General features: G+C 27.5%; 40 protein-coding genes and 2 pseudogenes (1 of these 42 only partly in view). 40 read left to right on the top strand and 2 right to left on the bottom strand.

What is annotated here, in order from left to right; genetic code table 11:
• From ACQPVP_RS00625 to dltC, 12 genes are all read left to right on the top strand, one after another.
• Window positions 1-4,695, top strand: the 3' portion of a protein-coding gene (locus ACQPVP_RS00625; RefSeq protein WP_430846236.1) for an endo-alpha-N-acetylgalactosaminidase family protein. Its footprint begins 1,998 nt before the window's first position; the window shows 4,695 of its 6,693 coding nt (coding positions 1,999-6,693); the start codon falls outside the window, past its left edge; its stop codon occupies window positions 4,693-4,695.
• A gap of 194 nt (window positions 4,696-4,889) precedes the next feature.
• Complete coding sequence (locus ACQPVP_RS00620; RefSeq protein WP_430846234.1) at window positions 4,890-6,485, top strand: peptide chain release factor 3; 1,596 nt, start codon at window positions 4,890-4,892, stop codon at window positions 6,483-6,485.
• A gap of 202 nt (window positions 6,486-6,687) precedes the next feature.
• Window positions 6,688-7,635, top strand: coding sequence for a glycosyltransferase family 2 protein (locus tag ACQPVP_RS00615; protein WP_430846232.1), 948 nt, complete (start codon window positions 6,688-6,690; stop codon window positions 7,633-7,635).
• Between the two features lie 185 nt (window positions 7,636-7,820).
• A complete protein-coding gene (locus ACQPVP_RS00610; RefSeq protein WP_430846230.1) occupies window positions 7,821-10,634 on the top strand; it encodes a cell wall-binding repeat-containing protein in 2,814 nt (937 codons plus the stop codon).
• A 288-nt stretch (window positions 10,635-10,922) separates the two neighbouring features.
• Window positions 10,923-12,107 carry a DegT/DnrJ/EryC1/StrS family aminotransferase gene (locus tag ACQPVP_RS00605; RefSeq protein WP_430846228.1) on the top strand — a complete coding sequence of 395 codons (1,185 nt, stop codon included), beginning with the start codon at window positions 10,923-10,925 and terminating at the stop codon, window positions 12,105-12,107.
• Between the two features lie 106 nt (window positions 12,108-12,213).
• Window positions 12,214-13,392 carry a DegT/DnrJ/EryC1/StrS family aminotransferase gene (locus tag ACQPVP_RS00600; protein WP_430846226.1) on the top strand — a complete coding sequence of 393 codons (1,179 nt, stop codon included), beginning with the start codon at window positions 12,214-12,216 and terminating at the stop codon, window positions 13,390-13,392.
• A gap of 30 nt (window positions 13,393-13,422) precedes the next feature.
• Entirely contained in the window at window positions 13,423-14,739 is a 1,317-nt protein-coding gene (locus tag ACQPVP_RS00595; RefSeq protein WP_430846224.1) for a nucleotide sugar dehydrogenase, read from the top strand.
• 217 nt (window positions 14,740-14,956) lie between these two features.
• On the top strand, window positions 14,957-16,144 hold the full coding sequence (dltD, locus tag ACQPVP_RS00590; RefSeq protein WP_430846222.1) for a D-alanyl-lipoteichoic acid biosynthesis protein DltD: 1,188 nt from the start codon (window positions 14,957-14,959) through the stop codon (window positions 16,142-16,144).
• Window positions 16,110-16,253 (top strand): hypothetical protein, encoded by a 144-nt coding sequence (locus tag ACQPVP_RS00585; RefSeq protein ID WP_430846220.1) that lies wholly within the window; start codon window positions 16,110-16,112, stop codon window positions 16,251-16,253. The genes dltD and ACQPVP_RS00585 overlap by 35 nt, the downstream gene beginning before the upstream one ends.
• Window positions 16,254-16,273: 20 nt before the next feature.
• Complete coding sequence (dltA, locus tag ACQPVP_RS00580) at window positions 16,274-17,782, top strand: D-alanine--poly(phosphoribitol) ligase subunit DltA (RefSeq protein ID WP_430846218.1); 1,509 nt, start codon at window positions 16,274-16,276, stop codon at window positions 17,780-17,782.
• Entirely contained in the window at window positions 17,782-18,936 is a 1,155-nt protein-coding gene (dltB, locus tag ACQPVP_RS00575) for a D-alanyl-lipoteichoic acid biosynthesis protein DltB (RefSeq protein ID WP_430846216.1), read from the top strand. The genes dltA and dltB overlap by 1 nt, the downstream gene beginning before the upstream one ends.
• A gap of 20 nt (window positions 18,937-18,956) precedes the next feature.
• Complete coding sequence (gene dltC, locus ACQPVP_RS00570; protein WP_430846214.1) at window positions 18,957-19,196, top strand: D-alanine--poly(phosphoribitol) ligase subunit DltC; 240 nt, start codon at window positions 18,957-18,959, stop codon at window positions 19,194-19,196.
• 104 nt (window positions 19,197-19,300) lie between these two features.
• Here the strand turns inward: dltC and ACQPVP_RS00565 are convergent, their stop codons facing one another.
• Window positions 19,301-20,149, bottom strand: coding sequence for a Cof-type HAD-IIB family hydrolase (locus ACQPVP_RS00565; RefSeq protein WP_430846212.1), 849 nt, complete (start codon window positions 20,147-20,149; stop codon window positions 19,301-19,303).
• A gap of 236 nt (window positions 20,150-20,385) precedes the next feature.
• Here ACQPVP_RS00565 and ACQPVP_RS00560 point away from each other — a divergent pair, with 236 nt between their 5' ends.
• On the top strand, window positions 20,386-20,943 hold the full coding sequence (locus tag ACQPVP_RS00560; protein ID WP_430846210.1) for a sigma-70 family RNA polymerase sigma factor: 558 nt from the start codon (window positions 20,386-20,388) through the stop codon (window positions 20,941-20,943).
• A 96-nt stretch (window positions 20,944-21,039) separates the two neighbouring features.
• On the opposite strand, the gene ACQPVP_RS00555 is transcribed toward ACQPVP_RS00560, so the two are convergent.
• Window positions 21,040-21,621, bottom strand: coding sequence for a sigma-70 family RNA polymerase sigma factor (locus ACQPVP_RS00555; RefSeq protein WP_430846208.1), 582 nt, complete (start codon window positions 21,619-21,621; stop codon window positions 21,040-21,042).
• A gap of 461 nt (window positions 21,622-22,082) precedes the next feature.
• Between ACQPVP_RS00555 and ACQPVP_RS00550 the strand changes: the two genes are divergently transcribed.
• From ACQPVP_RS00550 to tagH, 27 genes and pseudogenes are all read left to right on the top strand, one after another.
• A complete protein-coding gene (locus ACQPVP_RS00550; RefSeq protein ID WP_430846206.1) occupies window positions 22,083-22,811 on the top strand; it encodes a CpsB/CapC family capsule biosynthesis tyrosine phosphatase in 729 nt (242 codons plus the stop codon).
• Window positions 22,812-23,137: 326 nt separating this feature from the next.
• Complete coding sequence (locus ACQPVP_RS00545; protein WP_430846204.1) at window positions 23,138-23,815, top strand: YveK family protein; 678 nt, start codon at window positions 23,138-23,140, stop codon at window positions 23,813-23,815.
• A gap of 9 nt (window positions 23,816-23,824) precedes the next feature.
• The gene (locus tag ACQPVP_RS00540) at window positions 23,825-24,490 is read left to right on the top strand and encodes a CpsD/CapB family tyrosine-protein kinase (RefSeq protein WP_430846202.1); all 666 of its coding nucleotides are present in this window, start codon (window positions 23,825-23,827) and stop codon (window positions 24,488-24,490) included.
• Between the two features lie 50 nt (window positions 24,491-24,540).
• A complete protein-coding gene (locus tag ACQPVP_RS00535; RefSeq protein WP_430846200.1) occupies window positions 24,541-25,317 on the top strand; it encodes a tyrosine-protein phosphatase in 777 nt (258 codons plus the stop codon).
• A gap of 22 nt (window positions 25,318-25,339) precedes the next feature.
• On the top strand, window positions 25,340-26,002 hold the full coding sequence (locus tag ACQPVP_RS00530) for a sugar transferase (RefSeq protein ID WP_430846198.1): 663 nt from the start codon (window positions 25,340-25,342) through the stop codon (window positions 26,000-26,002).
• A 42-nt stretch (window positions 26,003-26,044) separates the two neighbouring features.
• Window positions 26,045-27,211, top strand: coding sequence for a nucleotide sugar dehydrogenase (locus ACQPVP_RS00525; protein WP_430846196.1), 1,167 nt, complete (start codon window positions 26,045-26,047; stop codon window positions 27,209-27,211).
• A 20-nt stretch (window positions 27,212-27,231) separates the two neighbouring features.
• Window positions 27,232-28,278, top strand: a complete 1,047-nt coding sequence (locus ACQPVP_RS00520) for a mannose-1-phosphate guanylyltransferase (protein WP_430846194.1) — start codon at window positions 27,232-27,234, stop codon at window positions 28,276-28,278.
• Between the two features lie 10 nt (window positions 28,279-28,288).
• Window positions 28,289-29,023 carry a WecB/TagA/CpsF family glycosyltransferase gene (locus ACQPVP_RS00515; RefSeq protein WP_430846192.1) on the top strand — a complete coding sequence of 245 codons (735 nt, stop codon included), beginning with the start codon at window positions 28,289-28,291 and terminating at the stop codon, window positions 29,021-29,023.
• 16 nt (window positions 29,024-29,039) lie between these two features.
• Window positions 29,040-30,116, top strand: a complete 1,077-nt coding sequence (locus ACQPVP_RS00510) for a glycosyltransferase family 4 protein (RefSeq protein WP_430846190.1) — start codon at window positions 29,040-29,042, stop codon at window positions 30,114-30,116.
• A 1-nt stretch (window position 30,117) separates the two neighbouring features.
• The gene (locus ACQPVP_RS00505) at window positions 30,118-31,338 is read left to right on the top strand and encodes a glycosyltransferase family 4 protein (RefSeq protein WP_430846188.1); all 1,221 of its coding nucleotides are present in this window, start codon (window positions 30,118-30,120) and stop codon (window positions 31,336-31,338) included.
• A 21-nt stretch (window positions 31,339-31,359) separates the two neighbouring features.
• The gene (locus ACQPVP_RS00500) at window positions 31,360-32,445 is read left to right on the top strand and encodes a polysaccharide pyruvyl transferase family protein (protein WP_430846186.1); all 1,086 of its coding nucleotides are present in this window, start codon (window positions 31,360-31,362) and stop codon (window positions 32,443-32,445) included.
• Window positions 32,438-33,955, top strand: a complete 1,518-nt coding sequence (locus ACQPVP_RS00495; RefSeq protein WP_430846184.1) for a lipopolysaccharide biosynthesis protein — start codon at window positions 32,438-32,440, stop codon at window positions 33,953-33,955. Before ACQPVP_RS00500 ends, ACQPVP_RS00495 begins: the two co-directional genes overlap by 8 nt.
• A gap of 20 nt (window positions 33,956-33,975) precedes the next feature.
• Window positions 33,976-34,980 carry a Coenzyme F420 hydrogenase/dehydrogenase, beta subunit C-terminal domain gene (locus ACQPVP_RS00490; protein ID WP_430846182.1) on the top strand — a complete coding sequence of 335 codons (1,005 nt, stop codon included), beginning with the start codon at window positions 33,976-33,978 and terminating at the stop codon, window positions 34,978-34,980.
• Complete coding sequence (locus ACQPVP_RS00485) at window positions 34,977-36,113, top strand: glycosyltransferase family 4 protein (RefSeq protein ID WP_430846180.1); 1,137 nt, start codon at window positions 34,977-34,979, stop codon at window positions 36,111-36,113. Before ACQPVP_RS00490 ends, ACQPVP_RS00485 begins: the two co-directional genes overlap by 4 nt.
• Window positions 36,114-36,151: 38 nt before the next feature.
• Entirely contained in the window at window positions 36,152-37,438 is a 1,287-nt protein-coding gene (locus ACQPVP_RS00480; RefSeq protein WP_430846178.1) for an O-antigen ligase family protein, read from the top strand.
• Between the two features lie 28 nt (window positions 37,439-37,466).
• A complete protein-coding gene (locus tag ACQPVP_RS00475) occupies window positions 37,467-37,670 on the top strand; it encodes a 4Fe-4S dicluster domain-containing protein (RefSeq protein ID WP_430846176.1) in 204 nt (67 codons plus the stop codon).
• Window positions 37,671-37,796: 126 nt separating this feature from the next.
• Window positions 37,797-38,303, top strand: a pseudogene (locus ACQPVP_RS00470) (UTP--glucose-1-phosphate uridylyltransferase).
• Window positions 38,304-38,576: 273 nt separating this feature from the next.
• The gene (locus ACQPVP_RS00465) at window positions 38,577-44,003 is read left to right on the top strand and encodes a family 20 glycosylhydrolase (RefSeq protein WP_430846174.1); all 5,427 of its coding nucleotides are present in this window, start codon (window positions 38,577-38,579) and stop codon (window positions 44,001-44,003) included.
• 247 nt (window positions 44,004-44,250) lie between these two features.
• Entirely contained in the window at window positions 44,251-46,638 is a 2,388-nt protein-coding gene (locus ACQPVP_RS00460; RefSeq protein ID WP_430846172.1) for a M6 family metalloprotease domain-containing protein, read from the top strand.
• Window positions 46,639-47,109: 471 nt separating this feature from the next.
• On the top strand, window positions 47,110-48,165 hold the full coding sequence (locus ACQPVP_RS00455; RefSeq protein WP_430846170.1) for a conserved phage C-terminal domain-containing protein: 1,056 nt from the start codon (window positions 47,110-47,112) through the stop codon (window positions 48,163-48,165).
• Window positions 48,166-48,259: 94 nt separating this feature from the next.
• On the top strand, window positions 48,260-49,030 hold the full coding sequence (locus ACQPVP_RS00450; RefSeq protein WP_430846168.1) for a tyrosine-protein phosphatase: 771 nt from the start codon (window positions 48,260-48,262) through the stop codon (window positions 49,028-49,030).
• A gap of 142 nt (window positions 49,031-49,172) precedes the next feature.
• Window positions 49,173-50,117 carry an EAL domain-containing protein gene (locus ACQPVP_RS00445; RefSeq protein WP_430846166.1) on the top strand — a complete coding sequence of 315 codons (945 nt, stop codon included), beginning with the start codon at window positions 49,173-49,175 and terminating at the stop codon, window positions 50,115-50,117.
• 101 nt (window positions 50,118-50,218) lie between these two features.
• A pseudogene (galU, locus tag ACQPVP_RS00440) lies at window positions 50,219-51,083 on the top strand (UTP--glucose-1-phosphate uridylyltransferase GalU).
• Between the two features lie 1,017 nt (window positions 51,084-52,100).
• Window positions 52,101-53,387 carry a glycosyltransferase family 4 protein gene (locus ACQPVP_RS00435; protein WP_430846164.1) on the top strand — a complete coding sequence of 429 codons (1,287 nt, stop codon included), beginning with the start codon at window positions 52,101-52,103 and terminating at the stop codon, window positions 53,385-53,387.
• Window positions 53,344-54,669, top strand: coding sequence for a glycosyltransferase (locus ACQPVP_RS00430; RefSeq protein WP_430846162.1), 1,326 nt, complete (start codon window positions 53,344-53,346; stop codon window positions 54,667-54,669). Before ACQPVP_RS00435 ends, ACQPVP_RS00430 begins: the two co-directional genes overlap by 44 nt.
• A gap of 1 nt (window position 54,670) precedes the next feature.
• Complete coding sequence (locus tag ACQPVP_RS00425; protein WP_430846160.1) at window positions 54,671-55,474, top strand: ABC transporter permease; 804 nt, start codon at window positions 54,671-54,673, stop codon at window positions 55,472-55,474.
• 18 nt (window positions 55,475-55,492) lie between these two features.
• Window positions 55,493-57,671: teichoic acids export ABC transporter ATP-binding subunit TagH (gene tagH, locus ACQPVP_RS00420; RefSeq protein WP_430846158.1), on the top strand; the 2,179-nt coding region annotated here is incomplete at its 3' end.

Genomic DNA, 57,671 nt, shown 5'->3' with positions numbered 1-57,671 from the left:
ATTAATTTTGAAAATGGATTTGTTCCATCAAAAACAGATTCTTATTTATACGGATTCCTTACAAATAGTAATTTAAGCGCAGGTCTTTTTAGTAATTCAGAAGCTGAAGGAGATAAACGTGTTGTAATAAACAATGGTGCAGATACAATGAGTCTTACAAGCGCTCCATGGTACTATGAATTAGGAGATAAAAAAGGTCAAGCTGCAGCAGCAAACTACGAAGATTATCCAGTAAGTGATTTACCAATTACAAAAGTTGCTATTGCAGCAGATGAAAATGGAGATGGAGATATTGACTGGAATGATGGCGCACTAGCATTCCGTGATATTATGAATATCCCTTATGAATCAGAAGTAGTTAAGGATATGGTAAATTACCGTATTGTTATGAACTTTGCAAGTATGGCATCTAATCCTTACTTAACAACAGCTGATAATATTAAAAAAGTATATCTTGCAACAGATGGACTTCCACAATCAGTTATGTTAAAAGGATATGGAAATGAAGGTCATGATTCTGCCAATTCAGAATATGCAGATATTGCAGAACGTGAAGGTGGAGTAGAAGATTTCCAAGATTTAATTAAAATTGCACACGACTATAACACAGAAATTGGTATTCACGTTAATGCACAAGAAGCATATCCAGAAGCAGCTTCATTTAATGAAGATATGTTACAAAAACCATTTTCAAATGGATGGGGCTGGCTAGATCAGTCACAAGTAATTGATAAACTTTGGGATTTATCAACTCAAGCAAGATGGAAGAGATTTGTACAATTATATGATCGTATAAATGGAACAGACTTCTATAATAGAGAATGGCCATTAGCAGTAGAAAATTCACTAGGTGAAGTAACTGCAACTAAAGAAGAAATAAAGGCTGATGCTGAAAGTCGTGAAGATAATATGGATTTCATTTATCTTGATGTATGGTATCAAGATGCATGGGAAACAAGAAATATTGCAAAAGAAATTAATTCTCTTGGTTGGAGATTCTCAACAGAATTTAGTGCACAAGGAGAGTATGACTCCACATGGCAACACTGGTCAACAGATGCAGTTTATGGTGGTGCAACTTCAAAGGGTTATAACAGCGATATTATTCGTTTCATTAGAAATGATCAAAGAGACTCTCAAGTTTTAAATTATCCTGCATTTGGAGGAACAGCAGATAATCCATTACTTGGAGGTTACAGACTTTATGGATTTGAAGGATGGGGTGGAGATAAAGATTTTAATAACTATATATTGCAAACATTTAATCAAAATCTACCTACTAAATTCTTACAACATTACTATGTAACAGATTGGGAAAACTATGAAGAAGGACAATCACCTGTAGGAAATCATGAAAAACAAATTACATTAAAAAATGATGTAGGAGATACAGTTATTGTAACAAGAAATGAAGAACAAAGAAGTGACGATAATATTGAACGTACAATAACTTTAAATGGTAAAGCAGTATTAGATGATGTTACCTATTTATTACCATGGACAGATGAAGATGGAACAGAAAAATTATACCATTGGAATTTAGATGGGGGAACAACAACATGGGAACTTCCAGAAGGATGGGAAGGCCTTGGAAATGTTGTAATGTATGAACTATCTGACCAAGGACGTATAAATGAAGTAAGTGTTCCTGTAACTAATGGATCTGTAACTTTAGAAGCTAAAGCAGCAACAGCATACGTATTATCAAAAGGTTCTGAAGTTAAAGAACTAAAAAATGATTTTGGAGAATATGATTATGTAGTAGACCCAGGCTTTAATGGGTATGCAGCAGGAGAAAAATTATCTTCAGATGAATGGTCAGGAGATATTAATAATGAATCAGTTGTAATAGAAAAGGCAAATACAGGAGATCAAAGACTAACATTTAATAGTCCTTCAGAAGATGTATCTGTAACTACAACTATTACAGGTTTAAAGAAAAATACAAATTATGTAGCAGAAGTATATGTAGAAAATAATAGCGATGCAAAGGCAAGTATAGAAGTAAATACAGGAAGCAAAACAGTTTCTAACTATACTGAACGTTCTATTTTAAACAACTATGTACAATCTGACCAAAAGAATGGAAGTAAAATGCAACGTATGCAAATTTCATTTACAGCTGAAAATGAAACAGCAGAATTAACTTTATCTAGAGCAGCTGGAGAAGGATCTACTTATATGGATGATATCCGTATTGTAGAAAAGACATTAAATAACTTTAAGGAAAATGGAACATTTAAGCAGGATTTTGAAACAGTAGTACAAGGATTATATCCATTTGTATTAAGTTCTGCACAAGGAATTTCAGATCCTGTAACACATTTATCACAATTAAATGAGCCATATACACAAGCAGGATGGAATGGAAGAGTAATTGATGATGTAATAGAAGGAAATTGGTCATTAAAGCATCACGGTGCAAATAATGGAATAATTTATCAAACACTTCCACAAAATTTCCATTTTGAAGCAGGAAAAGTATATAATGTAGAATTTGATTATCAATCAGGACCAGATAAAGCATATGCTATGGTTATTGGAGAAGGAACAAATTATACAGCTCCTACAGAAGAACAATATCTTGCAGCAGCTCGTGGAGAAACAAACCATGTAAAGATGCAAGTAATTGGTAGTGGAAGCGGACAAACTTGGATTGGTCTTTATGAAAATGGAAGTAAAGCAGGAAGCGGTTCTATGGGACAAACAGATTTTACTTTAGACAATCTTGTAATCACAGAAGATAAAGATGCTGTTGCAGCTACAATATCAAGTACAAATCTTTATAAGGGAGAAACTGCTACAATATATGGAAGTGGTTTAGATAAAATTGAGTGGAAATCAAGTGATGAAGAAGTAGCAGTTGTAGATAAAGATGCAAATGTTATAAAAGCATTAAAAGCAGGAAATGCAACTATTACAGCAACACTTCCAGATGGAAAAGAAGTTGTATTTGAAATGAAAATTGTGGATGATGTTGTAATAGATATTCCAAGAGAAGAATTGAGCAGCATAAGTTCTAGTGCGAATACAGAAGAAGCAACAGGAGAAGGAGCAGGAAGTGGAGTAGCTTCTGCAGCCACAGATGGAAATTCATCTACTTATTGGCATTCAAAATGGAATGGCACAGGATTTACTGTAAGTCAAGCTAATCCAGCAATATTAACTGTGGATCTAGGAAAAGAAATGGAATTTGGAGGATTTAAATTCCAACAAAGACCAAGTGCAAACAATGGTATTGTACAACAATTCAAATATGAAATTTTAGATTCAGAAGGAAATATTTTAGAAACATCAGATTCTATTACTGTTTCAGATGCAGAGATGCAAGGAGGAGCATGGATAACTGCTAAGTTTAATCAAGTGCTTACTGCAAAAACAATTAAAATTTATGTAGAAAAAGGTAAAGGAAATTTTGCAGCAATAGCAGAAGTTGCACCAATTATGCTACACAAGGTTGCAGATACTGTAAGCTTAGAAGATGTAACAATGAATATAGGTGATAAAGCTACATTAACTCCAAAGCATCCAGAAAATACTGTTTTAAAAGGTATAGTATGGAGTTCTTCTGATGAAAATGTAGTAAAAGTAGATCAAAATGGTGTTCTAACAGCAATAAACTTAGGAACTGCTAAGATTAAAATAACAAATGCAGCAGGTCTAACAGCAGAAGCTACAGTAACTGTTGGAAATAAGGCTTTAGATTATACAGAATTAGAAAAAGCTATTACAAACTCAGAAAAGGTTGATTTAACTAAGTATGAGGATGGAGCAGAAAAAGACGTATTTGTAAAAGCATTAGAAGATGCAAAAGCATTAATAAATAATGCAGCTTCACAAGATGAAATAAATAATGCAGTTAAAACTCTTACAGAGGCACAAGCAGCATTAAAATTACTAGATGTAGAAGAAGTTGACAAAAGCGAATTAGAAATTGTAATTGCAGAATACGAAAAGCTAGACTTAGATAAATACAAAGATGGAGCTGAAAAAGATGCATTTATAAATGCATTGAAAGCAGCAAAAGATGCATATAATAATGGAGTAACACAATCAGAAATAGATAATGCTCTATTAGCATTAAAGACAGCTAAAGATAATTTAGTAGAATCACCAGAACAAGAAAACATTGATAGAAGTGAATTAGGAATTCTTATTGCAGAATATGAAAAGCTAGACTTAGATAAATACAAAGATGGAGCTGAAAAAGATACATTTATAAGTGCATTAAAGGCAGCAAAAGATGCATATAATAATGGAGCAACACAATCAGAAATAGATAATGCTCTATCAGCATTAAAGACAGCTAAAGGTAATTTAGTAGAAGTAGAAACAGAAAAACCAGAAGCTTCTAAGGTAGATAAATCTAAGTTAGAAAAATTCTATAAAGAAAGCTTAGCATATTATAAAGAAGCAAATCATTCAAAAGAAAACTGGGAAAAATATCAATCAGCATTAAAAACAGCAGATAAAGTTATTAAGGATAAAAATGCAACACAACAAGAAGTAGATAAAGCTTTAAAAGATCTTGTTAATGTTACAAAATTATTGAATAAGGAGCTTGGAAATCCTTCAGATGTTCCAAAGTTACCTGCAACAGGTTCAAGAGTATCTAGCACAATAATATTAGTTTTAGCAACAGGAGTAGTTGTTGTTGGTGGAGCTATGTTATTTAGAAAAAAAAGACATGCTTAATTTAAATTAAGAGTATTTTAAATCCATGCATTAAGTTAAAATTAGTGCATGGATTTATTTTTTATAGATGAAATAAATACTAAAAATAGTAACAAAAGAGTTAAAAATTCATTTTAAAATTAATTACTTTAGGGTATAATGAATAACTAGAGAAATAGAGATAAACTTAATTTTATTTTAAGGAGGAAAAGCCCTTGGCAGATTATATAAATGAAATAGAAAAGAGAAGAACCTTTGCTATTATATCCCACCCAGATGCAGGTAAAACTACATTAACAGAAAAGTTCCTATTATACGGAGGAGCTATAAGACTTGCAGGTTCAGTTAAGGCTAGAAAAGCTTCAACTCATGCAGTGTCTGACTGGATGGAAATAGAAAAGCAAAGAGGTATCTCAGTTACTTCATCAGTAATGCAATTTAATTATAATGGACATTGTATAAATATATTAGATACACCAGGTCACCAAGACTTCTCAGAAGATACATATAGAACGCTTATGGCAGCAGATAGTGCAGTTATGGTGGTAGATGGAGCAAAAGGTATAGAAGATCAAACTAGAAAACTATTCCATGTTGCATCCCTTAGAGAAATGCCTATATTTACTTTTATAAACAAGTTAGATAGAGAAGCTAAGGACCCATTTGAATTATTAGAAGAAATAGAAAATGAACTTGGAATAAAAACATATCCAATGAACTGGCCAATAGGTTCAGGTAAAGAGTTTAAAGGAGTTTACGAAAGGGACAACAATAGAATTATTGCCTTTTCAGCAGGAAACCACGGTCAAAGCGCAGTAGATTCTATTGAAGGTTCAGTAGATGATCCTAAATTTAGAGAAATTTTAGGGGAAGCTCTTCACGATAAGCTAATGGAAGATATAGAACTTCTAGATATAGCTGGAGATGAGTTAGATTTAGAAAAGGTTAGATCAGGAGAATTAACACCAGTATTCTTTGGATCAGCATTAACTAACTTTGGAGTTGAGCCATTCTTAGAGCACTTCCTAGATATGACTACAGCACCACTTCCAAGACATTCAAGTATTGGAGAAATAGATCCATTTGATAATAACTTCTCTGCCTTTGTATTTAAGATACAAGCAAATATGAATAAGGCTCATAGAGATAGAATTGCATTTATGAGAATTTGTTCAGGAAAGTTTGAAAAAGGTTCAGACGTTTATCATATGCAAGGTGGTAAGAAAATTAAACTTTCTCAACCACAACAATTTATGGCACAAGATAGAGAAATAGTAGAAGAAGCCTATGCAGGAGATATAATTGGAGTATTCGACCCAGGTATATTCTCAATAGGAGATACTCTATGTTCAGCATCAAAGAAATTTAAATTCGAAGGAATTCCAACCTTCGCACCAGAACACTTTGCAAGAGTTAGACCAGTAGATTCTATGAAGAGAAAACAATTCGTAAAAGGTGTTACTCAAATAGCACAAGAAGGAGCAATTCAAGTATTTAGAGAATCCTTTGTAGGTATGGAAGAAATTATAGTTGGAGTTGTTGGTGTACTTCAATTTGAAGTTCTAGAATACAGATTAAAAAATGAATACAACGTTGATATAAAGATGGATAGACTTCCATTTAGATACGTAAGATGGATAGAAAATAAAGATGTAGATATGGAAAAACTAAACTTAACTTCAGATACTAAAAAAGTTAAGGACTTCAAAGATAGAAATATCCTTATATTCCAAAATGACTGGGGTATTAGCTGGGCATTAGACCACAATAAAGGCTTAGTACTTTCAGGAGTAGGTAAAAGCGAAGAATAATTTAAAAATAGGGAATAAAAATATTCCCTATTCTTTATTTTTGAAGTAAAATGTTATCATATCGATCATAAATATAGATTTAGTAAATTCTATTAAAAATAATTATATTGAAATGCGATCTTTTCCTTTGAATATTATTAATATACTAATAAAATATTTTATTAGAGAAGATTGATTACGGGAATGGCAAGGAGGAAAATTCATGGACGCAACTATAATAATAGCAACATATAATGAAGAGAAATATATAGAAGGATGCATTAGAAGTCTTGAAGAACAATCTTATGAAAAGGATAAATATCAAATATTTATAATAGATGGGAGTTCTACTGATAAAACTACAGAAGTAGTGAAGGGGTTAATGAAGGAGTTTAATAATATAAAGCTTTTTGATAATCCAAAAAGAATACAAGCAGCAGCTTTTAATATTGGAATAGAAAATTCAGATACAGAGTATTCATTTGTAGTTGGAGCACATGCAACTTACGATCCAGATTTCATTAAAAATAGTATAGAGTCAATGAAAGAAAATGATGTTGACTGTGTTGGAGGAAAAATAAAGTTCGATGCTAAGACTACTATAGGTAAATATTATGCTTTAGCAAGAGGAACATTATTTGGTGGTGGAGTATCTTCATATAGATACTCAAATAAAAAGCAATTAGTAGATACCGCTAGTTTTGGATGCTACAAAACTTCTGTTTTAAGAGAAGTAGGTGGATACAATGAAGAGCTTGTTAAAAACCAAGATAATGATATAAATAAAAGAATAATTGCTAATGGAGGAAAAATATTATTTGATCCAATAATTAAATTCACTTATTTTACAAGAGATAATTATCCTGCAATTAGGAAACAGATGTATAATTATGGATATTGGGAAGCTAAAGTAATTCAACAAGATAAAAAACAGTTTAGTATATTCACTATAGTTCCATCAGTATTTGTTATTTACAACATATTAGCATTAATATTATTAATTAAGACTCCTATTTTTATTATGTTAAGTATGATACCGTATTTAATATTGTACTTAGTATTTTACTTTAAGTATGCATTTGGTAAAAATCCATTTAAACTTTTATTAATATATTTAACAATTCATTGTAGTATAGGAGTAGGCTTTATAAGAGGAATGTTCAAAAATTAAATAATAAAAGAGTTGTACTTGGTATAACTCTTTTATTTTTTACTTTTTTCAAGATTTAAATATTTTTATGGTTAATTTTTAGTAAATAATAGGGAAAAATATGTAAAAATTATTACTATTATGGATGTAATATTGAATAAATAGATTTGTCTTGGTATTCTATAATAGGAAAGGAGAGTTGGTAAGTGAAAGCAAAAAAAATTAAAAGAATAATAGCACAAGCACTAATAGTATCAATTTTGTTACCTAACTTAAGTGTTAAAGCAGAAACAGATGATAAAGAAGTGAATATATCTTCAGAAAATGTATCAGAAACTCAGAGTGAAAATGTGAAATCTCCAAATAATATGGTAGATACACAAGATGAAAATGAGGATGCTCAAAATACTACAGATGGTATTCAGGATGGAAATGAAGAATCTCAAAATAATTTAGTAGAAACTAAAGATGAAAGTAATGAACTTCAAAGTACTAATGAAGTTAAAGAAAACAACGATTTAAAGGGAACAAAATATCAAAAAGTTAGCATTAATCAAGTAAGTCCCTTTTCTTTAGCAAAAGAAAACGTAGTTGAAGGAATTGATGAAGATAGTATTGAGTATCAACTTATGATAGAAGCTCAAAAGGATATGGAAGTATTAGTACCTTTAACTGATGACGAGTATGAATTAACACTTGCTTATAGTGATGGAAGTTATGAATTTATAGATTCATTTAACAATTTAGAAGAAGCTATAAGTGTGGCAAATGAATTGCCACAAGAAACATTAGATAGTAATAATACATTACCAGCAGTAATTAATAATTATGGACAAGTTGTATATTCTACTAATGAAATGGCGAGGATTACTAAATTTGAAAATAATTCAAATGTTGTAAAAAACATAAACATATATGATAGTCCGAGTCTAAATAATCTCGTTACATATGTTAATCCAGGATATGTTAGCGATGCTCCAATATTAGAATATAGTGGAACTTCAGCTAAAGTATTAGTTAATGGAAGAGAAGGTTGGATTAGCAATAATACAAACTCAGGAAATTACGATATGCAAGTAATTCCATTAAATCAAGTTAAGAATCCAAGTTACTACAGTGTTTCAAATGGAGAGTTATATCATTATATCAGTAGTGACTTAACAGGAAGTACAGGATGGAGTATATTAATAGGTAAAGCTCCAAGCTATCTAACAGAGGGAATTAAGTACTTAAGCTATGATGGAATGTACTTTTATGATGGAAGAAATATTCAAAATGCGTTATCTACACTTATAAGTGATTATAAAGCTGGAATTAGAAGTGGAGCTGTAAACTCATCCAACCCACATCACTTATATTATCAAAACCTTTCATTTAGAAGTAAAACTATATATTCTGCAGATGAATTAGATAAATATATTAACAATAATACAAGTTCAAATTCAAAGCTAAGAGGATTAGGACAAGCATTTAAAGAAGCAGAAGAAACTTATGGAGTTAATGCCTTATTAATGTTGGCAGTTGCAATGAATGAGTCAGCAGGCGGTACATCAGATCATGCAATTTTAAGAAATAATCTATTTGGTATAAAAGCTTATGATGGAACAAGTAGTGCAGCTACTTATGCATCAGCTAAAGATTCAGTTTTAGATTTTTCAAAAAACTATATTTCAAATGGTTATTCTAATCCAGCTGATTATAGATATAATGGGGCAACACTAGGAAACAAGTATATAGGTGTAAATGTAAGATATGCATCAGACCCATTCTGGGGAGAAAAGGCATCAAGTTATGCTTATAGAGTAGATAGATATTTATCAGGTGGAAATTCTGATTTAAGAGATACTAATTCTAATACAATTGCTTATGCAAAAAATAACAGTTTAGTAATAAATAAAAGCGGACAAGCATTATATAATCTTTTAACTGATTCAAAGGTTATATTAAATAGTTTAGATATAGTAACTATAAATGGAGCTCAGTACTATGAAATAAATCCAGATACTAACTTTCCTAAAGGAACAAGTTATAATGGACAATATAGTTGGGATTCAAAGGCATATGTTCCAGTTGATTCTGTTTCTAGAGTTAATGTATTTAGACCAGGACTTGATGTAAGAGCTGGTGATAGAAGATATGATACAGCAGTTGAATTAAGTAAGAGTAAATTCAATACTTCAGAAACAATAGTAATAGCAGGTGGATATGCATTAGCTGATGGACTTACAGCAACTCCAATTGCAACTTACTATAAATCTCCATTATTATTAGTAGAGCAAAACAATATACCAGAAGTTACTAAGAATGAAATAAAAAGACTTGGAGTTAAAAATGTAATTATTGTTGGAGGAACAACAGTAATAAATCAAGAAGTTGAAAAACAATTATTAAGTCTTGGAGTTTCTAAAATAACTAGATTAGGTGGAAGCGATAGATATGAAACATCATTATTAGTTGCTAAGTATATAGATTCTAATCTTTATAATATTGAAAATATTGTAGTAACTAATGGATTAGGTGAAGCAGATGCTCTTTCAATTGCACCAGTATCAGGTAGAGATAGGATGCCTATAATTTTAGTTAGAAGTAATAGTATAAACTCTTCCATATATAATTGGTTAAGTGGAGAAAAAATAAAAAATGCCTATATTATAGGTGGAACTACAGCAGTAAATGATAGTGTGTTAAATAAGGTTAATAAGATAACTACAAATGATATAAGCGGAAATAGAATAGGTGGTAGTACAAGATACGAAACAAATGCTTTTATTATTGATAAATTCTATGGATCTTCAACAAATAAAGTTTACGTATCAAAAGGACTTCAATTAATAGATGCATTAAGTGCAGGTCCAATAGCTGCATTAGAAAATTCACCGGTAGTACTAGCTAATAATGATTTAACAGCAACACAAAGAAGTATTCTTTCAAGAAAAAGTACAAATTTAGTTGTACAAGCTGGTTATGGAATTAATGCAAATGTAATAGAATCTTTAAGAGATTTATTAAGTTCAAATTAAATGAAATAAGATATGACGTAAATAGTCATATCTTATTTTTTTACCCTTTAGGAAAATTATAAAAGTGTTACACTGTGAATAAGGTTTTATAATTTTCTTCCTTTAGCTCTGAATTGAATCTATTAATTTTGCGATGACTTGGAATGAGTTCGACGGAATAAGCAAAATTATATAGAATTACTTTTTTATTAAGAAATATGACTATGATTCCAATAAACTTGCACTTTAATAATCATAAATATATAATTGAAAATATATTGATTATAATTGTGAAAGGAATTGAAAGTAATGGATAATATAAAGAAGATACCATTTTCACCTCCAGATATATCTGAAGCAGAAATTAATGCTGTAGTGGAAGTATTAAAGTCAGGATGGATTACATCAGGACCTAATTTAGCAAAATTTGAAGAAGAGTTATCTGAATATTGTGAAGCTAATAAGGCAGTAGCATTAAATAGTGCAACGGCTGCTATGGAGTTAATTCTTAAAGTTCTTGATATAAAAGAAGGAGATGAAATAATAACAACTCCTTACACATATACTGCAACAGCAAGTGTAGCAGTGCATAGAGGTATAAAACCTATTTTTTGCGATTTAGCTAAAGATTCATTCTTTATGGATTATGATAAAATGGCAGAATTAATAACAGAAAAAACAAAGGTAATTATGCCTGTAGATTTTGCAGGAATACCTTGTGATTACGATAAAATAAAAGCAGTTTTAAAAGAAAAAAACAGAGAAGATATAATTATTTTAGTAGATTCAGCTCATTCTTTTGGAGCAAAGTATAAAGGAGAAAGGATTGGAGCACAATGTGATTTCCATACTTTCTCATTCCATGCAGTTAAAAACTTTACTACTGCAGAAGGTGGAGCTATAACATATAATGATAATAACTTTGGAGGAAGAGAAAACTTATTCCAAGACTTTAAATTTACTTCTCTACATGGGCAATCAAAAGATGCATTAGCTAAGATGAAAGCTGGTGCTTGGGAATATGATATAATTACAGATGGATTTAAATGCAATATGACAGATATAAATGCTGCTATTGGTAGAGTGCAATTAACAAGATATGAAGGAATGTTAAAGTATAGAAAAGAAATATTTGATACTTATACAAGAATTTTAGAAAAAGAAGAATTTTGTATAATACCAGTAACCGAATATGGTGAAGGAACAGAAAGCTCATATCATATATATCCATTAAGAATTAAAGGATTTAGTGAAGAGAAAAGAAATACACTTATTCAAAAATTAGCAGAAAAAGGAATTTCAACTAATGTTCATTTTAAGCCATTACCAATGTTTACATTATATAAGAATTTAGGATATAAAATTGAAGATTATCCAAATGCTTATGCACAATATGTAAATGAAATCTCTCTTCCAGTTTATAGTACTTTAGATTTAAAAGATGTAGAATATATTGCTGAAGAGTTAATTAAAGAAGTTAAAAATATTATGTAGTAACTTATACTATAAATTTATATGAAAAAGTTTATATATATTAATAATTGTGATAAAATAATAATGTTAGTTTTCTATTAAATAGAATATAAAGGAGCGTATAACTATGAATATACCTTTAATAGATTTAAAAGCTCAATATGATTCATTAGCTGATAAATTAAATGAAGCTACTTTAGGAATATTATCTTCAGCTAATTACATAATGGGAAAAACAGTATTAGATTTTGAAAAAGAATTTGCAAATTATATAGGAGTTAAGCATGCAATATCAGTAGGTAATGGAACTGATGCTTTAGTTCTTTCTTTAAAAGCAATAGGAATAGGTGAGGGGGATGAAGTTATAACAACTCCATTTACTTTCTTTGCAACAGCTGAAGCAATATCAGCAGTAGGAGGAACTCCAGTATTTGTAGACGTAGACAAAGAAACTTTTAATATAGATACAACTAAAATTGAAGAAAAAATTACTGAAAAAACTAAGGCTATAATGCCAGTTCACATATTTGGTCAAAGTGCAGATATGGATGAAATAAATGAAATAGCTAAAAAGCATAATTTAATGGTTATTGAAGATGCTTGCCAAGCTATAGGTGGAAAATACAAAGAAAGAAAAATAGGTTCATTAGGAGATGTAGCATGTTTTTCATTCTTCCCAACTAAGAACTTAGGTTGTGCTGGTGATGGTGGAATGATAGTTACAGATAATGATGAAATTGCAACTATTGCAAGAGCTCTAAGAACTCATGGTAGTGGAGAAAATGGTCAAAAGGCTTATAACCTGCTTAACAATATACAAGAAGAAGTTCAAAAAGCAGAAGGAGCTAATGATACAGTTTATAATCCACTTAAGTATTATAATTATTTAATTGGTTTTAATACTAGATTAGATGCAATTCAAGCAGCAATCTTAGATGTTAAAATAAAGGAAATAGATAAGTGGAATGCTAAGAGAAGAGAAATAGTTAGAGTTTATAATGAAGCTTTACAAAATAATGATTTAGTAACTCCAGTAGCTAAGGATTATAATGAACATGTTTATCACATGTATATATTACAATCAGAAAATAGAGAAGAAGTTATTGAAAAATTAAAAGAAGCTGGAATTGCAACAGGAGTTTATTATCCAGTACCATTACACCTTCAAAAAGTGTATAAAAACCTAGGATATAAAGAAGGGGATATGCCAGTATCAGAATACTTATCTCACAGAACTTTTGCTATTCCTGTATATCCAGAATTAACTAGAGAACAAGTTGATTATATAATAAGTAAATTAAAATAATTGATTCCATTAAATTTAGGAGGAGAAACAATGTCAGTTTTAAAAGAACAATTATTAGAAAAAATTAATAATAAAACTGCAAAAGTTGGTGTAGTAGGATTAGGTTACGTTGGATTACCTTTAGCAGTAGAAAAAGCAAAAGCTGGATACGAAACTATAGGTTTCGATGTTCAAGATCAAAAAGTAGAGATGGTTAATAATGGTCAAAACTATATTGGAGATGTAGTTGATTCTGAATTAAGCGAGTTAACACAAAAAGGAACATTAAGAGCAACTACTGATTTTAGTTTTATAAGTGATGTAGATACAGTATGTATTTGTGTTCCAACACCACTTGATTTATATAAGCAACCAGATTTATCTTATGTAGTTAAATCAACAGAAAATGTTGCAAAATACCTTCATAAGGGAATGATAGTAATCCTTGAAAGTACTACTTATCCAGGAACTACTGAAGAAGTATTAAAACCAATACTTGAAAAGAGTGGATTAAAATGTGGAGAAGACTTCTTCTTAGCATTCTCACCAGAAAGAGTAGATCCAGGTAATAAGCATTACAACACTAAAAATACTCCAAAGGTAGTAGGTGGATGTACTGAAGAATGTACAGAAGTTGCAGCTGCATTATACGAAAATGTATTAGAAGGAGAAATACACAGAGTTTCTTCACCAGCAGTAGCTGAAATGGAAAAAATATTAGAAAATACTTTTAGAAATATAAATATAGGTTTAGCAAATGAAATGGCTATCCTTTGTAACAGAATGGGAATAGACGTATGGGAAGTTATAGATGCTGCTAAAACTAAGCCATATGGATTTATGCCATTTTATCCAGGCCCAGGTCTTGGTGGACACTGTATTCCTCTAGATCCTTTCTACTTAGAGTGGAAGGCTAAAGAATACGATTATCATACACAACTTATTGAAACTTCAGGTATGATAAATGATTCTATGCCAGACTTCGTTTTAGAAAATATAATGAAGATACTAAATAAGCAAAAGAAAGCTTTAAATGGTTCAAAAGTATTAGTAATGGGATTAGCATACAAGAATGATATAGATGATTATAGAGAATCTCCATCATTTAAAGTAATAGAATTACTAGAAAAGAACGGAGCAGAAGTTATAGTTAACGATCCTTTCTGTGCTACAGCTAAGTATAAAAATAAAACTTACCATTCAGTAGATTGGAAAGAAGTTATAGATGAGTCAGATATAGTAGTTATTACAACTGGACACACAGTTTACGACTATGAAGATATAGTAGACAGAGCAAAAGTAGTTTACGATACAAGAAATGCAACTAAGAATGTTGTAAATAATAGAGAAAAAATATATAAGTTATAATTATAAATAAAAGGTGCTTAAAGCACTTTTTATTTATATGTTTATAAGAATACTTATTTTAATTATTAATTAAAATAGGTATTCTTTTTTTACTTTTAGAAATATATAAAAAAATTATTTTTTTAATATTTATTGGAAAATTATATAAATATGGTGGTAAAATATAAGAAGTACGTATAAAATTAAAATAAATAGGATATTTTAGGGGGATATATTTGTGAAAAAGATAAAATACTTTTTAATACCTATAGGTATAATAATTATATTTATTTTCTATTTTAATTATGAAGTAAATAATAAATATAGTGAAATGATTAATAAAAAAGATATAACATCTATAAAGCATACTTACAATCAAATTATTAGGGATAGAGGTGGAGTATTAAAGGATAAGATGAAGAAGGATGGAGATCTAATGATTTTTGGATCATCAGAATTATCATCACCGGTAGATCAAAATCCGATAAATACATTTCCTTTTAAAGGTGCAGAGTATGATGTAAGCATTTATGGAAGAGCGTATACACAATCATTACAACATGCTACTATATTGAGCAATATAGATGATTTAAATGATAAAGATAAAATCGCAATTGTTATATCAGCACAATGGTTTGATAGTAAAGCTGGAATAGATGGAAGTGATTTTTCCGTAAATTTTTCTGAACAGCAATTTTATGATTTTTTTAATAATGAAAATATAGATAAAGAAAGTAAGTTATATTATGCAAAAAGAATTTCAGCGTTATTGAAAGATAGTGAAGAGTATGGAGAAGAAAGAATATATGCGAATTTGTATTATAGAGATAATATAATATCTAAATCAGTATTAACTTTATTGAAACCATATTATAGTTTAAAAGAATATATCTTAGGAATAAAAGATAAAGTGCAAACAGTAAAATTATTAGAAGAAATGAAAGATAAAGATGAAACAATTATAAAGGACATAGATTGGAATGATGAGTATAAAAAGGCTGAAGAGGAAGGTAAATCAAAAGTAACCAATAATGATATTTTTGTAGATGATAATTACTATGATACGTACCTAAGAGATAAATATGACTCATTAAAAGATAGTTGGAAAGACATAGATTTATTAGAATCTAAAGAAGTGGATGATTATAAATTTCTTCTTAAAGTTTGCAAAGAAAATAATATTAAACCATTGATTATTTTAATGCCAGTAAATGGACTATATTATGATCATTTAGGGTTAACATTAGAAAAAAGAACTGAGTTCTATAATAGCATGGAAGAAATAGCTAAAAATTATGATTTTGATGTATTAAATTTACAAAATAAAGAATATGAAAAATATTATTTAAGTGATGTAATGCATTTAGGTTGGAAAGGATGGTTAAATATAGATGAAGAAATGTATAAGTACTTTAATGAAAGATAAAAAAGAACTTTTTGATAGTATTATTTTAACTATAGTTCTTATTTCTATGTTCTTAATATTTGTTTTATCAACAATGAAAGATTTACCATTTATATACAACCAATTTTAGTTAGGTTAAGGAGATTAATTATGAGACTATTAGAGAGTGTAAAAAAATATTCTACACAAGGAAGGTTAGCTGTAATATGTGATGGGGAGAGATTAACTTATAGGGAATTAGATGAAATGTCAGATTCAATGGCGACATACTTTATAAAAGAATTTGGACAAGATAGATCGCCTATTGTTATACATGGCAATAAAGATAATTTAATTTTAGTTTTAATGTTAGCAGCTCTAAAATCAGGAAGAGCATATGTACCGCTGGATGTAACATTTCCAATAGAGAGAGTTAAACAAGTAATTAATGAAGTAGATGCAAAGGTAGTAGTGAACTTTACAGAAGAAGCTTTAGATGGCTCTTATAGTAAAAAAGATATAGAAAATATAATTAAAAATATAAAGAGTGAGTCAGGATTAGTTGAAAATTGGGTTAAAGATGATGAAAATGCATATATTCTATTTACATCTGGTAGTACAGGAAAACCAAAAGGAGTACAAATAAGTAAAAATAATTTAGATTCTTTTAATGATTGGTTCGGAAAATATATGGATTTAGATGAGAATGAAGATGTTATGATGAACCAAGTTTCATATTCCTTTGATGTATCTGTTATACCAATATATTTAGGATTAATACATGGTAAAACGTTAAATAGTTTATCTAAGAATACTCTAGAGAATTTTAAGCTTTTATTTAATACTTTAAATGAGTCAAATATAAAGTATTGGGTTTCAACGCCTGCTTTAGCAGAAATGTGTATTAGAGACGTAAACTTCAATAGTAACTTAATGCCTAATTTAAGAACATTCTTTTTTGCAGGAGAAGTACTCTCTAAAAAGTTAGTGAAAGAATTAATGGAAAGATTTAAAGGAGTAAGAATTATAAATGGATATGGGCCGACTGAAGGGACAGTATTATTATCAGCAATTGATGTAACAGAAGGAATGCTTGAAGATGAAAGATCTATTCCAATTGGATATCCTCTAGAAGGTGGAATATTAAAAATCGTAGATGATAAAAATAATGAAGTTAAAGATGGAGAAAAGGGTGAGTTATTAGCATTAAGTAAAAGTATTAGCAAGGGATATTTCAATAACGAAGAGATGACTAGTAAGGTTTTCTTTACAGAAGTTATAAATGGACAAATTCTTAGAGGATATAAAACCGGTGATATGGCTTATTATGATAATGGAATTTTGTATTATTGTGGTAGAAAGGATTTTCAAATAAAGTTAAATGGATTTAGAATAGAAATCGAAGATATTGAAAATAATCTTAGAAAAGTATCAAATATAAATAATTGTGTTGTATTACCAGTTTACAAAGATGAAAAAATATCACATTTATCTTCTTTTGTAACTTTAAAAGAAGATAATGGATTAAGTAGCTTGAAAAATTCAATATTAATAAAAGATGAATTAAAAAAATACATTCCATCATATATGGTTCCTAGGAATATAAAAGTTATAAATGAATTTCCAATAAATACAAATGGAAAAGTAGATAGAAAGAAACTTATGGAGGAAATTAAGTAATGAAATTAGCACAATATGGAGATTACTTATACCTATATATATTACTGTTATCCTTTATACCAGCAATAATATTAGGTATAAGAGGAAAGAATATAAAGAATTATGGTGTTTTAATATCAATACTTATGGTGGGATTAATAGTTGGTACAGGAAAATATAATTTACTTTTATTTATTATGTTTATTGTAGGTGAATTTACAGTAATATATGCTTATTTATTTATAAGAAGAAAAACTGAAAGTAAGATAATATATTATTTGGCCTTACTTGCATCTATGCTACCAGTAATAATTACTAAAACATCGGCACTTACAAGCTTTGGACCTATAGGTTTTATTGGATTATCTTATTTAAACTTTAAGGCTATACAAATGATTATTGAAATATATGATGGAGCTATAAAAGAAGTTAAGTTTTCAACATTAGTATATTTTATAATCTTTTTCCCAACTTTAAGTTCAGGGCCTATAGATAGATATAGAAGATTTGAAGAAGATTTAAATAAAACTATAGATAAAAATGAGTATTTAGATGATTATTTATATGTCGGTATAAGAAAAATAATTATTGGATTAGGATATAAGTTTGTTTTAGCGTATTTAATTAATACTTTATGGATGAGTAAGATTCCAGAAAGTATAACATTTTTTAATGGACTAAACTATATGTATGCTTATAGCATGTATTTATTTTTTGATTTTGCAGGTTATAGTTCATTTGCGGTTGGTACAAGCTATATATTAGGAGTAAAAACTCCAGATAACTTTAATAAACCATTCCTAAGTAAGGATATGAAGGAATTCTGGACAAGATGGCATATATCATTATCAAAGTGGTTTGGAGATTATATATACTCAAGAATAGTATTAAGTTCTATGAGAAAGAAACGATTTAAAAGTAGGTTTACTGCTTCTCATGTAGCACAAATCATAACTATGCTAGTTATGGGAGTGTGGCATGGATTAAGCTTATTTTATATTATTTATGGCTTATATCAAGGAGTGGTATTAGTCTTAACTGATATAATTCAAAGAAAATGGAAGTATTATAAAAAGCATAAGAAAGAAAAATGGTTCCAGTATGTACAAATTGTTATTAACTTTAATGTTGCATGTTTTGGACTGCTATTATTCTCAGGATGGCTTTTTAGATAAAAAATATAGGAGGAATTTTTATGTTAGATAAGGTATTAGATATTTTGGAAGAAGTTACAGGAACAGATGAAATAAGGGAGGATTTAGATTTAGATCTTTTTGAAGCAGGTCTTTTAGATTCTTTAGGGATTATTGAAGTATTATTAAAAATAGAAGAGGTTTTTAATATCAAGCTTCAACCTACAGACTTAGAAAGAAAAGATATGGAAACAGTTAATAATTTAGTTGCATTTTTAGAAAGATATACATGTAAAATTTAGAAGATAAAATGAAGAATTAATGAAAAAAACTCCCTTCGGGGAGTTTTTGTTTTTCTATAATTTTGAACAAATTATTTCCTTAATTATGCATTACCCATTATGAATTATGCATTGATAACAAAGTTCTCAATTGCCTTAGCCACTCCATCATTATTGTTAGTATCAGTTATATAATCAGCAGCATTTTTTAGTAGGTCTAAGCCATTACCCATGGCAACTCCAACTCCTGCAAAATTAATCATAGATAAATCATTTTCTGAATCACCTATACACATAACTTCTTCTGGTGATAAATTTAGGCTTTTAGCTAAATAGGATACAGCATTTCCTTTTGAGGAAGAGCCAATCATAATTTCAAAGTTATCATTTCCAGAGCTAACTATATGAAGCTCATCACCAAAGATACTCTTTAATTCTTTTTTAGCAGCCCAAAGATGATCTTTGTTTTCTTTTTCTTCTATTACTATTCCCTTTAATATATTTCCTTCAAATGCTTCAATGGCATTAACAAAGTTATCACTATTTATTATGAATTTTACTTGCTTTTCTTCTGGTAAAAAATTATTCATAATGTAATAAGTATGAGTTTTGGGAACTGGATATTCTCTAATTAAAGTATCCCAACTATTAAAATTCACAGAAAGACCATATTTTTTAACTATATTATAAATCTTAATAGCTACATCCTTAGGCATAGGATTTTCTAAAAGAGCTATATCTTCATAATTAGTTTTTATATAAGCTCCATTTGAAGCTATGACAGCAGTATCTACACCTATAATATCAGAGTAATATCTTGCAGAACAAAATAATCTACCAGTAGCTATTGCAATATTTACACCAAGTTCTTTTGCCTTCTTTAAAGCATCTTTATTTCTCTCACTTACTTCATGTTTACTATTTAATAATGTTCCGTCCATATCTATACATATTAATTTTATATTCTTTTTCAAATATATCCCTCCCAAAGAAAAAATTATCACTATAACTAGTATAATATTAAAAGTTGAAAAATACAAAGTATAACTGAAAGTAAGACTCAATTAGTATTAAGGAATATGTCAGAAATTGCGATAGAAAATAATGGCGTTGAGAACATGTGTTTGGTATAATAAAAACATATTAAGGGCAGTTAATATAAATATTATAAATGGGAGGGTAGGTAGGGAGTGTCCCTACTAGAGAAATTATGGAAAATTTAATAAACAATGCAAAACAAGGTGATAAGAATGCTATGGAAGAAATACTAAATAAATTTCAACCTTTAATCAATAAAACAGTTATCAGTTTTTATATTTATGGTTACGACTTTGAGGATATTAGACAAGTTGCAAATTTAGGAGTAATAAATGCAGTTAATAAATTCGATATAACCTTAATCAACTCATTTCCAAGCTATGTAAAGGAAGCTGTTAGAAACTCTATTTATAAAGAAATAGAAAAAGCTACTAAACACTACTACAGAGATAAAGAATCAAAAGAAATTGCAAACTTTATAGATATTAAGGATATTATAGATAAAGAGGTAGACATCCAAGAAGATTATATTAAAAAAGATAATAAGAAAAACTTAGAAAAAGCAATAAGCTTACTAAAAGAAGAAGATAGAAGCATGCTTAAGTCAATATATATAGAAAATAAAACCCTAAAATCCTACTCAGAAGATAAAAATATAGAATACCATAAAGCAAGATATATGAAAGATAAGGTTATTAAAACACTAAAAGAAACTTTACTTAACAACTAAATTGTAGCACTAAACTTAAATTAATAAGGCTGTCCACAAGGACAGCCTTATTAATTTAATTCCCAAAACTCCGAAAGGAGTTTTCACCTCAATTTTTCATTTTTCATTCTTAATTAAAAAGTGTCTAAGCTTTTCCAAGGCTCTTTTCTTCAAACAGGAGCAGTAATAATAATCTTTGTTTACAAATCTTGCATACTTACTTAAGTTAGCTGTATCATTATCGATATATAAGAACTTAATAATTTCTCTTTCTTCAATATCGAGTTTATTTAAGGCAAATAAAATCTCATCATAAAAAGCAGAAGTAATGGCTATATCTTCAACATCTATGTTTTCATCAATTAAGCTATCTACAATTTCCACATCAGTAGTATCTTTACAATATACATTTAGGCTTATTTCATCATTATACTTAGCTTCTGATCTTATAATATTTATAAATCCATTTTTTATACTCCAAAGTACATAAGAACTAAAGCTATCAACTCCTCTAGATAAATCAAAAAGTCTTATAGAATTAAGAATACTAATAGCTCCAATTTGAACTATATCCTCAAAGGTTCTATTCTTTAAAAATATCCTTTTGCTTTCCTTAACGATTAATGGATAATACATATTTATTATTTCTTCCTTTGCAGAGTTATCATTATTTTTAGCTCTTATAATTAAATTTTCCATGAACCCACCTCCTAAATTTCCTTTCATAAAGTAAGTACCCTGAAAAAGAGGGAATTGAGAAAAAAAAATTTACTCAGAAAATGAGTTTTTAAATAAATATTTAAAATTCAGAATATTAAATTTATAATTTTTAAAAAGAAATAGTAATGAAATATATATAAATATAGCTTAAAATTAGAAAATTATTAAATAAACTTGTAGACAAAAAAACAGAAAAATTTTAAAAATTTCAATTCTAAGTTGAATCTCAATATAAATTAAATTAAAGATATAACTATTAATAATAGATAAATACTAAATGATAGTTTGTATATTCAATAAAGTTAAGTATTCGTTAAAGATAATACAATAAAGTGAGATTTTTGGAGAATAATGTAAAACAAAATACCTTGTTTATTGTAAAAATAACCCTATAATAGTCATTGTTATTATTATTCAAATGGGGGATGAGATAATTGTTTATGAATTTAATTTTGAGAGATATGGTAATAAAAAATGAATTTAATATAATGTATGTATTAAAAAAAATTGAAGAAGCAACTAGTTTAGGAATTACTAGGTTAGTTATTGCACCAGCCTATTTTGATGAAGAATCTAAAAGCTCTATTAGTGAAGTTAAAAATATAGTTGATGATTTAAATAAATATTTATACGAAAATAAAATAGATTTAAAGTTATACTCTGCTAGTTTATTAAGAGATAACTTTGATAACATTAAGGATTTTTTAGAAGGTAAATTAGGAACGATTAATGAAAGTGAGTATATTTTATTAAAGGTTGAAGAAAGTAATTCATTAAATGAATTATTAGAAATTATATATGAGCTTACTTTAAGGGAGTATGTGCCTATAATAGTAGCACCTGAAAAAATACCACAAATAAGAGATAATTATAAAAATATAAACAAGCTATTAGCTGAAAAATGTTTATTTCAATTGGATATAAATAGTTTTAATGGAGCGGATGGTAAAAAAGTTTTAAAAACAGCTAAAATTTTAAAGAAAAAAGATATATATAGTTTTGTTGGCTATGAAGAGGTAACAAAGAAAGAAAATATAATTAAAGATAGAGACGGTATAAATAAAAATATAGAAAATATAAGTAAGAAGTCTTTGTATATTTTAAATAAAAGTAGTGAGTTAAATAAAATTACAAAATCTAAAAAAGAAAAAGAAAAACAGCTAAGTTAAAAATCAGTAAAATTTTATTGGTTTTAAGAGTAATAGTGAATTAAACTCAAAAAATGCAAAAAAAATATATATTTTTACGGAGATTTATAAAAATAATTAAAATTTAAATATAAAAAAGTGGAAAACATCGGAATATGTAGAAAATTTTTTAAATAAAAATCTATATATTGTGATATAATTTAAAAAGCAAAAGGAAAGTGTTAAATAAATATGTAATTATTGGTAAAATTAATAAAAATATGGCGTTGTAATTATTAAAATACTATTTTAAATATATATTGTTTACATTCAAACTTAATGACGAAATTTAGCTAGGGGGAGAAAGATTGGAAGAACAAGTAATAAGATTGGACGAGCTATTTGAAGCATTAAAGAAAAGATGGCTAATGATAGTATCAATTACATTAATAGCAACTATAATTTCAGCAGCATTTAGTTTTTTTATTATTAAACCTCAATATGAAGCAAGTACTAAGGTTTTTATAGGAAAAGATGAAAGTGATAATCAAGCTTATAGTCAAAATGATGTACTTATGTACCAAAAGCTTATGAAAACTTATTCTGAAACTATTAAATCTAGAGATTTAGTTTCCAGGGGATTAAAGAGTACTAGTCTTAAATTAGATGCAGGTGTTGTATTAAATAACTTAACTGTTACTACAGTTACAGATACACAAATATTACAAATTAAATATACAAGTACTAATCCTCAAGAAGCAAAGACAGTTATTGAAGCAATATCTGATGAATTTATAGAAACTTCAAAGAAGTTAGTAACAAATGGAAATATTCAAGTTATAGAATCTGTACAATTACCAGAAAGCCCCATTAGCCCAAATAAGAAAATGAATATTGCAATTGCATTTTTATTAGGGTTAATGGTAGGTGTTGGATTAGCTTTCTTATTAGAATTCTTAGATAATACCTTTAAAAATAAGGATCAATTAGAAAGAGAATTAGATATTCCTGTAATTGGATCAATACCTACAATAAAGGAATCATAGGAGGAAGTTATGTTTATAGTTGAAAAAGAGCCTAAATCAATAGCAGCAGAAAATTATAGAACTTTAAGATCCAATATACAATATTCATCCTTTGATAAGGAATATAAGGTAATAGTAGTAACTAGCTCAGAGCCAGGTGAGGGAAAAACAACAACAGCTGGAAACTTAGCCTTATGTATGGCTCAAGGTGATAAAAAAGTTATGTTGATAGATTGTGATTTAAGGAAACCAAGTTTACATAAAGAATTTAGAATATCAAACTTAGTTGGATTATCAGATGTAATAGTAGGAAAGGCTGATTTAATTAATGCTGCCCATAAGTATAATAAAAATTTAGTAGTATTACCTTCAGGTAAAATACCACCTAATCCATCAGAGATGCTTTCATCAAAAACTATGGGAAAATTATTAGAAACACTTAAAGAAAGCTTTGATTATGTAATATTAGATACTCCACCAGTACAAGCTGTTACAGATTCACAAATTCTTTCTACTAAGGCTGATGGAACTATATTAGTAGTTAGAGCAGAAAAGACAAAGAAAGATTCAGTTGAAAATACATTAAATCTTTTAAAACAAGTTAATGCAAATATAATTGGAACAGTTTTAAATGGAGTAGAAGCAAGTAGAAATAAATACTACTATTACTATGGAGAAAAGAGTTTAACAACCTAAAGTCTTTAATGGATAATTATCCATTATAAATTGTAAGCTGGAGGTTTAAAATGGTTGATTTACATTCTCATTTGATTTGGAATATTGATGATGGTTCTAAATCAAGAGAAATGACATTAAATATGTTAAGGCAAGCGGTAGAGGGAGGAACTAGTAAATTAGTACTTACACCTCACTATTTTCAAGGGTACTATGAGGTACCTATAAATGAAGTAAGAGAAAAGGCAAAAGAAGTAAGTCTCTTAGCTAAGGACAATGGAGTCCATATCGAAATTTATTGTGGTCAAGAGGTTTATTTTAACGAGAAAATGTTAGAATATTTTGAAAATAATTTCGTAGGAACTATTAATGAATCTAGATATATGCTAATTGAGTTTAATATTAGAGACTTTTCAATTAAAGAAGTAATTGACGTTTTATATGAGATACAGATTAAGGGGATTGTGCCTGTTATTGCACATCCAGAAAGATATCATATATTTATAAAAAAACCTTCTTTGATAAATGAATTTATTAAAGAAGGTTTTCTTTTTCAGCTAAATATAGGAAGTATTACAGGAGACTTTGGAAAAGACGTTAAAAAAACAGCAGAAATTTTTTTGGAAAATAAAATTTATAGCTTTTTTGGTTCAGATGCTCATAGAGATGAAAGAAGAAATCCAAACATGAGAGTAGGGATAGAAGCTTTAAAAACTATGGATAATAACTACTTTAATTATTTAAAGTTATCAGGGGAAGAACTTATAAATAACGATGAAATTGAATTTATAGGAAATTTAATAAAAGAGAAAAAGGGACTATTAGGTATTCTTAGTAAGTTTAAATAACTAATTTAAAGGGGGTAATATTATGGAAAGACTTCAAGTAGATGAAAAAGTTGACTTTGAGGTCGTAACTAAAGAAGAAGGTATTATATATAAATTTTTAAAAAGGTTACTAGATCTTATTTGTTCGTTATTAGGTTTAATAGTTTTAAGTCCAGTATTATTAATTGTGGCTATTTTAATAAAGCTAGAATCTAGGGGACCAGTAGTATTTTCACAAAAAAGAGTAGGCCTAAATGGAAATGAATTTAAAATGTATAAATTTAGATCCATGGTGGTAAATGCAGAAAAATTAAAAGCAAAGTTAGTAAAACAAAATGAAATGTCAGGTCCAATGTTTAAAATGAAGGATGATCCTAGGGTTACTAAAGTAGGTAGGTTCATAAGAAAAACAAGTATAGATGAACTTCCACAATTAATAAATGTATTAAAAGGGGATATGAGTTTAGTAGGTCCAAGACCAAGTCTTCCAAAGGAAGTAGAAAACTTTGAGTCTTGGATGCTAGATAGACTAAGTGTAAAGCCAGGTCTTACATGTTACTGGCAAGTTTCAGGAAGAAACAATATAGACTTTGAAGATTGGATGAAGCTAGATTTACAGTATGTAGAAGATAGAAGCTTTTTATTAGATTTAAAACTTATATTTAAAACATTCTTTGTATTATTTGGTGATAAAAATGCTTGTTAAAAGGTATTTAAAATACATTTTTAAATTAAAGGGGTAATTAATATGAAAATAGCAGTAGCAGGACTTGGATATGTAGGGTTATCAAATGCAATTCTTTTAGCACAAAATAATGAAGTAGTTGCAGTTGATGTTATAAAAGAAAAGGTTGATATGGTAAATGACAGAATATCACCAATAGTAGATAAAGAAATAGAAGAATATTTAAAAAACGAAAGCTTAAATTTAAAGGCTACAACAGATGCATATGAAGCATATAAAGAAGCTGAGTATGTAGTAATAGCAACTCCAACAAATTATGATGAAGAATTAAATTATTTTAATACTAGAACAGTAGAAGCTGTTATTGCAAATGTTTTAGCTATAAATCCAGAAGCAATTATGATAATAAAATCAACTATACCTGTAGGATACACAGAAAAAGTTGAAAAAATGTTTGAAGTAGATAATATAATTTTCTCTCCAGAATTTTTAAGAGAAGGAAAAGCTTTATATGATAATCTTTATCCTTCAAGAATAATAGTAGGAGAAAAATCAGAGAGAGCAGAAGTTTTTGCTAATCTTTTAAAAGAAGGAGCAATAAAAGAAGATATAAAAGTTTTATTTACAAATTCTACAGAAGCAGAAGCAGTTAAATTATTTGCAAATACTTACTTAGCCTTAAGAGTTGCATATTTTAATGAGCTTGATACCTATGCAGAGCTTAGAGGATTAAATACAAGGGATATTATAGAAGGAGTTTCTTTAGATCCAAGAATAGGAAGTCATTATAATAATCCTTCCTTTGGATATGGAGGATACTGTCTTCCAAAAGATACAAAGCAATTATTAGCAAACTATGATGATGTTCCTAATAATATAATTGGAGCAATAGTAGAAGCAAATAGAACAAGAAAAGATCATATATCAGAGATGATAATTAAGAAAGCACCAAAGACAGTTGGAATATATAGATTAACTATGAAAACTGATTCAGATAACTTTAGAGCTTCATCTATTCAAGGAATAATGAAGAGAATAAAAGCTAAAGGAATAGAAGTAGTAGTTTATGAACCAGTACTTAAAGAGGAAACTTTCTTTAATTCCAAGGTTGTAAAAGATATAAATGAATTTAAAGAAAAAGCAGATGTAATTGTATCAAATAGATTATCAGAAGATTTATTTGATGTAGAGTATAAAGTTTATACTAGGGATTTATTTAAAAGGGATTAGAGGAAGAAGGAGGTTATCTAATGTTATGTGCTTTAATTATGGCGGGGGGAAAAGGAACACGGTTTTGGCCATTATCGACTGAAGAAAAACCTAAGCAATTTTTAAACTTAATAGGTAGTGAAACTATGATACAAATGACTGTAAATAGAATAAAACCTATTATTCCATTAGAAAGAATATTTATATGTACTGGAGAAATGTATGTAGACTTAGTTAAAAATCAGCTTCCAGAACTACCATATAGAAATATTATAGTTGAACCAGAAGGAAGAAATACAACTCCATGTATTGCCTTATCTGCCCTTGTAATAACAAGGTATTATAAAGATTCAACTATGGTAGTATTGCCATCAGATCATTTAATAAATGATGAAGAAGAGTTTAGGAGAATAATTTTAGAGTCGGATAATTTTATAGAAAACAATAATAATGCAATTATAACATTAGGTATGGAGCCAACTAGGGCAGAAACAGGTTATGGCTACATTAAATGCAGTGAAGAAAGAAATAAATCAATTAAAAATGAAGCTATTAAAGTAGAAAAGTTTGTTGAAAAGCCAAATAAAGAATTAGCTAAGGAATATGTTTTAAGTGGTAATTATTTATGGAATGGTGGAATGTTTATTTGGACAGTAGATAATATTTTAAGTGAAATAAGTAAATATTCACCTAATACTGTTGAATCTCTTCATAATGTTCAAGATGTAGAGGAAGAAAAATTACAAGCTTTAATAAATAGAGAATATATAAAAACTGAAGCAATTTCTATAGATTATTCAGTTTTAGAAAAGTCTAAAGAAATATATGTAATTCCAAGTGATTTTGGATGGGATGATATTGGAAGTTGGGAGGCTATTGAAAGATATACCGAAAAAGATGAACTTGGAAATATAGTAATAGGACATGTTACCAGCTTAAAGGGAAATAATAATTTATTAGTTTCTTCAAATCACAGAGTGATAGTAGAAGGACTAAGTGATATATATGTTATTGAAAATGATGGGAAAATAATAATTGGACAAAAGTCAAATGTAGTTAATGTTAAAGAATTAAAAAAAATAATTTAAAGAGGTAAAAATGAGTAGAATTAAATTTCTTAACACATATGTTGATAATTTGACAATGGAAGAAGCAGTTAATAAAGTTGATGAATTAATAATTAATAAAAAGCCAAGCTATGTTGTTACACCAAATGTTGATCATATAGTAAAACTTGAGAGAGATAATGAGTTCCAAGCTGTCTATAAGGAAGCAGATTTAATATTAGCAGATGGAATGCCATTAATATGGATAGCGAAGATTAAAAAAAATCCTATAAAGGAAAAAGTATCGGGATCAGATTTATTTCCTGAAGTTTGTAAGCTAGCTGCTAAGAAGGGATATAAGATTTTTATTTTGGGAGCAGCTGAGGGGGTTGCTGCTAAAGCAGCCGAAAATCTAGAAGCTAAATATATGGGATTAAATGTTGTAGGGACATACTCTCCAAGCTATGGATTTGAAAATAAAAAAAATGAGATTGAAAAAATTGTATCAATGATAAATATGGTTAAGCCGGATATTTTAGCTGTGGGATTAGGGGCACCAAAACAAGAAAAGTTTTTGTATAAATATAGGGATAAATTAAATGTCCCTGTGTCATTAGCAATTGGAGCAAGTATTGATTTTGAAGCTGGAAATGTATCAAGAGCTCCAGAATGGATGCAGAAATCAGGCTTAGAATGGTCTTATAGATTATTTAAGGAGCCTAAGAGAATGTTTAAGAGATACCTAGTTAATGATATGAAAATATTTAAACTGATATTTAAGTATTAATAGGAAGAAGGATAAAATGAGTAGAAAAATATTATATTTTACTAGAACGATGGGATTAGGTGGAACAGAAAATGTAGTTTTACAATTATGTGAACTTATGAATAAAAACAATAAAGTTATTGTATGCTCATGTGGAGGGGTAAATGTTGAAAAATTAACTAAAATGGGGATTAAACATTATATTATTCCAGATATAGAAAATAAAAATCTAAGAACAATATTTAAAACTTTAAAAATATTATTAAAAGTGATCAATAAAGAGAAAATAGATATAGTACATACTCATCATCGTATGGCTGCATTTTATATAAGTTGTTTAAAAGTTATTAAAAGATTTACCTTCGTTAATACAGTACATAATATATTTTTTGATAAGAAGATATTAACTAAATTTTCGTATAAAAAAGCTATATTAATAGCTGTAGGTGGTCATGTAAAAAAGAACCTATGTAGTTTTTATGGATTTTCTGAAAGTAAAGTTACTGTAATTTATAATGCTGTAAAACCGTTAGTTATGCCAATAAATCCAATAGAATATATAGAGGAATATAGAGTGAAAAATAATTTTCTAATAAGCAATATTGGTAGGTTATCAGAACAAAAAGGCATGATTTATTTTATTAAAGCGGCTCAAATATTATTAAAAAAATATGATGGGTTGAAGTTTTTGATTGTTGGAGATGGAGAATTAAAAGAAGAGTTAGAATCCTATATAAAAGAATGTAATATCGGAGATAATGTTATTCTTTTAGGATATAGAAGTGATATTCAAAATATTATGGCTCAAGTTGATTTAGTTGTATTAAGCTCGTTATGGGAGGGGTTTCCTTTAACGCCAATAGAGGCATTTTCTGTAGGAAAACCTGTAGTTGCTACCAATATTGAAGGAACTGTAGAAATTATTAGAGATAAATATAATGGATTATTAGTAGAGCCTAAAAATGAAATAGATTTAGCTAAAAAGATAGAATTTTTTATACAAAATCCAAATGAATTAAAAATATATGGCAATAGAGCAATGGAAACATATAGATTAAATTTTGATATAGAAAAATTTAATAATTCGTATATTGAATTTTATAAGAGGTGTTAACATGAAAAAAATAGCAATTATTTCATCATGTTCTTTACCAATTCCAGCTATAAAAGGGGGAGCAGTAGAAACATTAATAGAAAATATAGTTAAAGAAAATGAGAACTTAAAAAAAATAGATTTATATATAATATCAATATACGATAAAGAGGCAAGTTTACAATCAAATAAATATAAGTACAGTAAATTTGTTTACTTTAAAAAAAATTGGATTATAAAGCAAAGTGATTTAGTTATAACTCAAATATTAAAAAAAATAAAGAGAGATAGAACTATTTCAAGTAGAAATTATTTGTGGAAGTTATTAGTTTTAAAAAAATTATCTAAACATTTAAGAGAAAATAATTATGATTATATTATTATAGAAAATACAGTATATTTATTTAATGTATTAAAAAATGATTATATTAGAGAAAAGTATAAAGATAAGTATTTTTTCCATGTGCATAATAATTTAGTAAAAAAAGGATGTAAAGAAGTTGTTTTAAAATGTAGGAAATTTATTGCGATTAGTAACTATATAAAAGAAAATATAGTAAATGTTCTTGGAACTGATATATCTGATAAAGTTAGTATTCTACATAATGGGATTAACACAGATTTATTCAATAGAAGTTTATCATGTGAAGAAAAAACTAATTTGTTGAACAATTTAGGAATAGATGATAATAAAAAAATATTATTATTTGCAGGAAGAATAACCCCAGAAAAAGGAATTAAAGAGGTGCTTCAAGCATTTAAAAAAATAGACAGGGAAGATTTAATATTACTAATTATAGGAAGTAGTTATTTTGGAAATGGAACTTCATCAGAGTTTGAAAATGAAGTTATTACATTAGTAAACGGGATGAAAGAAAAGATTGTATTCACTGGATATATAAATAATGAAGAAATTTGGAAGTATTATAAATTAGCAAGTGTTGCAGTTTTACCATCTATGTGGGATGAACCATTGGGATTAACAATGATTGAGGCAAAATGCAGTGGTATACCTGTAATAACTACGAATTCAGGAGGAATTCCTGAAACTATAAAAAATGGACAAGGAATTATTTTGAAGAGAGATGAAAATATAGTAGAGAATATTGCAAAGTCAATAGAGCAAATTTTAGATAATATGGATATATGGAAAGAAAAAATAAATGAGGCTAAAATAGAAGCTTTAATGGAAAATTCTTTAGAAAATTACTACAATGGATTTATAAATATATTAATGAATTAATAATGGTAGGAGAGTTAAATTGTGAAAATAGGAATACTTACATATCATGATACGACTAATTATGGGGCTGTGTTACAAGAATATGCTTTAGCTAAAACATTAAATGAATATGGTTGTGACTGTGAAGTTATTCAATATAGATGTGAAGCTGTTGAAAATCGAGAAAAATTATTTAATTTTAAAAATATGTCAGTAAAAAAAATAATTAAATTTTTAGTTTTAGGTAGTTCAAATAGACGTAAATATAATGAGTTTAAAAAGTTTACTAGGGATAATATAAGAGAATCCCAAGCTATTTATACTAAAGGAAATATAAAAGAATCAGCTTTTATATACGATAAGTTTATAGTTGGGAGTGATCAGGTTTGGAATACTCAATTATCAGGAAATGATATGACTTTCTTTTTAGATTTTTGTAAAGATAGCAATAAAAAGTATTCATATGCGGCAAGTTTTGGAGTAAGTGCACTCGATGGAGCTACAGAATCTAATATAAAAGAATTATTAGAGAATTTTAAATCTATTACTGTAAGAGAAAATGAGGGATCAGAAATAATAAGGAATTTAATAAATAAAGAAGTCCCGGTAGTATTAGATCCAACTTTCCTAGTTGATAAGAATGAGTGGAAACAATTAGCTAGAACTGCTAGATATAAGATGGATAAGAAGTATATATTATTATATTTAATTCAAGATAAGAAAAGTACTTTAGAATATGCAAGAAAATTAGCTGAAAAAATGAGTTGTGAAATAGTATATATAAATATATCACCATATAGGGAAAGTGGAATGAATAATGTTAGGGATGCTTCACCATATGAATTCTTAGAATTATTAAAAAATGCACAATTTATTATAACGGGTTCTTATCACGGGGTTGTATTATCAATAAATATGAATGTAAATTTTGTATTTGAGGTTAAATCAGCAACTGATAATTATAATTCTAGAATAAACACTGTAATAAAGTTGTTTAATCTAGAACATAGAAGAATAAATCACAACACATTTGAGTATGGAAAAATAGATTATGAAGAAATTAATAGAATTATAGAAAGAGAAAGAGAAAAATCTATTAATATTTTAAGGAGTTTTATAAATGAGTAGAAGTAAAAATCTTTTATACAATTCCACTGTTGCTATATTATATCAATTAATAGTAATGTTAGTTGGATTTATAGTTCCAAAGGTTATGATAAATTACTATGGATCTGAAGTTAATGGATTAGTAACATCTATAACTCAATTTATATCTTATTTTTTATTAGTAGAAGCAGGACTTTCAAGTGCATCTATATTTGCACTTTATAAACCTCTTGCTAATAATGAGCATAAGAATATAAGTAGAATTATAGTTGCGACACATAAATTTTATTTAATATCAGGTTATATATTTTTAGGATTAATAACTATATTAGTGATTTTTTATCCACAATTTGCACATATAGATGCTCTTTCTAATAAGGAAATAATATTTTTGATTTTAGCTTTAGGGTGTAATGGAGTAGCAGATTTTTTTACACTTGGTAAGTATAGGGCTATATTAACGGCTAGCCAAAAAAGTTATGTGATTTCAATTGCATCAATTGTTTACTATATAGTAAACACAGGTATTATTGTGATTTGTGCTAAAATTGGAATGAATGTAGCATGGGGAAGGTTATTAGCTAGTTCCGCTATAATATTTAGAAGTATTATATTGATTGTTTATGTAAAAAAGAAGTTTTCATATATTAATTTTAAAGAAAAACCTAACTATGATGCTTTAGATAAAAGATGGGCAGCTTTTTATAATCAGGTAATAACTGCAGTTCAAAAGGGAACGCCTGTTATTATATTAACTATGATGGGAAATTTTATTCAATTGAGTATATATTCTATATATGAAATGGTAATGCAGGGTGTTAGAGGCATATTAGATATTTTTATAAATGGGCTTCAAGCTGGATTTGGAGAGCTTATTGCTAAAAATGAATCTAAAGTTTTAGCTAAGGCATATAATGACTTTGAATTTATGTATTACTCAGTAATAACAGTTATATATTCAGTATCATGCATTATGATTATTCCTTTTATAAGAATTTACACAAAAGACATTAAAGATGCGAATTATATTAATATAATATTAGGATTTCTTTCTGTAATTAATAGTCTACTATATAATGTAAAAACACCACAAGGAATGATGGTAATGTCGGCAGGATTATATAAGGAAACTAAGATACAAACTTCAATTCAGGCTGGAATAATTATTGTGTTAGGATTTCCATTAGCATTTAAATGGGGGAGTTATGGAATATTAATAGCTCTATGTTTATCAAATTTATATAGGGTTATTGATTTGCTGATATTTATACCTAAATATATAAAAGGAATAAATTTGTTTGTTAGTTTAAAGAGAATTATATTAATAGGTATAGAATTCATAATAATAACCATTGTTTGTAATGGCATATTCAATCTTAGTGAGATTAATGTACTTCAATGGATATTATATGCTATAATTTCCACATTAATTGCTTTAAGTATTGTATTACTTGGAGCTATTATATTTGATAGAAGAACATTAAAAAATGTAATAAATAGAATTTCAGTATTACTAAAAAAGAAGGGATGAAAGGAGCGTGAAATCAGTATATGAATGAAATAAAGGCTGTTTACTTAGCTAAAAATAGAGATAATAATGTGTGGAATAGTAGTTCTTCTGGTGGTGTGTTTAATGCATTAGCTAAAGATATAATATTAAGAAATGGTATAGTATATGGAGCAGCTTATAGTGATAATAATAAGGTAATTCATTTAAGAGCAGAAACATTAGAAGAATGTATTAAATTTCAAGGTTCAAAATATGTTCAAAGTGAAATGGGAAATTGTTTTAAACTATGTAAAGATGATTTAAAAAATGGTAAATATGTTTTGTTTACAGGAACTCCATGTCAGATTGCAGGATTAAATCTATTTTTGAAGGATATAGATACATCAAAGTTATATACACAAGATATAATATGTCATGGTGTTCCAAGTCCTGAATTTTATAAAAGATATATAAAATTTATGGAAAAAGAGTTAGGGAGTGATATTAAAGAGGTTAATTTCAGAAGTAAATTATTACCTAATGATATTCAAGATATTTCGCTTAAGGGCAAAAATGGGAAAGTATATAGATCATATGGAACTCATGATATTTATTATAACTTCTTTTTAAGAAATATTATATTAAGACCTGTTTGTTATGAATGTAAATTTGCTTCTGTAGATAGAATGTCAGATATAATACTTGGTGATTATTGGGGTAATCCAAAAAATGTTCCATATAATTTAAAGGGAGAGAAAGGTATATCTGCAGTATTTATTAACTCTGAAAAGGGAAAAGAATTATGGAGAGATATCAAAGATAGTTTTAATTATATGGAAAGCACTTTAGAAGTATGTATACAGCCGAATTTAAGGGCTCCATCAGAGGCAAGAATTGATGTAGAAATGATGTGGAATGATTATGAAAAATATACATTACATAAATTGACAGATAAGTATATAGGTTCTTACAAAAAGATGAAAATAGAAAGAAGGATAAAGGTTGTCTTAGCTGATTTGAATATTTTACCTGTTTATCAAAATTTAAAAAGGAGTATAAAAAAGTGAAGTTTTTAATTGTACGTGGCTATGGGAATGTCATGAACACCAATATGTATAATTGTCAAGAGATTGGTCTAGCAAAGGCATTGTCTAAGCAGGGAATAGAGTGTGGTATTGTATTTTATAATGGTAAAAATGAAAATTGTATTGAAACTATAGAATGCGAAAATAAAAATAAAATAGTGATTTATAGACTGAGGGGAATTTCTATAGCTAAGCATGGAATAATGAACTCTATTGATGAAATAGTTGATAAATATGATGTGATATGGGTAAATGAATTTAATCAGTATACTAGTTATAAAATATGCAAAAGAAATGATAAAAAAATAATAATATATCATGGGCCATATTCTCCTATATATAGTAAATTAAGATTCATTAGAAATTATTTTTATAATAAATTATTTTTTTATAAAAGAATGGCAAAAAAAAATAAAGTTTTTACTAAAAGTAATCTAGCTAGTAGGGAGTTACTTAGATTGGGATTTGAAAAAGTAGAAACAATTGGTGTTGGTTTAGATAATAATAAAATACATAATTTGGATGAAAAACCTGAATTATTGAATGAAATTTTAAGCTTTAGAGATAGTGGAGGTTTTTTATTAACTTATATAGGTACCATTGATAAAAGAAAGAATACAATTATGCTATTAAAAATATTAAAGAAATTAATTATAAATAACAGAAAAGTGAAATTGTTAATTATAGGTAAGGGAAATTCTAAGTACATTAATAAATGTATTAAATATATTAATGAGAATAATTTAAAAGAGTATATAATTTATAGAGAAGAAATGCAACAAAATCAATTAGGATATATTTATAAAAATACAGATATATTTCTATTACCTACTTGTTATGAAATATTTGGAATGGTGTTATTAGAAGCCATGTATTACGGAATACCTGTAATTACTACAGAAAATGGAGGATCATCAACGCTTATAAATGATAAGAAAAATGGATTTATTTGTAACAATAATAATATAGAAGAATGGATAGTTATTATAGAAATGTTACTTTCTAACAAAGAAATATGTGGAAAAATAGGAAAGGAAGCTAATTCGACAATTACAAGTAAATTTACATGGGATGTTATTGCTGAAAAAGTTATTAAATATTTAGATACTATATAATTGTTATATATTATAAATTATTTATAAAAGGAGTATATATGAATGTAAATAGTTTAAATAAAAATAGATATTGGATACCTATAATTTTAATGTTAATGTACTTTTACATTGGAGAGTTGAAAAATATTATTTATTTTAATTCACTAATATGGTTAGGTAGCCTTCTATTTTCAATGATATTGCTTATAAAGTTAAATGGAAAAACATTTATTATATCAAAAGAGAATATAGCATGGATATTAGTATGGGTATTTTTTATTGTTATTAGAAATCAAAATATTAAGTATGGAATAGATTATGGTATTTTATATTATATTTTTATGATTATAGCAATGATTTTGCTAAAGAAATCAACGAAGTGGATTGATTGTATGATTAAATTCTTAGGGATTGTATGCATGATACATGCTATTGTTACAATTTTATCATCATTTATGCCTTCTTTTTATTTTAATTATATTATTCCTATAATATCGCCGGAGTATAGAAATGATGTTATAGGGTGGTATTATAACGGAAGTATGGCTGGTTTAGCATCTCATTATAGTATAAATGGAATGTATTTAGCGATAGGAACTGGAATTATTAGTATCATTACAGTATTTAATGATACTACGAAAAAATGGAAAAAAGTTACTTACCCTACGATTATGATGTTTGCACTATTGCTTACGGGAAAGAGGGCACATTTAGTCTTTATGATTATTTCTTTAAGTTTAGTTTATTTAATTTATAACTATAAGAAAGTGGCAAGGAGCACAATAAAATTAATATTATTAGTAAATCTATGTATTTTAATATATTTAATACTTTCAATTTTTATTCCAAACATACTAGTATCATATGATAGATTATTTAATTCAGATTACTCTACCTTAGGGGGAAGAACACAGTTATATGAAGAGGCTATTAAATTGTTTAGACAAAGTCCAATTATAGGAAATGGATGGGGAGCGTATAAAAATTACGTACAGTATACAGTAGGAGCTAATTATAGCAGCGAATATGCAAAAATGAATGCACATAATATATATTTGCAATTATTATGTGAAACTGGAGTCATAGGATTCTCATCATTTGTTGGCTTAATTATATATAATTTAAGAAAAGCTATTAAAGTAATAAAGAAACTTGTTATATTAAATTATATCCCAAAAATATTCAGTATTAATGCTTTAGTGTTGTTATTTATACAAATATTTTTTGTATTATATGGATTTACAGGAAATCCGTTATATGATGCACCTATGTATATGCCATATATGTTATCTTGTGCTGGAATATCTTCCATAACTTATAAAATAATGAAGAAAAATATTATGTAAAGTTATTGAATATGGAGAATGAAATAAAATGAAGAATAATATTAAAGAATCTAGAAATATACCAGTTTTATTTAACCGTGAAATTGAATGTTGCGGATGTACTGCATGTATGTCAATATGTCCAGTTAGTTCAATAAGCATGCAAGGAGATAAAAAAGGATTTTTATATCCAATAATAGATGAAAATAGATGTATTAAGTGTCAACAATGCCTTCGAGTATGTCCAATTTAGTCATTTCTAGCAAGGTAGTAGAAATGTGCAGTCAAAAACTTAGTTAGCAAGTGGACACTATTATAATAAAAGTACTATTGCCATAAATAATTTATATAGAAACATAAATAGAAAGGGGAGAAAAATATGGATAAGAAAATAAAAAAAGCAGTAATCCCAGCAGCAGGTCTAGGAACAAGATTTTTACCTGCAACAAAGGCACAACCAAAGGAAATGCTTCCAATTGTAGATAAGCTAACTTTTCAATATATAATAGAAGAATGTGTTGCCTCTGGTATAGAAGAAATACGTATAATGTAGGAAGATAGAGTTTATAAAGTTAAAGATTTAGTTGAAAAACCATCAATAGAAGAAGCGCTATCTAATGTTGCAATTTTATGTAGATATATAATAACACCTAGAATATTTGAAATTCTAGAAAATACAGCACAAGGAAAAGGTAATGAAATCCAACGTACAGATGCATTACTAAAGCTTATATAAGAAGAAGCAATATATGTATATTACTTCGAAGGAAGAAGATACGATGTAGGAGACAAGCTAGGTTTCCTAGAAGCAACAGTTGAATACGCACTTAGAAGAGAAGAATTAAGAGATGATTTTATAGAGTATTTAAAAACTGTTATAAAATAATTTCATTAAATTCTTTCCTTTAGTTAGGAAGTGCTTCTATTAATTTTGCGATGACTTGAAGCGAATGCGACGGAATAAGCAAAATTAATAGAAGCACTTTTTTATATTATATTATTGTTAATTTCTATATATTAGGTATTAGTTTATTGCTTTACATAAAAATATTTCGATAAAGTAGAATATTTGTACCATCCATAAAATATTTATTTATTATGATTCTATTTCTTAAGAGGAAGTAGATTCTAGTAAATTTATAGGGGGTAAGTAAAATTTATGAAAAGGTTTATAGCTAAAGTGCTCTGTGCTTTTATGATTGTCTCAACATTTTCTAATGTAACCTTTGCTGAAGAAAGGGATGGTGGGGTTACAGAAACTAAGACTTTTCCTCAGGTTCAGAGTTATACCAGTGATAAAAGTGGATATTGGAGAATAAGTAATAATTCAAGGTTTTATATTTTGGAAAGTGAAGCTACATTAAATAATAATGCTTTATATGATGATGTAAAGTTAATTAGTAGTGAATTTGCAGCTAAGAATATACCAAGTAATAGTGTTTTAGACATTGTTATAGGACCTGAAGATAAGATTAAAAGTGGTGATATAGTAGTTTCTATTGAAGATATTGTAGAAACTGATAATGAGGAAGGTTATAAGGTTGAAATTAAGGAAGACATAATAAAGATTACTTCTTCTACTAAAAATGGTTTATTTTATGGAATGAGAACTGTAGAGAAAGCTTTAATTGGAAATGATGGAAAAATGAATTTAGGAACTATTGTGGATTATCCAGAGGTTTCTGTTCGTTCTTTTCATTTAGATTTAGCACGTAAGTTCTTCACTAAGGATTGGATAATATCTATGATAAAGGATCTTTCTTATCAAAATATTAGTTCAATGCAAGTCCATTTTTCTGAAAATGAGGGCTTTAGATTAGAAAGTAGTGTTTTAGAAAGTGAAGTACCTGGATTTCAGTATCCTTCAGATGGATATTACACTAAGGAAGATATGAAAGAAATTATAGATGTAGCTAAAAAGTATCATATAGAAATCATTCCTTCTTTAGATAGTCCTGGACATTTAAATTATGTTCTAAATCAAATTGAAACTAAAACAGGAAGGGACTTATCTGTTAGAAATCTTTTCCCATCAGATTCTAGAAAAAATCAAACTTTCAATATTTTTGAATCAGAAGAAGCAAGAAGTTTATTGCTAGATATGATAGATGAATATGCTAATTTCTTCTCTGAAAATGGCTCTACTAGAATGAATATTGGAGGAGATGAATTTTTAGCTAATTTCACAGCTATGACTAATGATCAATATAAGACAGTAATAGAATATTTTAATGATGCTTCTAGTGTTGTAAAGAAATATGGAATGACACCAAGAGCTTGGAATGATGGATTATTAGTTGAAGGATATGATGGATATAAGTTAGATTCAGATATTGAAATTTGTTATTGGGGTCTTGGAACAGGTTCTGCTCCAGTAAATGATTTTATAGAGAATGGAAATAAGTTAGTTAATTATGTAGATGCATATATGTATTATGCTCTTTCTCCATGGTGGATGCAATATGCAAATGCAAAGGGAGAAAAGATATATGGGGAATGGGTACCTGGCAAAATGAATAGTCTTCCAGGTGGAATTTCACAAGATTTTGCTAATCCATATCCAGATGAATTACTAGGGGCATCTTATGCTTTATGGTGTGATTTACCTAATTATCAATCACAAGATGTAATAGAAACTAATTTGTTTATGCGTACTCGTTCTATGGCTGATAAGGTTTGGAGCCCTAATGGAAGTAAGGTTAATTATAGTGAATTTGAAGCTTTTTTAAATAAACTAGGTAGAGTTCCAGGATATAAGGAAGAATTGCCTGAATCAAAGGATGTTATTCATGTAGATGATATAGAAGAAGATAAGGATTTATCAACCTTAACAGGGAAAGAGCTTTCTAGTTTAGTACTACCAATTGTTCAATCCTATGAAGTAGCTTCAAAGGCTTATTTATGGAAAATGGATGAATCAACTAGATTTGTTATTCCAAATACTGAAGAGTATTTAACTAATTCAAGATTAAAGGAAGTTGTAGAATTAGTATCTGCTGAATTTTTAGAAAAAGAAATCCCAACAGCAAAGGAAATTAATAAGGTTTATGCTTCAGAAGAGGAAATAACAACTAAGGATATAGTTATTACTTTAGATAAGGATAATATAATTACGGAAAATAGTAATAGTGATGAAGCCTATAAAATTGAAATTGGAGATGAAGGAGTAAAAATAGTAGCAGCATCAGAAAATGCAGCTATGTATGCATTAAGAACAATACAGCATTTAATGGTTACTAATAATAATGCTTTAGTTTATGGAAGTATAGTGGATTATCCTAATTTAGTAGAACGTCGTGTTCATGTAGATATGGCTAGAAAATATATATCAAAGGATTGGATTATTCAACATATAAGAGAGCTTTCTTATATGAAAATGAATACTATACAACTTCACTTTTCAGAGAACTTAGGCTTTAGAATTGAAAGTGAATTTGACCCAGAAATAGTATCACAAGATGGTTATTTAACTAAGTTAGAAATAAAAGAAATATTAGAGGAAGCCAGAAAATATGGAATAAATGTAATTCCTTCTTTAGATACTCCAGGTCATGTAGAGCATATATTAAAGGTTCATCCTGAATATGGTCAAGTAGATAAATATGGCAATAAGAGTACAGTAGCATTAGATGTAACAAATCCTGAAGCTATAAATTATATAAAGGGTCTTTATAGTGAGTATATGGAATTATTTGAAGGATCTACAGACTTCCATATAGGTGCTGATGAGTATATGGAATTTGATAGAGCTCCATTTACTACAAATTATAAGGAAGTTTTAAATAATTATGCTGTTGAAAACTTTGGAGCAGGGTATACCTGGAAGGATACAATGGCTAACTATATTAATGAAATAGCAGAGCATGTATATAAAGGTGGATTTACACCAAGAATTTGGAATGATGGTATTTACTATGGTGAAAATAGTTCTTATGAAAATAAGCAACAAATAAAAATGCATGATTATATTACTATAGATTTCTGGTCTCAAATGAGCTGGAATCCAAGTATTGCAAAGCTTAATACTTTTATAGAAAAAGGACATAAGGATATTTATAATATTAATGCAAGTTTCTTCTATTATGTATTAAGACCATCAGCACCTACAGATGGTAGAGAACAACATTCCTTTGATTATTTAAATCAAGATGTAAGAATATATAATGAGTGGTCACCAGGAAAATTCCAAGGAAATACTATTGATGATAATTCAGAAGTTATAAAGGGAGCATCATTAGCTATATGGTGTGATAATCCAAATTTAGTTACTGAAGATGTTATAACTGAAGATATTTCAAAGGAATTACGTTCATTGGCAACAAAGTCTTGGAATACTAGAAGTAATACTATTGCAACTATAGAAAAATTTAAAGAAAATTATTCAAAATTAGGAAATGCAGCAGGCTTTGAAAAGGGTTCTGAGTTACCTTCAGTTGGAGAAGTTTTACCATTAAAAGAATTAGGTAAAGTTACATTAAAATATGTAACTAATACAGGAAAAATATTAAAAGACGATATTGTTAAGTATGGTGTTATCGGAACAGATTATAGTTTTGAAGCTGATGAAATTTATGGTTATTCTTTAATATCAGAAGAAGCAGTTTCAGGAAAATTTGATGAAGAGGAAAAAGTGTATACCTTCATATATGAATTATCTACTGATAAGATAGAACTTAAAAAGGAAATTGAAAATCAGCTAGATGAAGCTTCTTATATAAGAGAAACTTATAAAGAATATAAAGAAGCTCTTGTAAAAGCAAGGGAAGTAGATGAAGCTGATACAAGTGAACAAAAAGAAGTAGATGAAGCATTAAATCAATTATTATCAGCTAAGAAGAAAGCTATTCTTCTAGAATATTATCCTCTATATATTGAAACAGAATATCCTTTAAATAGTGAAGAATATATTTCAGGATATGAAGATTATTTAGAAGCTGTTAATAATGGAAAAACTATATTATATAGTGATGATATTAATACTACTTCAATGAAAGAAGCATTTAAAGCTATTAAAGCTGCAAAGGAAAATTTAATAAAAAGAGATGGGAATATACCTACAGTAACAGCAACTGATAAAACATATACACATTCAGGTGCTTCATGGCAAGGACCATACTTCCCACCAGAAAAATATGCTCTTAGTAATATGGTAGATGGTGATATAACAACTAAAGCTTGGTTTGCTGATAATCAAAATGTAGGCGATGAAATTATTCTTTCCTTCCAAGAACAAGTGAAAATGTCTAAAATTCAAATTGTTCAGCCTTCAGATGTAGGAGAAGATCTTATTGGTAATGCCGATGTTGAAATATCTACAGAACAAGGAGAATGGACAAAGGTTGGAACCTTAACAAAGGAAGATGGAAAAGATAAAACTATTTCCTTTGAAGAAACTCCAGTTAAATTCGTAAGAATTGTTATTAAAGAAAATGCAAGCAAGTGGTACCAAATAGCTGAAATTTACTTCACATATGAACAGCCTGAAGAATCAAATGTATTAAAGGATATAATTATTGAAGCAGAAGAATTAGATGTAACAGATAAAAATTTAAATCTTCTTTCTAATATGGTAGATGCTTTAATTGAAGCACAAAAAGCATATGTAGGAAATTTAGAAGATACTTTACAGATTGAAGATAATTTAAGAGAAGCTATTGATAAATTAATGAATGAAGTAGAAGAGGTATTTAAGAGACATCTAGAAATTGCTGTAGAAGAAGCAGAAAAGATAACAGAAGAAGAACTTTCTAAGATTATTCCAATAGTAGTTACTGAATTTAAAGAATCATTAAAAGAAGCAAAGTTATTATTAGAAGATTCTAAATCAACACAAGAACAAATAAATGCATCCTTTGATAGACTAAGTAAAGTAATGCATATGCTATCCTTCGAAAAAGGAGATAAAAAAGCCCTTAACTCATTAATAGAAAAAATAAATGAATTAGAAGAAAAAGACTACATTAAAGAAACCTGGGACAATATGCAAAGCCAATTAGAAAATGCAGTAGCAGTAGCTAAAGATGAAAATGCCTTAGAAACAGAAGTAAGCAAAGCATATAAGGATTTAATTAAATCATTCCTAGATTTAAGATTAAAACCAAATAAAGATAAACTAAGAGATTTAATAGATAAATCAGAAAAAGAATTAAAAGAAGAAGATTACACTAAAGAATCCTGGAGCAATTTCAAACTAGCCTTAGATAAAGCTAAGACCGTATATTCAAATGAAGACTCAAATCAAGAAGAAATAGATATAGCAATAACAAACCTTACAGAAGCTAAAGAAAAATTAGTTGCAACAACCAATGACAATACAAATGATAAAGAGGAAGATAAAGACAATAACAATAAAGACGACAGTACTAAAGATGATAATAATAACAATGTAGATAACAATAACGACAACAAAGATAATAGCAACAACAATAAACAAAATGATAATAATAATGTAACAAATACAAACAAAGGCCATACAAATTTACCAAATACAGGAGCAATAATTTCATCAGCAGTAATCCTAGCAATAGCAGTAGCATTAACAGTAGGTGGAATATTAATGCTAAAGAAGAAAAAAGAACAAGAATAATCAATATATAAAATAAATAAAAAATAAATTAAAAGGTAATAATTCCAACTTACAAGGGATTATTACCTTTAGTTTTAAAAAAGAAAAAATATGATGTGGAAATTACTTGGATCTATAGTAACATTCACAATAATAGATAGAAATAATATATGTTACTAATAGATGAGAATAAATTGGGTATTTACATATTACGTCAATTATTTAATAATAAAAATATAGTGAAAATATAAATATAAGGTGGGAAAATATGAAGATACAAAGTAAAATTTTATCAATGCTTCTAGCTATAGTGATTTGCTTAAATTTAGGGATTAAAGTAAATGGTGCTACAATTAATAAAAAAACGGAGCATATAGCAAATATTGTTTATTTTGTTGATTTTAATGATAGCCAAGGAAATTTTATAGAGGGAAAGATAGATATTGTTAAGGACATGTTTAATGGAGAAAAAGATACATCGCTAAGTTCTTATATAAAGAAAATATCTTATAACCAAATGAATGTACATAACTATTTTCCTCAAGAAGAAAATGGGACAATAACTCCATATAGATTATCAAATAATAGAAGTTATTATAATAAAAACAATGAATTTGAGATGATAAATGAAGTAGTTAGCAATGTTTCAGTGGATACTAATTACAATATTGACATGAATAATGATGGCTATGTAGATAATGTAATATTTGTTTTCTTAGGGAAAACTGAGGAAAAAGATGATGTATTATGGTCACATAAGGCAAATCATAATGGAGGTTCATATATTAATGGAAAGAAGGTGGATGTATATAATCTACATAATTCTTATAGATTAATAGATGACATACTTGGCGGAGAAGGGGTATTAGCTCATGAGTTTCTTCACTCTGTTGGTTATCCGGATTTATACACTTCCTCTGGAACTAGTAATCCAGTTGGAATATGGGACATAATGGCTAGTGTTTCTCCATTTCTTCAATATCCATTAGCTTATACTAGAAGTGCTATATCAAATTGGTTAACTATTGATACCATAACAGAGAGTGGAACTTATACTCTAAAGCCATCTTCTTCTGAAGATGGAAATCAAGCATTTATACTAAAAACTCCTATGTCTGATAATGAGTTTTTTGTAGTTGAGTATAGAAAAAAAGGTAATTCTTATAAGGGAGAACTTGATGGAAAGATACCTGGAAGTGGACTGATTATATATAGAGTAAATACTGATGAAAATACTAATTTTGTAGGAGATAAAGATTATATTTATGTATTTAGACCAGGAGAGACAGAAGAAGGAGCAGGTAATGGAAATATAGCTGAAGCATTTCTATCAAAGGAGTTAGGAAGGACAAGCTATGGAAGTAATGACTTTAATAAGAAGATAAGTGATAATGCTATTACATATTCTAATGGACAAAATAGTGGAATTTTAATTGATAATGTTTCAGAAGCAGGAGAAGAGATAACTTTTGATATTAGTTTTGCAGATACAAGTAATCTAGAGATTTGGGATGTATTAGGAGGAAATGTTATTTCTAGCGGTTCTGATTATAATATTGATATTGATGTTGTAGGAAATAATGTTTATGCAGTATATAGTGAAGGTGAATCTAATAAAATACTTAAAAGTAAAATGTATGACGGAACAAAGTGGGTTAAATTAGGGGATAATATTTTAAACGAAAAGGGAAATGAGCCTAAGATTAAAGTATTTAATGATATACCATATGTGTTGTATCATGATAAAAATTATAGAAGTGTCGTGGTAAAGTATGAAGATAACAAGTGGCAAAAGGTTCAAGTTCTTACACAAGGAGAGAGCCAGTATTCTGATATGATAGCTGGAAATGATGGGATATATGTTGCTTATACAGAACCGTATACAGATATATTAAAAGTATCAAAGTTAAATTTAGAAACTAATAAATTTGAATTGTTAGGAGAATCAGTTCATACTGGATATATTGTAAATCCATCTTTAAGTGAATGGGATGGAAATGTATATGTGTCATTTACTGATTTTAATAAAGGAAATAAGGTTTATATAAAAAAATATGAAAATAACCAATGGATAAGTATTGATGGGCTAAACTTAAATGCATCAAATGTAAATATAAAAGCTAGTAGTAATGGAGTATATCTAGCAATGACTCCAACTTTTGATGGAAATGCATCAGAAGCATATTTCTATAATGGAAGTTCATGGGATAAACTAGGAGAAAGCTTTGCTGATAGGAATGCGATGAACATTGAAGTAGATGTTTATAGAGGTATACCTTATATTGCATATATAGATAGTAATAAAATAAGTACAGAAGTTAAATATTTTGATGGAGAAACTTGGGTAAATGAAGGTATGAGTGTTTCTAACGAAAAAAATACCAATATAAGCTTCAAGATAAATAGTGGTAAAGCTTATGTAGGTATAAATTCTTATAATTCAGGAAACTTTTCTGTGAAATATAAAAATATAGGAAAAGAAAATCCAGAGGATATAAATGGGGATGGAGAAATAAATATATTAGATTTATCTTTAATTGCCTTAAAGTACAATCTACAAAGTACAGATGTTGGTTTTGAAGAAATATATGATTTAAATAATGATGGAATAATCGATATATTTGATTTAGTACATATATCTAAGAAAATATCTTAGATAAAGATTGTATTACATTTAGTTTGAAAAAGAAAAAATATGGCGTTGGGATGACTTAGGGCCTGCAACAGAAAAATGAAATTACATAATTCCGACTGAGGAGGAATTATAACAATTAGTTTGAGAAAAATATTTATACTATTATGACGACTTGGAGCGAATGCGACGGAGTAAATAATTCACATAATTCCGACTTTGGAGGGATTATTACATTTAGTTTGAAAAAGAAAAAATATGATGTGGGAGTGACTTGGAGCTCGCGACGGAATAATGAATTTTCATAATTCCGAACTTGAGAGGGATTATTACATTTAGTTTTAAAAAGAAAAAAATATGGTTTGGGAATGACTTGGAGCTTGCGACGGAATTCTCCACACCATATTTTTTTCTTTAATTTTTTCTCAATTTTATTTAAACCGGGGTACTTATTTAATGATAGGGTATTTAAATAAGTTTTGGGAGGATTTTAATATGCAATTTTCATTTTTAGGGTATTCAGTTAAAAAGATTATGGAGTTTAATTTAGATGTTAAGGATGTGACTATTCTTAGGTATTTTGATGATTTTAGAAATAGTGGAAGAATGAATTATGAAGTTATAGAAGGAGTTAAGTACTATTGGATAAGTTATCAAAATATTGAAAATGAACTTCCTTTCTTAGGCTTAGGAAAGAGAACTATTATGATGAGGATGCTTAAATTAAGGGATTTAGGAATTTTATCTCATTATACTAAAAAGGAAGGTGGAACTTTTTCTTTTTATTCTTTAGGGGAAAAGTATAAGGAATTAGTATATGTTAATAAAAATAATGATAGTGAAGATAATAATAATGATAATAAAGGAAAAGGTAATTATGGTAACAGAGGACAAGCTAATAATTATTATATTAATGAAGAAGATATGGATATAAGTATAATTTCAGAAGAAGATTCTACTTTTAATGAAGTACTTAATTATGAAGATAGTGTTCCTTATAATGATGAGGATATACATGGTTTAGAAAATTTATATGTAAATAATAATAAAAATGAAGAGGGGGTATCCATAAATAATCATAGAGGGTCTTCAGGGAAATGTTCAACAAAGACTAATCTACTAAATAACTCATCTACCATAGTAACTAATATATATAATAATATAAAAGACAATGTAACTAGTATAATAAATTATTTAAACTTAAAGGTTGGTGTTATGTATAAGCCTAGTAATACTAAAACTATAAGTTTAATAAAAGCCAGATTAAGAGAAGGCTTTAGTTTTGATGACTTTAAAAAAGTTATAGATAAAAAAGTTAAGGCTTGGAAGGATACTAGCTTTGAGCAATACCTAACTCCATTTACTCTATTTGGAGATAAGTTTGAGGTTTATTTAAATCAAAAAATAGTAAAGCAAGAAGAAGGTAAAAATAATAATCCTTATGGAAACAAAAAAAGCTATGGATATAATAAAAATCTAAGATTCCATAACTTTAAAGGGCGTGACTACGATTATGATGATCTAGAAAAGAAACTATTAGGTTGGGATTAAATATTAAAAAATAATAATGATGATGATGAATTGAGCATTCATTTAAATTAATATTTAGTTATGATATAATAAACGCAAAAAAAGGAGTGGTGATATGGTGGATTTACATTCTCATTTAATTTGGGGAATTGATGATGGCTCTAAATCAAAGGAAATGACTATAAATATGTTGAGACAGTCAGTAAATGGAGGAACTAAAAAGCTAGTGTTTACCCCTCATTATTTACCTGGACACTATGAGGTTCCAATAAGTGAAGTTAAAGAAAAAACAAAAAGAATAAGTCTTTTAGCTAAGGAAGAAGGAATAGATGTTGAAATTTATTCTGGACAAGAGGTTTATTTTTCAGAAAAGATTTTGGAAAATTTAGATAACGGCCTTATAGGAACTATTAATGAATCAAGATATATGTTAATGGAATTTAATATGAGAAATTTTTCTGTTAAAGAAGTTACTGAAGTTCTGTATGAATTACAACTTAAGGGTATAACACCAATTATTGCACATCCTGAAAGATATTATATGTTTATAAAAAATCCTGTTTTAATAAATGAGTTCATTGAAGAAGGATTTCTTTTTCAGCTAAATATAGGAAGTTTGATGGGCGATTTTGGAAAGGAAGCAAAGAAGACAGCAGAAATATTCTTAAAAAATAAAATTTATAGCTTTATAGGATCAGATGCTCATAGAGATGAAAAGAGAAATCCAGATATGAGTAAAGGAGCTGAAATTTTAAAAAAGATGGACAATCACTACTTTAATTACTTAAATGATTCAGGAAAAGAACTTCTAAATAATGGGGAAGTTAGATTTATAGGAAATTTAATAAAAGAAAAAAGAGGATTATTAGGTTTATTTAGTAGGTAATGATACTAAATGCAAATGAAATATAAATTTTCAATTCATTTTTTATTAAAGGATATGGTATAATTGAGTTTTAATATTGTTTTTCTAAAAAATATAATTTTTTAGAGAAAATAATAAATTAAAAATATGAAAGGTGATTTGGTTGTTTGAAAAAATATATATTTTTATTTCATCTATTATATTAATTATCAATAATATAGTGGTTGGAAATAATCGCATTGAAGGAAATAAGATTGATAAAATAATAGGTCTGTTGATTATAGATATTATAATAATTATTAGTGCATTTTTCATTACATATATTATTCCTAAATTAAGAATGCTATTAAAAAGGAAAAAAATAGATAAACAATTAAAGTATAATAGGTATATACTTTATTATCAACCAATATATGATCCTATAAAAGAAGTAGTAGTAGGATTTGAAAGTTTGTTAAGGTTAAAAGATAAAAACAATAATCTTATATCACCAGAAAGGTTTATACCAGAAATTGATAAAAATAATATGATGGCTGATGTAACTATATGGATAATGAAAAGAGTAATAACAGATTATAAAGAGATTAAAAATTATAATTGCATAGATAATAATTTTTATATTTCTCTTAATTTATCTATAGATGAAATTCTAAATAATAAATTTGTAGATGAAGCTATAGAAATATTAAAGGAAGCTAACCTGGAAAATAAAAGTATTTGTTTAGAAATAGTAGAAAAAGTAGGAATAAAAAATTTACATAAAATAATGGAGAATTTGTCTAAGTTAAAAAATGCAGGTTTTAAAATAGCTATAGATGATTTTGGAACTGAGTATTCTAATTTAGATGTTCTTGAAAAATTAGATGCAGATATTATAAAGGTTGATAAAAATTTTGTAGACGGGTTAGGAAAGCATTTAATAAAAGATGAAATTATTTTATTTATATTAAGAATAGCAGAAAAGGCAAAAAAATATGTTGTATTAGAGGGTGTAGAGAATAAAGATCAAGATAATATAATAAAAAGCTTTAATAGTAAATATGTATTTGTACAAGGCTTCTTTTATAGCAAACCAATGCCTATAGAAGATATAAATAAATTGTTTTAATTCGACGATTTTTTACGAATTTATTTAATTTATTATTATATAATTATTGTTGAAAATTAGTATAAATAAATTCATTTTATATAAAAACCAATGGTAAGGAGATATACTATGGAAAAGAAGATAAAAGAGAAGTAATTCCAGCAGCAGGCCTGGGAACAAGATTTTTACCAGCAACAAAAGCACAACCAAAGGAAATGCTTCCAATTGGTGATAAGCCTACTTTACTCTATATAATAGAGGAATGTGTAGCATCAGGTATAGAAGAAATTTTTATAATAACAGGAAGAAATAAAAAATCCATAGAAGATAATTTTGATAGATCTATAGAATTAGAAATGGAACTTGAAAAAGCAGGAAAAAAAGAAATGTTTGAAATGGTTAGAAATATATCAGATATGGTTAACATTCATTTTATAAGACAAAAGGAACCAAGAGGATTAGGACATGCTATTCTTTGTGCAAAGACTTTTGTAGGTAATGAGCCTTTTGCAGTATTACTTGGTGATGATATTGTATATAATGATCAAAAGCCATGCTTAAAGCAACTTATTAATTGTTATGAAGAGTATAAAACTTCAGTTTTAGGAGTTCAAACAGTAGCACCTGAAAATGTTAATAAATACGGAATATTGGCGGAATCCAAATAGAAGATAGAGTTTATAAAGTTAAGGAATTAGTAGAAAAACCTTCTTGAGAAGAAGCACCATCAAATGTTGATATTCTAGGTAGATATATAATAACACCTAGAATATTTGAAATTCTAGAAAATACAGCTCCAGGAAAAGGAAATGAAATTCAAGTTACAGATGCACTTCTAAAGCTTATAGAAGAAGAAGCTATATATGCATATAATGAAGATACGAGGTAGGAGATAAGTTAGGCTTCCTAGAAGCAACAGTTGAATATGCACTTAGAAGAGAAGAATTAAAAGATGGTTTTATGGAATATTTAAAAACTATTATATAATAGTGAGGAAATTTATAAAAGTGTTGTTATAAGAATAAATAATGAGTTCACTTAGTTGTGAGCTCCTTTTAAGTATATAATAATATATTTATTATATTTTATAAGTTATCTATTACTTTATGATGAGCTAGAAAAGAAACTATTAGGATGGGATTAAATATTTTCTTTTAAATTTTATTATAATTATTTAAAAGTTGTATGTAATGCTTTTCTAGATACTTCTAATGAATTTATTTATTAGAAATTTGTATAAATAGTATTAAAAAGTAATTATAAATAAACTTAGAATATATAGCAAAATAAGTTTATGGGAGATATAATAAAGTATTAAAAATAGAAAAAATATGAATTGAAGTAAGAAAAAATACATAAAGGAGTAATTGATTTATAATAAAAATTAAGCTAAAATAAAAAATAAATAACAAAACATCATTTTACAAAAATAAATTAAATTAAATTAAAAAAAATAAAAAAACTAAGAGTAGAAGAAAAAAATACAAATGCGAATAATGAATATACTAGTTGGTAGTATGAAAAATATCACAATTTGTCTAAAAAAACTTTTTTTTAAGACAAATAAATATGATATAATTTCAAATGAAAAATGAAATATACTAAATAAATGCAGGGATTTTAGCATTTTATTAAAATGATTGCGTATAAATTATTGGTTTACCATTTTATGTAGATAACTATGAATAATAATAGTGAAATATAAAGTGGTAAGAATAAACATACGCTTGAATCTTAAATAAAATATAATTAATGATAGTCTCCGGTACATTAATAGTAATAATTATTGCAAAAGTATTTATTTTTTATAATTAAGTCTTAGTGCAATAATAAAAAGTACTCTATACGATAGGTAATATAAAAGGGCTATCTTGTAGGGTATTTTTATTTATATAAGTAAGAGTTAAGGAATCATATATTCATATTTAATAGTATGGTCAATATTATACTTTTTCTTTTATATTGGTGGATTAAAACAAGTGTTTTTAGGAGTAAGTTAATGAAATGAATAATAAAAAAAAAATTTTGATAATATCAGAGGTTTTTTATCCAGAGATAGGTAGTGGATCTAATAGAATAACTAACTTATTAATCCAATTAAAAAAACAAGGTTATGAAGTAGATATATTAACGTCAGAGCCGTCTTATCCTAATAAGGATATTTATAAAAAAGATGGGTATAAAGACTTGGAAAAAGAAAAGGATATATATATAGGTTCTAAAGTTACAAGAATTAGTACAAGCAATATAAAAAGAACTAGCAACTTCTTTGTTAGATTGTACATATATAGTTACTTCTTTTTTAAAAGCGTATTTTCATTAATATTTAGAAGAGATAAATATGATTTAGTAATAGCAACTATACCATCACCATTTTCAGGAATATTAGGTATAGTAGCTAAAGTTAGATTTAAATGTAAGTACATATTAGATATAAGAGATTTATGGCCTGAATGTATAAAAAATATAGGATTATTTAGAAAAAATAAGTTTTCTCTAAAAATAGCATATAAGTTGGAAAAATTAATATTTAGATTTACAGATTCTATTGTAATAAATAGCATAGGATTCGAAGAATATTTAATTAAAAATAATTATAAAAAACAAATAGAATTTATTCCAAATGGATTACAAATTAATGAAATTGAGGGCTATAAGAGTATATCTAAAAAAGCAAAAAAACATACAAAGTTTACAGTTACATATTCAGGAATGATAGGATTGCCTCAAAATATAAAGTCTCTTGTCAGAGTTGCTAATATTTTAAGAAATATTGATGATATAGAATTTAAAATTATAGGTACAGGAATACAAGAAGGTAAAGTTAAAGAGTTAATAGAGCATTATAATTTAAAAAATATAAGGGTATATGCTCCTATGCCTAAAAGTATGGTGATTAAAGAACTAGCTAAATGTCATGTGGCATTAGCTCATTTAAGAAAAGATAGTGCTTTTGATTTGGTTATACCTGGTAAGATAATTGATTACATGGGAATAGGTATACCAATTGTAGCAGGAGTTGAGGGGTATGCTTCAAAAGTTATAAATGAAAGCAGCTCAGGAATAGTTGTAGAACCGGATGATTATGTTGGATTATCTAAGGCAATTCTAAAAATATATAAAAGTTCTGAATTACAAAAATACTATTCAAATAATGGAAGAGAGTATTGTTTGAAAAATTTTTGCGTAGAAAATAATTTAATAAAATACATAAATTTAATTGAAAAAGTTACAAGGAGAAATGATTATGGCGAAAAAGGTAGGTATGTTCGTATGGAATCACTTCACTAATGATGCTAGAGTACTAAGAGAATGTACTGCTTTAGCAGAAAGAGGATATGATGTTAAGCTTATAGCAATTCATGATCCAAAGCAAAATGATTTAAAGAAAATAGAGAATAGAGATGGATTTAAAATAGTTAGAGTAAATAGATACCCTAAGTATATATTATTAATTAATAAAGTTATTTCTAAACTTAAAAGAGATAAGATATTTATTTTACCATTGTTAATTATTATTAGTTTAATTTTTTATATTAGTCCCTTAATTTCTATTATTCTAATTTTGGCTATGGCATTAATGACTATTAAAGGAGTAAGAGCTTTTTTAATAAAAACGCATATATTTCTATCTATGATAATAGAAGGAGTAAAGTTTAATGCAGATGTATATCATAGCAATGATTTAAATACGCTTCCTCAAGGGGTAGTATGTAGTAAAATTCTTAAAAGAAGATATTTAATATATGATTCTCATGAAGTTCAAAGTTCTAGGACAGGCTATGGAAAACCAGCATATTATATAGAAAAGATATTGATTAAATTTATAGATAAAATGATTATGACTAATAGAACGAGGGCAGAATATGTAAAGGAATTATATGATATAGATTTGCCGGAAATTGTTCATAATTATCCTTTTTATACAAAGGATGATTCAATAGAAAATAAATATGATATATATACAATGTTAGATATTCCGAAGAATAAGCCAATATTACTTTATCAAGGAGGAATACAAGTAGGTAGAGGGCTTGATAAGATAGTAGAGGCGATTGATAAGTTTAATGATGGGATTACTGTTTTTATAGGAGATGGTAAATTGAAACCTGAAATAATAAAAATGGTTGAAGAAAGAAATCTAAATGAAAAAGTAAGATTTTTAAATAAAGTTCCAGTAGATGAATTAAAGTATTATACTGCTAATGCTTATTTAGGGTTTCAAGTTTTAAATAATGTATGTTTTAATCATTATTCGGCATGTTCAAACAAGCTTTTTGAATATATGATGAGTAAGGTTCCTGTAGTAGCATGTAATTTTCCAGAAATAAAAAGAGTGGTTCAAGAGGAGCAAATAGGAATAGTTGTAAATTCTCATGACCCAAATGAAATAGCAAATGCAGTAAATACAATGTTATCTGATAAATCATTACATTCAATGTTTAAAGAAAATTGTGTTACAGCAAGAGAAAAGTATAATTGGGACAAGGAAAAAGGAAATTTTATAAGAATATATGATGAGTTATTATATAATAATATAGATATAAAAGATGAGATAAATATAGGTGTATGATATGAAAGATTTACTTTTTATTTTAAAAGAACATAAGAAACATTGGTATAAGATTTATAAGTTATCATTATATGACTTCATATCTCCATTAAGAGATACATATTTAGGAGTGGTTTGGATAGTTCTAAATCCATTACTAAGGATAGGTGTATATTGGTTTGTATTTGGACTTGGAATAAGAAATGGTAAACCAGTAGATGGACATCCTTTTTTACTGTGGATGCTAGCTGGACTTATACCATGGTTTTACATAAGTGCCTCAATAAGTAGTGGTACATTAGCTATATACTCAAAATCAGCAATAATAACCAAAATGAAATTTCCAACTAGTATAATACCGACTAATACTATAATAACTCAATTGCTAAATAATATACCTTTAATATTTATAATGATAATAGTCTATGTATTTAATGGTTATAAGGCTACTATTTATTATATTCAAATACCATACTATATATTGGCAGCAACATTGCTTTTAATAGGGATATCTCTTATTACTTCAGCCTTAGTTATGGCCCTTAGAGATATAAATAGACTTGTTAGTACAGTTTTAAGATTTATGTTTTATCTTACACCAATTTTATGGACTACTATAAATTTACCGCCAATAGCATTAAAAATTATAAGATTAAATCCATTTATATATATAATAGAAGGGTTTAGAAATACATTTCTATATAATAAATGGTTTTTTGAAGATGTTAAATTCACAATATATTATTGGTTAGTAACTGTAGTGACAATTTTAATTGGTTCAATGATACATATGAAATTTAGGAATAGATTTTCAGATTTAGTCTAATATGCAAGGGGATAAGATATGGAAGAAAATAAATATTCGATTATAGCTAAAAATATTAGTAAAGGGTATAAAATGTATTCTAGCCCTAAGCAAAAATTATTAGATTTAATTTTACCTAAAGGAGCAGGTAAAACTTTTTATGCTCTTAAAGATATATCTTTTAAAGTTCAAAAGGGAGAAGTAGTAGGTCTGTTGGGGCTTAATGGTTCTGGAAAGTCAACACTTTCAAATATTCTTGGAGGAGTATCTATGCCTACAAGTGGTGAAATTGAAATTAACGGTGAAGCGGCTCTTATAGCAATAGGAATTGGCATGAATAACTTCCTAACTGGAATAGAAAATATAGAGCTAAAAGCTCTTATGATGGGATATAAAAAGAATGAAATAGAAGAAATAAAACAAGAAATTATAGATTTTGCAGATATAGGAGAATTTATAAATCAACCTCTTAGAACATACTCAAGTGGTATGAGAGCGAGATTAGGCTTTGCTATATCAGTGTATACTAATCCAGACATTTTAGTAATAGATGAGGCATTATCAGTAGGTGATCCAACCTTTACTCAGAAGTGTTTAGATAAAATGAATGAGTTTAAGGAGAGTGGAAAAACTATATTTTTTGTTAGTCACTCATTATCTCAAGTTAGAAAATTTTGTAACAAAGCAATATGGCTTGAATATGGTAGGCTTAGAGAATATGGAAATGTAGAAGAAGTATTACCCAAATATCAAGAATACATAAATGAAATAAATAAATTAAGTGAAGCGGAAAAAATAGAATATAAAAAGAAGGTTTTGAAAAATCAAGAACATTCATTATTAAGAGATTTTAAACTTGTAGATAATAATCTGAAAAAGTTTATACCAAATGGTAAAATAATAAAAAGTGTTACTCTTATAAATAATAAAAATATTGTTAAAGAAGTATTTTTAAATATAGATTTAAGTACTTTTGCATTTGGTTTCATACCTTCTATTATAAGGAAAAGATATGAAAGTGCTATTTTTATATTAATACTTCAAATTCTTAATTTCTTTATAATAGGATTTCCTTTTTCAATAATTACAAATTTTTTCGTGACAGGAATTGCTTCTATTTTTACAGGTAAAGGATACATAGACTATTTAATAGAAAACAAAAAATTTATTCCATATAACATCTGGAAAAAAATTAATAGTGGAGATAATAAAAAAATAGAGCGTAAAATAGTCAAAAGGAAAAAGGAAAATAAATTAATAGCAATAATTTGTAGTATATTCATTGCATTAACAACAATGTTATTTTCGGGATATACAATTAGAAATATTTATATAAGTAAAAATGAAATAATTTCAGTAGAAAATTATATGATAGTGTTAACAGATAAATTAGATGATAAAGAAATAATAGACAGTTTATTAATATTAAATTCTAAAAATAGTAATTTAAATGGGATAATTTATCCAGGGGAAATACAAGTTTCATATAATAATAGTACTGATACATTAGCTAACATGGTAAATGTAAATAACATAGATGATTTAAAGAAGATATTAACAAGTAATTTCAAGGTTAATGTTAATAATTATATTAAAATAAATAAAAATGAAATAAAGTATGGTAATAGTAAAGATATAGATATTTATAAAGAAATTTTATCAAGTGTATTAACTTTAGATGAAAAAGATTTTGAAGATGAAGCTAAAGCGATAATAGGTAAATATCCACAAATTGATGAAGAGTTATTAAATGATTTCTATAATACATTTAATAATAAGGCTATAAATATAAATGAAATGAAGTATAAAACTATAAAACTTGAAGATGTAATTGAAGAAGAAGTATTAAAGGCATTAAATATGACAGATAAAGGAGATTATGAGTTTATAACGACAGATGCGAGAATATTACAAAATAACTCAATTATAAAAGAGATAAATAAAAAATATCAAGAATATTTAAATAAAGCATCTGAAGATGAAACTGTAGAATCTGAGGAAAGTGAAATACAAAATGATATGTATGAGGAACCAACTTGGAATAACCAATGGGAAGAAACAACGCCACCAAGCAATAATGGAAGTGGTGGAGGGGAAACAACGCCACCAAGCAATAATGGAGAGAGTGGAGGAGAAACAATGCCACCAAGCAATAATGGAAGTGGTGGAGGGGAAACAACGCCACCAAGCAATAATGGAGAGAGTGGAGGAGAAACAA

This window comes from Clostridium nigeriense, from assembly GCF_050585265.1.
GTDB classification, from domain to species: domain Bacteria; phylum Bacillota; class Clostridia; order Clostridiales; family Clostridiaceae; genus Clostridium; species Clostridium nigeriense_B.
Note: the sequence above shows the minus strand (reverse complement) of the source record. Positions and strands in the feature narration are given on the sequence as shown.

Bases quoted from the DNA above. Each gene is read 5' to 3' on its own strand.
- ACQPVP_RS00615 (WP_430846232.1), top strand. From the start codon at position 6,688: ATGGACGCAACTATAATAATAGCAACATATAATGAAGAGAAATATATA.
- ACQPVP_RS00605 (WP_430846228.1), top strand. From the start codon at position 10,923: ATGGATAATATAAAGAAGATACCATTTTCACCTCCAGATATATCTGAA.
- ACQPVP_RS00600 (WP_430846226.1), top strand. From the start codon at position 12,214: ATGAATATACCTTTAATAGATTTAAAAGCTCAATATGATTCATTAGCT.
- ACQPVP_RS00595 (WP_430846224.1), top strand. From the start codon at position 13,423: ATGTCAGTTTTAAAAGAACAATTATTAGAAAAAATTAATAATAAAACT.
- ACQPVP_RS00585 (WP_430846220.1), top strand. From the start codon at position 16,110: ATGAAGAAATGTATAAGTACTTTAATGAAAGATAAAAAAGAACTTTTT.
- dltA (WP_430846218.1), top strand. From the start codon at position 16,274: ATGAGACTATTAGAGAGTGTAAAAAAATATTCTACACAAGGAAGGTTA.
- dltB (WP_430846216.1), top strand. From the start codon at position 17,782: ATGAAATTAGCACAATATGGAGATTACTTATACCTATATATATTACTG.
- dltC (WP_430846214.1), top strand. From the start codon at position 18,957: ATGTTAGATAAGGTATTAGATATTTTGGAAGAAGTTACAGGAACAGAT.
- ACQPVP_RS00560 (WP_430846210.1), top strand. From the start codon at position 20,386: ATGGAAAATTTAATAAACAATGCAAAACAAGGTGATAAGAATGCTATG.
- ACQPVP_RS00555 (WP_430846208.1), bottom strand. From the start codon at position 21,621: ATGGAAAATTTAATTATAAGAGCTAAAAATAATGATAACTCTGCAAAG.
- ACQPVP_RS00550 (WP_430846206.1), top strand. From the start codon at position 22,083: ATGAATTTAATTTTGAGAGATATGGTAATAAAAAATGAATTTAATATA.
- ACQPVP_RS00540 (WP_430846202.1), top strand. From the start codon at position 23,825: ATGTTTATAGTTGAAAAAGAGCCTAAATCAATAGCAGCAGAAAATTAT.
- ACQPVP_RS00535 (WP_430846200.1), top strand. From the start codon at position 24,541: ATGGTTGATTTACATTCTCATTTGATTTGGAATATTGATGATGGTTCT.
- ACQPVP_RS00530 (WP_430846198.1), top strand. From the start codon at position 25,340: ATGGAAAGACTTCAAGTAGATGAAAAAGTTGACTTTGAGGTCGTAACT.
- ACQPVP_RS00525 (WP_430846196.1), top strand. From the start codon at position 26,045: ATGAAAATAGCAGTAGCAGGACTTGGATATGTAGGGTTATCAAATGCA.
- ACQPVP_RS00520 (WP_430846194.1), top strand. From the start codon at position 27,232: ATGTTATGTGCTTTAATTATGGCGGGGGGAAAAGGAACACGGTTTTGG.
- ACQPVP_RS00515 (WP_430846192.1), top strand. From the start codon at position 28,289: ATGAGTAGAATTAAATTTCTTAACACATATGTTGATAATTTGACAATG.
- ACQPVP_RS00510 (WP_430846190.1), top strand. From the start codon at position 29,040: ATGAGTAGAAAAATATTATATTTTACTAGAACGATGGGATTAGGTGGA.
- ACQPVP_RS00505 (WP_430846188.1), top strand. From the start codon at position 30,118: ATGAAAAAAATAGCAATTATTTCATCATGTTCTTTACCAATTCCAGCT.
- ACQPVP_RS00495 (WP_430846184.1), top strand. From the start codon at position 32,438: ATGAGTAGAAGTAAAAATCTTTTATACAATTCCACTGTTGCTATATTA.
- ACQPVP_RS00490 (WP_430846182.1), top strand. From the start codon at position 33,976: ATGAATGAAATAAAGGCTGTTTACTTAGCTAAAAATAGAGATAATAAT.
- ACQPVP_RS00480 (WP_430846178.1), top strand. From the start codon at position 36,152: ATGAATGTAAATAGTTTAAATAAAAATAGATATTGGATACCTATAATT.
- ACQPVP_RS00475 (WP_430846176.1), top strand. From the start codon at position 37,467: ATGAAGAATAATATTAAAGAATCTAGAAATATACCAGTTTTATTTAAC.
- ACQPVP_RS00465 (WP_430846174.1), top strand. From the start codon at position 38,577: ATGAAAAGGTTTATAGCTAAAGTGCTCTGTGCTTTTATGATTGTCTCA.
- ACQPVP_RS00460 (WP_430846172.1), top strand. From the start codon at position 44,251: ATGAAGATACAAAGTAAAATTTTATCAATGCTTCTAGCTATAGTGATT.
- ACQPVP_RS00455 (WP_430846170.1), top strand. From the start codon at position 47,110: ATGCAATTTTCATTTTTAGGGTATTCAGTTAAAAAGATTATGGAGTTT.
- ACQPVP_RS00450 (WP_430846168.1), top strand. From the start codon at position 48,260: ATGGTGGATTTACATTCTCATTTAATTTGGGGAATTGATGATGGCTCT.
- ACQPVP_RS00435 (WP_430846164.1), top strand. From the start codon at position 52,101: ATGAATAATAAAAAAAAAATTTTGATAATATCAGAGGTTTTTTATCCA.
- ACQPVP_RS00430 (WP_430846162.1), top strand. From the start codon at position 53,344: ATGGCGAAAAAGGTAGGTATGTTCGTATGGAATCACTTCACTAATGAT.
- ACQPVP_RS00425 (WP_430846160.1), top strand. From the start codon at position 54,671: ATGAAAGATTTACTTTTTATTTTAAAAGAACATAAGAAACATTGGTAT.